Origin of the sequence: Dyella sp. 2YAF14 (genome assembly GCF_052114725.1) — a bacterium.
GTDB lineage: Bacteria > Pseudomonadota > Gammaproteobacteria > Xanthomonadales > Rhodanobacteraceae > Dyella.
Genome location: NZ_JBFRFH010000010.1, coordinates 56,927 through 114,597, shown reverse-complemented (window position 1 = coordinate 114,597; position 57,671 = coordinate 56,927). Strand labels below are relative to the sequence as shown.

The 57,671-nt window shown below is 64.7% G+C and carries 42 protein-coding genes (1 of these 42 cut by a window edge); 20 read left to right on the top strand and 22 right to left on the bottom strand.

Translation table 11 applies throughout. The features are described from left to right. Positions 1–109: 109 nt before the first annotated feature. From AB4Y82_RS14790 to AB4Y82_RS14765, 6 genes are all read left to right on the top strand, one after another. Complete coding sequence (locus AB4Y82_RS14790; protein ID WP_441611447.1) at positions 110–1,240, top strand: aldose epimerase family protein; 1,131 nt, start codon at positions 110–112, stop codon at positions 1,238–1,240. A gap of 126 nt (positions 1,241–1,366) precedes the next feature. Continuing rightward, positions 1,367–2,551, top strand: coding sequence for a 1,4-beta-xylanase (locus AB4Y82_RS14785; protein ID WP_441602823.1), 1,185 nt, complete (start codon positions 1,367–1,369; stop codon positions 2,549–2,551). A 110-nt stretch (positions 2,552–2,661) separates the two neighbouring features. Then, positions 2,662–5,439, top strand: a complete 2,778-nt coding sequence (locus AB4Y82_RS14780; protein ID WP_441611445.1) for a TonB-dependent receptor — start codon at positions 2,662–2,664, stop codon at positions 5,437–5,439. A 106-nt stretch (positions 5,440–5,545) separates the two neighbouring features. Then, entirely contained in the window at positions 5,546–7,123 is a 1,578-nt protein-coding gene (locus tag AB4Y82_RS14775; RefSeq protein ID WP_441602825.1) for an exo-alpha-sialidase, read from the top strand. After that, positions 7,120–8,094, top strand: a complete 975-nt coding sequence (locus tag AB4Y82_RS14770) for a glycoside hydrolase family 43 protein (protein ID WP_441611443.1) — start codon at positions 7,120–7,122, stop codon at positions 8,092–8,094. The genes AB4Y82_RS14775 and AB4Y82_RS14770 overlap by 4 nt, the downstream gene beginning before the upstream one ends. Positions 8,095–8,214: 120 nt before the next feature. Continuing rightward, positions 8,215–9,864 (top strand): M20/M25/M40 family metallo-hydrolase, encoded by a 1,650-nt coding sequence (locus AB4Y82_RS14765; protein WP_441602827.1) that lies wholly within the window; start codon positions 8,215–8,217, stop codon positions 9,862–9,864. Positions 9,865–9,916: 52 nt separating this feature from the next. On the opposite strand, the gene AB4Y82_RS14760 is transcribed toward AB4Y82_RS14765, so the two are convergent. Both AB4Y82_RS14760 and AB4Y82_RS14755 read right to left on the bottom strand, forming a co-directional pair. Then, entirely contained in the window at positions 9,917–10,561 is a 645-nt protein-coding gene (locus tag AB4Y82_RS14760) for a hypothetical protein (protein WP_441602828.1), read from the bottom strand. 182 nt (positions 10,562–10,743) lie between these two features. Next, the gene (locus AB4Y82_RS14755) at positions 10,744–11,865 is read right to left on the bottom strand and encodes a hypothetical protein (RefSeq protein WP_441611441.1); all 1,122 of its coding nucleotides are present in this window, start codon (positions 11,863–11,865) and stop codon (positions 10,744–10,746) included. A gap of 304 nt (positions 11,866–12,169) precedes the next feature. Here AB4Y82_RS14755 and AB4Y82_RS14750 point away from each other — a divergent pair, with 304 nt between their 5' ends. Then, positions 12,170–13,354, top strand: coding sequence for an alpha/beta fold hydrolase (locus AB4Y82_RS14750; RefSeq protein WP_441602830.1), 1,185 nt, complete (start codon positions 12,170–12,172; stop codon positions 13,352–13,354). A 66-nt stretch (positions 13,355–13,420) separates the two neighbouring features. On the opposite strand, the gene AB4Y82_RS14745 is transcribed toward AB4Y82_RS14750, so the two are convergent. Then, entirely contained in the window at positions 13,421–14,200 is a 780-nt protein-coding gene (locus AB4Y82_RS14745) for an alpha/beta hydrolase (RefSeq protein ID WP_441602831.1), read from the bottom strand. A gap of 166 nt (positions 14,201–14,366) precedes the next feature. Here AB4Y82_RS14745 and AB4Y82_RS14740 point away from each other — a divergent pair, with 166 nt between their 5' ends. Further along, a complete protein-coding gene (locus AB4Y82_RS14740; RefSeq protein ID WP_441602832.1) occupies positions 14,367–15,215 on the top strand; it encodes a LysR family transcriptional regulator in 849 nt (282 codons plus the stop codon). 22 nt (positions 15,216–15,237) lie between these two features. Here AB4Y82_RS14740 and AB4Y82_RS14735 read toward each other — a convergent pair whose 3' ends face one another. Further along, on the bottom strand, positions 15,238–15,933 hold the full coding sequence (locus AB4Y82_RS14735; RefSeq protein ID WP_441611439.1) for a dienelactone hydrolase family protein: 696 nt from the start codon (positions 15,931–15,933) through the stop codon (positions 15,238–15,240). 70 nt (positions 15,934–16,003) lie between these two features. Continuing rightward, entirely contained in the window at positions 16,004–16,492 is a 489-nt protein-coding gene (locus AB4Y82_RS14730; RefSeq protein WP_441602834.1) for a hypothetical protein, read from the bottom strand. 304 nt (positions 16,493–16,796) lie between these two features. Between AB4Y82_RS14730 and AB4Y82_RS14725 the strand changes: the two genes are divergently transcribed. From AB4Y82_RS14725 to AB4Y82_RS14710, 4 genes are all read left to right on the top strand, one after another. Continuing rightward, positions 16,797–17,810, top strand: a complete 1,014-nt coding sequence (locus AB4Y82_RS14725; RefSeq protein ID WP_441602835.1) for a LacI family DNA-binding transcriptional regulator — start codon at positions 16,797–16,799, stop codon at positions 17,808–17,810. 395 nt (positions 17,811–18,205) lie between these two features. Continuing rightward, on the top strand, positions 18,206–20,659 hold the full coding sequence (locus tag AB4Y82_RS14720) for a glycoside hydrolase family 3 protein (protein ID WP_441602836.1): 2,454 nt from the start codon (positions 18,206–18,208) through the stop codon (positions 20,657–20,659). A 368-nt stretch (positions 20,660–21,027) separates the two neighbouring features. Next, the gene (locus AB4Y82_RS14715; protein WP_441602837.1) at positions 21,028–23,469 is read left to right on the top strand and encodes a TonB-dependent receptor; all 2,442 of its coding nucleotides are present in this window, start codon (positions 21,028–21,030) and stop codon (positions 23,467–23,469) included. A 201-nt stretch (positions 23,470–23,670) separates the two neighbouring features. Then, positions 23,671–25,251 (top strand): tryptophan halogenase family protein, encoded by a 1,581-nt coding sequence (locus tag AB4Y82_RS14710; protein ID WP_441602838.1) that lies wholly within the window; start codon positions 23,671–23,673, stop codon positions 25,249–25,251. A gap of 66 nt (positions 25,252–25,317) precedes the next feature. Here the strand turns inward: AB4Y82_RS14710 and AB4Y82_RS14705 are convergent, their stop codons facing one another. The 10 genes from AB4Y82_RS14705 to bufA2 all read right to left on the bottom strand — a co-directional run bounded on the left by AB4Y82_RS14705 (position 25,318) and on the right by bufA2 (position 37,261). Further along, entirely contained in the window at positions 25,318–25,779 is a 462-nt protein-coding gene (locus tag AB4Y82_RS14705; protein ID WP_441602839.1) for a hypothetical protein, read from the bottom strand. A gap of 108 nt (positions 25,780–25,887) precedes the next feature. Next, positions 25,888–26,838 carry a hypothetical protein gene (locus tag AB4Y82_RS14700; RefSeq protein WP_441602840.1) on the bottom strand — a complete coding sequence of 317 codons (951 nt, stop codon included), beginning with the start codon at positions 26,836–26,838 and terminating at the stop codon, positions 25,888–25,890. Positions 26,839–27,093: 255 nt separating this feature from the next. After that, a complete protein-coding gene (gene pip, locus AB4Y82_RS14695) occupies positions 27,094–28,047 on the bottom strand; it encodes a prolyl aminopeptidase (RefSeq protein WP_441602841.1) in 954 nt (317 codons plus the stop codon). 224 nt (positions 28,048–28,271) lie between these two features. Continuing rightward, positions 28,272–31,202: a TonB-dependent receptor gene (locus AB4Y82_RS14690; RefSeq protein ID WP_441602842.1), complete on the bottom strand. Its 2,931-nt coding sequence runs from the start codon at positions 31,200–31,202 to the stop codon at positions 28,272–28,274. Between the two features lie 229 nt (positions 31,203–31,431). Further along, positions 31,432–31,812 (bottom strand): MliC family protein, encoded by a 381-nt coding sequence (locus AB4Y82_RS14685; RefSeq protein WP_441602843.1) that lies wholly within the window; start codon positions 31,810–31,812, stop codon positions 31,432–31,434. Positions 31,813–31,815: 3 nt separating this feature from the next. Continuing rightward, entirely contained in the window at positions 31,816–33,807 is a 1,992-nt protein-coding gene (locus tag AB4Y82_RS14680; protein ID WP_441611437.1) for a serine hydrolase domain-containing protein, read from the bottom strand. A gap of 467 nt (positions 33,808–34,274) precedes the next feature. Then, the gene (locus AB4Y82_RS14675) at positions 34,275–35,207 is read right to left on the bottom strand and encodes an AraC family transcriptional regulator (RefSeq protein WP_441611435.1); all 933 of its coding nucleotides are present in this window, start codon (positions 35,205–35,207) and stop codon (positions 34,275–34,277) included. 77 nt (positions 35,208–35,284) lie between these two features. Then, positions 35,285–36,076 carry an HvfC/BufC family peptide modification chaperone gene (locus AB4Y82_RS14670; protein ID WP_441602846.1) on the bottom strand — a complete coding sequence of 264 codons (792 nt, stop codon included), beginning with the start codon at positions 36,074–36,076 and terminating at the stop codon, positions 35,285–35,287. Continuing rightward, the gene (gene bufB / locus AB4Y82_RS14665; RefSeq protein WP_441602847.1) at positions 36,073–36,915 is read right to left on the bottom strand and encodes an MNIO family bufferin maturase; all 843 of its coding nucleotides are present in this window, start codon (positions 36,913–36,915) and stop codon (positions 36,073–36,075) included. The genes AB4Y82_RS14670 and bufB overlap by 4 nt, the downstream gene beginning before the upstream one ends. 61 nt (positions 36,916–36,976) lie before the next feature. Continuing rightward, positions 36,977–37,261, bottom strand: a complete 285-nt coding sequence (gene bufA2, locus AB4Y82_RS14660; protein ID WP_441602848.1) for a BufA2 family periplasmic bufferin-type metallophore — start codon at positions 37,259–37,261, stop codon at positions 36,977–36,979. Between the two features lie 276 nt (positions 37,262–37,537). Between bufA2 and AB4Y82_RS14655 the strand changes: the two genes are divergently transcribed. From AB4Y82_RS14655 to AB4Y82_RS14645, 3 genes are read left to right on the top strand one after another with little or no spacing between them, the layout of a single operon-like run. Next, positions 37,538–38,041 (top strand): DoxX family protein, encoded by a 504-nt coding sequence (locus AB4Y82_RS14655; protein WP_441602849.1) that lies wholly within the window; start codon positions 37,538–37,540, stop codon positions 38,039–38,041. A 27-nt stretch (positions 38,042–38,068) separates the two neighbouring features. Continuing rightward, positions 38,069–38,455 (top strand): thioredoxin family protein, encoded by a 387-nt coding sequence (locus tag AB4Y82_RS14650; protein ID WP_441602850.1) that lies wholly within the window; start codon positions 38,069–38,071, stop codon positions 38,453–38,455. Further along, complete coding sequence (locus AB4Y82_RS14645; protein WP_441602851.1) at positions 38,455–39,183, top strand: cytochrome c biogenesis CcdA family protein; 729 nt, start codon at positions 38,455–38,457, stop codon at positions 39,181–39,183. The genes AB4Y82_RS14650 and AB4Y82_RS14645 overlap by 1 nt, the downstream gene beginning before the upstream one ends. A gap of 15 nt (positions 39,184–39,198) precedes the next feature. Here AB4Y82_RS14645 and AB4Y82_RS14640 read toward each other — a convergent pair whose 3' ends face one another. From AB4Y82_RS14640 to AB4Y82_RS14625, 4 genes are all read right to left on the bottom strand, one after another. Continuing rightward, a complete protein-coding gene (locus AB4Y82_RS14640; RefSeq protein WP_441602852.1) occupies positions 39,199–39,870 on the bottom strand; it encodes a MarC family protein in 672 nt (223 codons plus the stop codon). A gap of 110 nt (positions 39,871–39,980) precedes the next feature. Next, positions 39,981–40,847, bottom strand: coding sequence for a ribonuclease H-like domain-containing protein (locus AB4Y82_RS14635; protein WP_441602853.1), 867 nt, complete (start codon positions 40,845–40,847; stop codon positions 39,981–39,983). Then, positions 40,844–43,264: a DEAD/DEAH box helicase gene (locus AB4Y82_RS14630; RefSeq protein ID WP_441602854.1), complete on the bottom strand. Its 2,421-nt coding sequence runs from the start codon at positions 43,262–43,264 to the stop codon at positions 40,844–40,846. Before AB4Y82_RS14630 ends, AB4Y82_RS14635 begins: the two co-directional genes overlap by 4 nt. A gap of 75 nt (positions 43,265–43,339) precedes the next feature. Further along, entirely contained in the window at positions 43,340–46,906 is a 3,567-nt protein-coding gene (locus tag AB4Y82_RS14625; RefSeq protein ID WP_441611433.1) for an autotransporter domain-containing protein, read from the bottom strand. A gap of 238 nt (positions 46,907–47,144) precedes the next feature. On the opposite strand from AB4Y82_RS14625, the gene AB4Y82_RS14620 reads away from it, so the two are divergent. From AB4Y82_RS14620 to AB4Y82_RS14600, 5 genes are all read left to right on the top strand, one after another. Further along, positions 47,145–47,810: a response regulator gene (locus tag AB4Y82_RS14620; protein ID WP_441611431.1), complete on the top strand. Its 666-nt coding sequence runs from the start codon at positions 47,145–47,147 to the stop codon at positions 47,808–47,810. After that, complete coding sequence (locus AB4Y82_RS14615; protein ID WP_441602857.1) at positions 47,807–49,213, top strand: ATP-binding protein; 1,407 nt, start codon at positions 47,807–47,809, stop codon at positions 49,211–49,213. Before AB4Y82_RS14620 ends, AB4Y82_RS14615 begins: the two co-directional genes overlap by 4 nt. Before the next feature lie 87 nt (positions 49,214–49,300). Continuing rightward, entirely contained in the window at positions 49,301–50,641 is a 1,341-nt protein-coding gene (locus AB4Y82_RS14610; RefSeq protein ID WP_441602858.1) for a TolC family protein, read from the top strand. After that, on the top strand, positions 50,638–51,684 hold the full coding sequence (locus tag AB4Y82_RS14605) for an efflux RND transporter periplasmic adaptor subunit (protein WP_441602859.1): 1,047 nt from the start codon (positions 50,638–50,640) through the stop codon (positions 51,682–51,684). Before AB4Y82_RS14610 ends, AB4Y82_RS14605 begins: the two co-directional genes overlap by 4 nt. Next, a complete protein-coding gene (locus AB4Y82_RS14600; protein ID WP_441602860.1) occupies positions 51,681–54,716 on the top strand; it encodes an efflux RND transporter permease subunit in 3,036 nt (1,011 codons plus the stop codon). The genes AB4Y82_RS14605 and AB4Y82_RS14600 overlap by 4 nt, the downstream gene beginning before the upstream one ends. Positions 54,717–54,740: 24 nt before the next feature. On the opposite strand, the gene AB4Y82_RS14595 is transcribed toward AB4Y82_RS14600, so the two are convergent. The 3 genes from AB4Y82_RS14595 to AB4Y82_RS14585 all read right to left on the bottom strand — a co-directional run. Continuing rightward, positions 54,741–56,588, bottom strand: a complete 1,848-nt coding sequence (locus AB4Y82_RS14595) for a tetratricopeptide repeat-containing diguanylate cyclase (protein WP_441602861.1) — start codon at positions 56,586–56,588, stop codon at positions 54,741–54,743. Next, on the bottom strand, positions 56,585–56,881 hold the full coding sequence (locus tag AB4Y82_RS14590) for a hypothetical protein (RefSeq protein ID WP_441602862.1): 297 nt from the start codon (positions 56,879–56,881) through the stop codon (positions 56,585–56,587). Before AB4Y82_RS14590 ends, AB4Y82_RS14595 begins: the two co-directional genes overlap by 4 nt. 489 nt (positions 56,882–57,370) lie before the next feature. Next, positions 57,371–57,671 carry the end of an alpha/beta fold hydrolase gene (locus AB4Y82_RS14585; RefSeq protein ID WP_441602863.1) on the bottom strand. Its footprint extends 479 nt past the window's final position, so only the last 301 of its 780 coding nucleotides appear in the window; its start codon lies off the right edge, out of view — the gene reads right to left on this strand; its stop codon occupies positions 57,371–57,373.

Genomic DNA, 57,671 nt, shown 5'->3' with positions numbered 1-57,671 from the left:
AAAAATTCGGTGCCGATGAACACTTGCACGATAATCATACAATGTGATTGCATGCGCTCCATCGTGATACGGCGAAGGGGACACCAGGGACATGCAGCGCGCAGGTTTGATGGCTTCGATTCTTGGCCTGGCGACTTTGTCGATGGCCGCGCATGCGGCTGACGCCAGGCGCGAGACCTTCGGCAGCATGCCCGATGGCAGCAAGGTGGATGCGGTGGTGCTGAGCAACGGCCATGGCATGCAGGCGCGCATCATCGCGCTGGGTGCGAGCATCCAGTCGCTGGCCACGCCCGATCGCAACGGCAAGAGCGCGAACATCGCGCTGGGTTATTCGTCGCTCGCTGATTACCTGAGCAATCCCCAATATTTCGGCGCCACCGTCGGCCGCTACGCCAATCGCATCGCCAAGGGCAAGTTCACCCTCGACGGCCACGCCTATAGCGTGCCGGTGAACAACGGCGTCAATTCCCTGCACGGTGGCAGCAAGGGTTTCGACAAGGTGCTGTGGACCGTGGGCGAGGTGAAGCACGATGCCGGCAAGGCCAGTGTGACGCTGAGCTATGAGAGTCCCGATGGCGACATGGGATATCCCGGCAAGCTCACCGCCATGGTGACTTACACGCTCGACGAGCAGAACCGTCTCTCCATCGATTACCGCGCCAGCACCGACAAGACGACCATCGTCAATCTGAGCAACCACGCCTATTGGAATCTTTCCGGCGAAGGCTCGGGCAGCGTGATGGACCATCGCCTCACCATCGCCGGCGACGCTTACCTGCCGGTCGATGCTGGTTCCATTCCGACCGGCGAGATCCGCAACGTCGCCGGCACGCCGTTCGATTTCCGCCAGGCCAAGCCCATTGGCCGCGACATCCGTACCAACGACACGCAGTTGCTCAATGGTCATGGCTATGACCACAACTGGGTGATCAGCAAGGACGAAGCACCTGCGTTGCGCATGGTTGCGCGCGTGGAAGATCCGGCATTCGGTCGCGTGCTGACGTTGAAGTCGAGCAAGCCAGGCCTGCAGTTCTACTCGGGCAATTTCCTGGATGGCACCACCGTGGGCACGGGTGGTCATGTGTATCGCCAGGGCGACGCGTTTGTATTGGAACCGCAGCTTTATCCGGATACGCCCAATCAGGCGTCGTTCGGATCGGCACGGCTGGAGCCGGGCCATGAGTACCGCAACCTGATCGTGTACGAGTTCACCACCGAGTCGGCGCGCGGAGCGCACTGACCTATCGAACATTCGAAACAAGGGCGCCCGCGAGGGCGCTCGTAGGGTCGCTTTGTCTTCGAACAAGGCGTCCATGCGCAACTACTACGTCGCTGCATGAAGCGCGACGGCATCGAGGGAGAGCTGATGAAGTACGCATTTTTGGCAGTGGCCTTGGGTCTGGCGGCAACGATCGCCGCGCCGTCCCATGCGCGCGACGCGTCGCAACGCTGGACGCCTGCCGAGGCCAAGACCTGGTACGCCAGGCAGCAGTGGCCGCTGGGCAGCAACTATCTGCCGTCCGACGCCATCAATCAGCTGGAGATGTGGCAGGCCGACACGTTTGATCCCGCGCGTATCGACCAGGAGTTCGGCTGGGCGCAGCAGGCCGGCATGACCACCATGCGCGTGTTCCTGCACGACCTGCTGTGGCAGCAGGATGCGGCGGGCTTCAAGAAGCGCATCGATACCTTCCTCACCATCGCCGACAAGCACGGCATCAAGCCGATCTTCGTGCTGTTCGATTCCTGCTGGGATCCGGAGCCCAAGCTCGGCCCGCAGCACCCGCCGATCCCCGGCGTGCACAACTCCGGCTGGGTGCAGAGCCCGGGCGTGGCGATGACTGATCCCAGCCAGGTCCCGCGCCTGGAGCAGTACGTGAAGGACATCGTGGGCAGCTTCGCCAAAGACAAGCGCATCCTGGCGTGGGACGTGTGGAACGAACCGGACAATCCGGGTGGCGGCAACTACGACGCCAAGGAGCCGGCCGACAAGATCAACCACGTAGCCGCGCTGTTGCCGCAGGTATTCGCCTGGGCGCGCAGCACCGCGCCAGTGCAGCCGCTCACCAGTGGTCTTTGGCACGACGACGACTGGACCGATCCGGCCAAGCTCAATGCGGTGGAGCGCACCCAGCTCGAGCAGTCCGACGTGATCAGCTTCCACGACTACAGCTGGCCGGAAACCTTTGCGGGTCGCGTGAAGCAGTTGCAGACGTATGGACGTCCGTTGATCTGTACCGAATACATGGCGCGCGGCAACGGATCCACCATCGACGGCGTGTTGCCCATCGCCAAGAAGGCCGACGTGGGCATGGTCAACTGGGGCTTCGTGCTCGGCAAGTCGCAGACCAATATGCCGTGGGATTCGTGGCAGCGCCCGTACACGATGGCGCCGCCCACCTTGTGGTTCCACGACCTGTTCTATGCCGATGGCAAGCCTTATCGCCAGCGCGAGATCGACATCCTTCGTTCGCTGTCGCACGCGCCGCGCGGCACGGTGCCGGCGGATGCAGTGACGTTTCCGATGCAAGCGGCGGGTGCCGTCCGCTGAGGCGGCGCCGTCTTTTCAACTTCTAGCGCCGTCGCGGAGAACGACGGCGTCCTGAATAACGATGCCGCCGGCTGAGCTGGCGGGCCATGACCTCTGAGGGGAGGCTTTCCATGATACGCACACATATCCAGAGAACCTTGTTGGCAGCCGCCATCGCCGCATCGTTCAGCGTCGCGCACGCTGCCGATGCACCGGCCGCGCCGGCCGATCCGCAACAGTCGACGGACACCACCAATCCACCGGCGAATGCACCGAAGAAGCCCGCCACCGCCTCCGACGCACAGCAGAAAGACGCGGTGAATCTGTCGGGCGTGGTGGTGACGCCCTTGCGCGAGAGCCTGCAGAGCGCACAGACGCTCAAGCAGGATTCGCGCATGATCACCGACTCGATCGTGGCCGAAGACATCGGCAAGCTGCCGGACAACAGCGTCGCCGACGCACTGCAGCGCATCACCGGCGTGCAGGTGGCGCAGGGCTTCCAGGGCGAGACCAGCTCGGTGGTGATCCGTGGCCTGCCCAACGTGATCACGACGCTCAATGGCCGCGAAATCTTCAGCGGTGTCGGTCGCGCATTCGCGTTCCAGAACCTGCCGGCGACGGCGGTGAAGACCGTGCAGGTGTACAAGACCAGCGAGGCCAGCCTGCCCGACGGCGGCATCGCCGGCATGGTCGACATGCAGCTGTTCCGCCCGTTCGATTTCGACGGCAGCAAGGTGGCCGCGACGGTCAACGAGACGCACAGCAAGTACGGCGACCACACCGATCCCTCGGGCAGCGTGTTGCTCAGCGATCGCTGGAAGACCGACCTGGGCGAGTTCGGCGCGCTGATGAATGTGGGCTACGACCGCCAGCATTACGCCTATAACGCCGTATGGGACGACTTCCCGAAGGTGCTCACCGATGGTTCCGGCGCACCCGTGCGCACGTCCAGCGGCAATCTCATTTCCGCCCCGAACGGCTTCGGCGCCGACTACAACATCGGCGACCGCACGCGTCAGGAATTCAACTACGCGCTGCAGTGGAAGCCCAACGACAGCACCGAGATCTATGTCGAAGGCCTGTATGACTGGGATTCGGATAACTACAACCAGCCGTTCTTCTTCAGCTTCCCGGTGGGCTCGGTCGATCCGCAGAACATCAAGGTCACCAATAACTGCTACGCCAATCAGCTGACCGGTTCCACCTATTACGGCCAGACCATCTGCGACGCGGCCAGCGGCAGCTGGACCGGCAACACCTATGCGGCCACCAGTACGCAGGCGCACCAGGAGTGGGGCCACGACATCCAGAACTCGATCGGCGCGAAGTGGCATGGCGATCGCCTGAACCTGTCGACCGACCTGTCGTTCAACTCGTCCTCGTTCCATGAGCAGACCTTTATTGTCGACACCTTCCTGAAGGCGCCGATCACAACGGTCTGGAACGGCGCGCAGAACTGGCAGCTTGCGGGCAACCCGGCCAACGATCCGTCGAACTACTACCTCAACGGCTTGTTCCAGACCTGGAACAACCAGCGCGGCAAGCAGACGGCGTGGCGTGGTGACGGCAACTACGACATCAACGGCAGCTTCTTCCAGTACGTGGATTTCGGCCTGCGTTATTCTGATCACAAGGCGCAGTACAACGGCAGCATTGAAGTATCCACGCCGCCGCCGGGTGGCACGGGAGATATCTCGCTCAATCCCAATCCGGCCAACCAGGTGATTGCGCGCTTCCCCAGCGGCTACTTCTGCAGCCAGCCGACCACCAATGCGATCCCGCAGCCGTGGCTCAGTGGCTGCTTCAATTACCTGACCAACAATGCCGATGCGATTCGCACGCTGTACGGCGTGCCGACCGGTCTGGCGGCGGAGAATCCGGGCCGCTTCTATCACATCGACGAGAAGTCCTATGCGGGCTACTTCCAGTTTGGTTACGGCAACGAGCTGTGGGGCATGCCGTTCGATGGCCTGATGGGCATGCGCATCGAACGCGTGAAGCGCAACCTCGATGCGTTCTCGTATGACGCTTCCACCAACGTGTACTCGCCGCTGTCCGATTCGACCGACTCGCCGGTGTACTTGCCGAACCTCAGCTTCAACCTGCACATCAAGGACAACCTGCAGTTGCGCCTGGTGGCGGCGAAGACGCTGACGTATCCCGATTTCGGCCAGCTCAACCCGTCGCTGTCGCTCAACCCGGGCACGATCAATCGCGCCGGAGTGGCGAGCAGCGGCAATCCGGACCTGAAGCCGATTCGCTCCAACAACTACGACGCGGCGCTGGAGTATTACTTTGGTCCGGCCAGCTACGTGAGCGGCAGCGTGTTCTATCGCGATATCAACGGCTACATCCAGAACTACGTGACGGATGTGACCATCGGTGGCCAGCCGTTCCAGCTCAATTCGCCGCAGAGTGCGGGTTCGGGTCACCTCGATGGCGCGGAAGTGGCGTACCAGCAGTTCTTCGATTTCCTGCCTGAACCGTTCAACGGCCTGGGCATGCAGCTCAACTACACCTATATCGAAGGTTCCACGCGTTCGCCGCAGTTCATCGGCGGGCCGGTGGTCACCTCGCCGCTGCAGAACGTGTCCAAGAACAACGGCAATGCCGTGCTGATGTATGAAAAGTTCGGCTGGTCCGCACGACTGGCCTACAACTACCGCAGCCGCTTCATCGATGGCTTCAACCAGCCCACCGTGGCCGGCGTGAACGACGAGATCAAGCCGGCCAACCAGGTCGACTTCTCGCTCGGTTACGACATCAACAAGTACTTCACCGTAGTGTTCAACGCGACCAATATCCTTGGCGCGAACCTGCATCAGTATTGGGGCGATGGCGACACCCGCCCGCGTGACATCCGTTACCAGGACCGCACCTACGGCCTGGGCGTGCGCTTCAAGATGTAATCCTCTCCCACTTGGCGGGAACGGTAGTGACATGCCGTTTCCCGCCTCCTTTTTTGGGAGGCTCACTCATCGTGCGCCGTTGCAGGCGTGAACCGGGATTCCGTGCATGACTCGCTTGACGTTAGGTTTGTCCACGCTGGCCGTTTGCATCGCCACGTTGCTGTCCACCCGTGCGACCGCTCAGGATGCTCCTGAACCCGCCGTGGGCACGCATCTGGCGGACGCTTCGGGCTATGTGTCGATCACGCGCATCGAGCACGGTTCGCCGGAAGACAAGGGACGCCTGCTGATGGCGTTCGAACAGGACGGTATGAACGGCATTCCGCTGTGGGAAAGCCGCGACGGTGGCGATCATTGGCGCTTCCTCATGAATGTCGCCGATCAGACGCACAGCAAGGACAAGAACTGGCAGCTGCGCTGGCAACCGCATATCACTGAACTGCAGCGCGCGAGCGGCGATCTGCCGGCAGGCACGCTGGTGCTCTCGGCCAACGCCACCGGCAACGATGCGCAGGGCAGGGTGAACGAAGAAGACCTGCAAATGTATACCTCCACCGATGCCGGCAAGACCTGGCATTACCGCAGCTCCATCATCAAGGGCGGCGGGCGGCCGGAGGACAAGGACAACAAGGGCGTGTGGGAATCCAATATCCACGTGCTCGACGACGGCCGCATGGTGGCCTATTACTCCACCGAGCAGCACAAGGCCGAGGGTTATAACCAGGCGCTGGGACACAAGGTCTCCGACGACGGCGGCAAGCATTGGGGCAAGGAAGTGCTGGATGTGGCGATACCCGGTGGCGTGGAGCGCCCCGGCATGGCCATCGTCACGCGCCTGGGCGACCATCGCTATGCCATGACGTACGAGAACATCGATGGGCCCAGGAATGGCCAGGTGTTCATCAAGTTCAGTCGCGACGGACTGGACTGGGGCGATCCGCAACGCCACGGCGAACCGGTGATGACGCTCTCGGGCTTCTGGCCCGCCGCGTGTCCCGTGGTTCAGTGGTTCCCGCTGGGCGGTCCCGAAGGCGTCATTGTGGTGTCCGCGGAACGCGGCGGCGGCGGTGCGGATGAAGGCGGCCGCTCGCTGTACTGGAACAACGCTTCCGGTCGCGGCCCATGGTGGGAAGTACGTGCACCGGTACAAAAGCGCACCGGCAATATCCATGCGGGTTGGACGCAGGCACTGCTGCTGCGTGATGACGGCCGCATGCTGCATGTCACCACCTCGTCGTCGCCCGAGGCGCCGACCAGTGTCAAGCACAACGAAATCCTGTTCAACACGGCGAAGTTGAACTTCAATCGCTACGAAGCCGAAGACGCGCAGTTCACCGGCGCGGTCTCCGTGCCGGATCGAAAGGCGTCCAGTTTCCGCAAGGCGCGCCTGAGTGCGGGTCCCGAAGGTCGCCTGCGCTTCGTGGTCAACAGTACGGGCGGCGAACACGCGCTGCGTGTGCGCTACGCCGATCTCGGACTGGCGGCGCAGCCTGCGATCGTCGTCAATGGTGCGCGTCTTGCCAATGCCAACCTCACCAAGACGGATGACGGCTGGCTGCTCGAGAACATCTCGGCGTCCTTGTTGCCCGGGTTCAACACCATCGACGTGGACGGCGGCGCCCACGTGGTCGACGTCGACTATCTGCAGATCGACGGCGATGCCGCCACGGCGGGTCAGCCGTGAAGCGCACGTTCGCCGCCATCGCTGGCATGTTGCTGATCGCGGCCTCGCATGCGCAGCCGCCGGCCACCATGCATGCGCTGCTGCCGTCCGGGCCCGACCCGTGGGTAGCGCAGCGCGACGGCGTCTATTACTACACGAGCACCGAAGGCAACCGCATCTCGCTGCGCAAGACCACCGACATGGCGCATCTGGCCGATGCCAAGCCGGTGGTGGTGTGGCGTCCGCCGGCCGAAGGTCCCAACTCCCATTCGATCTGGGCGCCCGAGCTGCATTACCTGGACGGCAAGTGGTACCTGTATTACTCAGCGTCCGACAAGGCGCATGACGACGACGCGCATCGCCACGTGTGGGTGCTGGAGAATGCGTCGAGCGATCCCACCCAGGGCGAGTGGATCGACAAAGGCATGCTCAAGACGCATCTCACCGGCATCGACGGCACCGTGTTCGATCATGCCGGCAAGCGCTACTTTGTCTATTCCGCCTATGTCGACGATCACAGCGACCTGATCATCGCGCCAATGAGCAATCCGTGGACGCTGGGCGAGCCGCAAGTGGATATCGCCCATCCCACTTATGCATGGGAGATGCAGGGCGGCCGCAAGATCCTGGAGGCGCCGGAGTTCATCGAAGGTCCGCGCGGGCAGGTGTTCCTCACCTATTCCGCCAGCGCGTGCTGGTCGGACGGCTATTCGCTGGGCCTGCTGAGCGCCGCCGCAGACGCCAACCTGCTCGACCCTGCGTCATGGCGCAAATCGCCCACGCAGGCGCTCGCCAGTTCGCCGGCGCGAGGCTTCTATGCGCCGGGGCACAATGGCTTCTTCAAATCGCAGGACGGCAAGCAGGACTGGATCATCTTCCACGCCAATGGCGGCGCGGACTGGAAGTGCACTGCACGCCGCGCGCCTTACATCATGCCGTTCCACTGGAAGGCCAATGGCGAGCCGGACTTCATGGGCGGTCGCGAAAACTGAGTTGGACCGTGCGGGGCAGGGCGCGATCCGACGTTGGTCTGGTTTGATCGATCCCGGCGGGCGTGGCACCCTCCCAGTCCACACCCCCCGGACGATGCCGTCCGCGCCACTGGAGCGTCCATGTCCCGCACGTTTCTCGCTTTCGCGCTAGCCGCGAGTCTGACCACCACCGCGCTGGCCGCGGTTCCCGCACCGGAGCAGCCTGGCCTTGCACAGATCCGCCCGGGCGACTTGCGTGCGGATATCAGCTTCCTGGCGTCGGATGCCCTGCAAGGGCGTCTCTCGCTGCAGCCGGGTGACGATGCGTCGGTGCAGTGGATCGCCTCGGAATTTGCCAAGGCCGGCTTGAAGCCTGCGGCGACCGATGCGCAAGGCCAGCCGAGTTTTCTGCAGGCCGTGCCGTTGATCGAGTATCGCCCTGATGGCAAGGCCACGCGCCTGACGCTCAAGCGTGCCGGCAAGGAGACCGAATGGAAGGATCCGGAAGTCTCCGGCGCCTTTCCCACCGATCAGGACGTCTCCGCGCCCGTGGTGTTTGCCGGCTACGGCATCACCGCGCCGGAGCTGGGTTATGACGACTACGCCGGCCTCGACGTGAAGGGCAAGGTCGTCGTGGTGTTCGATCACGAGCCGCAGGAGACCGATCCGAAGTCGATCTTCAATGGCACCGGCAATACGCGCTACGCGACCGGCTACGTGAAGGTGTTGAATGCGCAGGAGCACGGCGCGGTGGCGGTGCTGCTGGCGCCGGAGCCCTCGCATAACCATCCCTCGCAGCTGGAGGTGCGCAAGCGCATCGGCCACCAGGCTGAGCACGCGGCGAACCCGATTCCCGCCCAGGCGCTGGCGGACAGCCCGGTCCATATCCCTAGCATGGTGATCTCCGCCGAGGTCGAGGACGCGCTGCTGAGCACCAGTGGCAACACAGCCAAGGCACTGCAGTCCGGCATTGATGGCGACCTCAAGCCGCGCTCGCAAGCCCTGCCCGATACCACCATCAGCCTGCACCTGAAGAACAGCTCGCGCCGTGAAGCGACTACCTGGAATGCGGTGGGATTGATCGAAGGCAGCGATCCGAAGCTGGCGCCCGAGACCATCATCATCAGCGCCCACCACGATCACGACGGCCAGGCCGGCGACAAGATCTGGCACGGCGCCGACGACAACGCGTCGGGGACAGTCGGTGTGGTGACGCTCGCCCGTGCCTTCGCCGCCAACCCGACCAAGCCCAGGCGTTCGATCCTGTTCGCGGTGTTTGCCGCTGAAGAACGTGGCCTGCTCGGCGCGTACTATCTCGCCGCGCACCCGCTGCGTCCTCTCGACACCACGCGCGCGATGATCAACTTCGACATGATCGGCCGCGACGAGAAGCCCAGCCCGCAGACCGACGGCCTGATCGAGATTCCCGCCGATACCAGCAATCGCCTCAACCTGATCGGTGCCGCGTACAGCCCGGACTACCAGCGTACGGTGGCCAAGGCCAATGGGGACGTGGGCCTGGTGCTGGACGATCGCTTCGATCACGAATACGCCTTGAACGTGTTCTTCCGCTCCGACCAGTTCCCCTTCGTGCTGCACAATGTGCCCGCGTTCTGGTGGTTCACCGGCTTCCATCCGGACTATCACCACCCCAGCGATACGGCCGAGAAGATCGACTATCCGAAGATGGCCAAGATCCTCAAACTGGCTTACCTGAGCACCTGGCAGTTCGCCAACGAGGCCACGCCGCCGCGCTTTGTGTCGCATCCGGGCAGCGACAAGTCGCCCTGAGCTATCGCCATACCCGCGATGAAAACACCCCGGCGCGCCGGGGTGTTTTCGTTTACGGGCTGAACGACACGCGTTGTTGCGCGCGAGCGATCAAGGCCTTTTCGATCGCCGGCCAACGATCGTGCGCCGTACCGTGCTCACCCAGTTGCGCTGCGGTGAAACCGGTAGGGGCGAGATCCTCGCCATAGATCACCATCAGCTCCTTGCGCTTCTGGTCATCGGGAAGATGCACGAGGCGCACATACATGGCATTGGCTGGCCGCTGATAGCCCTTGGCGGCGAGCAGGCGACGCTGATGGTCGCCATCGGAGTCCTTCTCGGCCGGCTGTTCGGCGCTTTGCACCCAAGTGTCGAGATAGAAGTCCAGGCCGTTGATGGTGATATGGCGCGAGCCGGAGTAGTCGTGGTGCAGTTCAGGGCGTTCGGGTATGTAAGCCTCAAATTGCACCCAGTACAGGCGCTGGATGCGCTTGTCGGGTCCGGCGTCCACGAAGACGTGCATCTCGCAATCGTCGAAGCCCAGCAGCATCCAGCGATCCGAACCCACGTAGGTCGCGGTGGCTGGCAGATCGACGCGTATCTTCGGATCGTGCGTCGAGGTGACGGTGCTGCCGCTCACCGTACGCTGCGGTTCCGCTGCGAGCGCCGGCAGCGCGCAGGCCAGCGCGAGCGACAGCGTTGCCATCGTTTTCCACATGACTCACCTCTTCGTTCCGTGTCGGGATCAGGGCAGGACATCGTCCCGCTGCAGGTGGTGTGGCAACAAGCGTGCCACGGTTCATGCGGCTCGCACATCGCCTGGCACGGCCATCGCCACGAATGGATCGATGCGGGAGCACTGTCCGCGGACGCGGTGCGGACGTCCGCCGATGCGAGCGCTCAGCTTTTCTTCGCGCCAGCCTGTTTGGCCAGATACTCGCAATTGTTGCCGTAGGTACGCAGATCGTTGCGCACCGGATCGAGCGCCATCCAGAAACCGTAGCGCACCGCGCCGCCACGATCGGCCAGCCATGCGGCCATCAGATGCGCGGACAGCAACTGGTTGAGTTGCGCGAGCGCCAAGGGCTGGCTGACCACCACCGATTGCTCGACGGCCGATGCGCTGACGCGGTCGCTGCTGTTGATGGGCTGATCGTTGATCTCGAAGTACGAACGGCTGGCGCGCGCGACCATCTGCCGGGCGCGGTCGGCGCCGATGGCGTAATACGCGGTGATGGTGAGGCCATCGGGGCGGCACTGCAGAGTGATGCGATGCTCGCCTTCACGCGTCACCTGCGTGAGCGAGATCGAGGCGACACTGCTGACCGGGCTGTTGACCGCCGTGGGCAACAAGCGCCCATTGTTGGATAGACCGTTGGCCAGCATTTGATCGGCATTGAGCCACGTCACTTCGCCGCCGGGCGAGGTGCCGAACACCTGCGGATTCACGCCCATGTCCTTCAGGTACGCCGCAGCATCGCTACCGGGCGTAACCGTGCCTGGCAGCGGCTGCGCGCCAAAGCGATCGCTGCCCGTCGGCGCCCAGCGAAAGAGTCCGCCCGCATAGGCATAGACACAGGCGTTCACGCATTGCGAGGATTTCGGCACGATGGGCTGGCGCGCGGTCTTGCGCGGCGAACCCAGGTGGGTGGTCATGTTGCCGGCGCGAAACAGACGACCCAGCGCCATGCCCGCAGCCACGTCGCCGCCGGGTGAGTTGAGATAGATGTCGCTGTTGGGCGGGATCCTGCGCGACTGGATCATGGCCTGCACGCGCTGCGCGGCGCCGGCATCGATGGGTCCATACAGATAGACCTGTGGCACCTTCGCCACCGAGATGGTCATGCGATCGTCGTTGACCTGCACGGCAAGCTGTTCGCTGGCCGAACTCTGCGATCCATTGCGCGACGGAGATTCACCATGCGCCTGCACCGCGAAGAGGCTCGTCAGCAGCGTGCTGGCCAAATAGAGCGAACGGCGGCATCGAGCGCCGGCATGGCGTTGAACTTGAACGGCTGGCACGCGGCTGATCCTGCGACAGAGGTCGGCAAGTGTGCTTCAAGGCGGATGTCTCGCGAGTGAAGAGGAGGTAAGGCGGTACTGCCACGTGCCGGGATGGGGCGGACACGGCCGGACGTCCGCGTGTTTGTCCGCGGACGCGGCCGCGGGCGCGCGTAGCGTGCGCAAGTCACTGATCTGTGATGCTTCGTGGTTTGGCACGCCGTTTGCTGATGTCCCCATGACGGCATGCCCCAGGCAGTCAGACCGTACCCGTTCGGGCGAGGGGCCCGGCGGAAAGCCAATCACACCAGCCAGGAGAGCTGACTTGAATATCTTGCGTGCATCCCTGTTCGCCACGTTGTTGCTCGCGATCGGCGCGCCCGTCGATCGCGTCCGCGCCGACGATGCACCGGCCAAGCCGGCGGCATCCGCGACCAAGGCGGACCCATCGATGATTTCGCGCGACGAAGTGCGCCGCATCCTCGACAGCAATCGCATGATCTTGACGCCGCAAGGCATCGACGAAAAGATCAAGCTGCACATCAACGGCATCGACCAGTGGATCTCGGTGCGCGGCAAGGATCGCCGCAACCCCATCCTGTTGTTCCTGCACGGTGGCCCGGCCTCGCCGGCGATGCCCGAGGGCTACACCTTCCAGACGCCGTGGGAGGATTACTTCACCGTCGTGCAATGGGATCAACGCGGCTCCGGCAAGACGTATCGCGCGAACACCGAAGCGGCGATGGCACCGGGCATGACGGTGGACGGCATGACCGACGACGCCGCGCAGGTGGCCCAATACCTGCGCGAGCACTACAACAAGAAGAAGATCTTCCTGCTCGGCCACTCCTGGGGCACCGTGCTCGGCGTGCATCTCGCGCAGCTGCATCCGGATTGGTTCTACGCGTATATCTCGGTGGGACAGGTGGTGAACGGCCGTCGCAATGAAGCGATTGGCTACAACTACGCGCTGGGCCGGGCCAAGGCCGAGAACAACACCAAGGCCATCGCGGAACTGGCATCGATCGGACCGTATCCGGGCGATACCAAGCTCACCATCGACCGCATCGGTGTGCGCGGCAAATGGGAGATGTACTACGGCGGCCTGGCCTGGGGCCGCAAGGATTTCCAGTTCGACGTGGACGCGGAAGAGCTCTCACCCGATTACAACCGCCAAGACCTCGATGCGATCGACAAGGGCAGCCTGTTCTCGCTCAACCACCTGCTCGATCCGCTGCTGGACGTGAACTTCGATCAGGTCACGGACTTCAAATTGCCGGTGATCGTGTATGCGGGCGCGCACGACTACACCACGCCGCACGAAACCGCCGAAAAATGGTTTGGCGATCTCAAGGCGCCGTCCAAGCACCTGGTGATCTTTGCCGACTCGGCGCACATGATGATGCAGGAGCAGCCCGGCCGCTTCCTCATGCACCTGGTGAGCGATGCGCTGCCGCTGGCGCAGAAGGTGGGTGATGCGGCGCCGGCGGAAGTGACCCGCGACCGCTGAGCACGAAAACGACCGAGGCGTCGTGCATGGTCTGCACGACGCCTCGGTCACTCTGCATAGATCGAATCAGGTACCGGCGTGCTTGGCCGCATCCTCGATCAACGCCGCCACTTCCTTCGGGTGCGACTCGTAGACCGAGTGGCTGGCGCCTTGCACTTCGATGGTATGGCTGCCGGCGCGCTTGGCGTACATGCGCTCCAGGTCCGGATTGATGATGCGATCGGCTGTGGCCACGGCGTACCAGCTGGGCTTGTCCTTCCATGCAGGATGGCCAGCAGGCGCTGCAAACACGGAAGCCGCGGTCAGTTCCTGCGAGTTCGCTTCGAACTGCGCCTGCTGCAGCGGCAGATCGGCAGCGAAGTCGGCGGGGTAATGGGCCGGGTCGAGATAGAGGAAGCCGTCGGCGGTCTTCTTGATGTCGGTCGTTTGACTGGTAGCGCTGGGGAACTTCTTGCCATTGGCTACTTCGGTTTCGCCCTGGTCGAGCGCATGGGCGGCGATATAGACCAGGCCAACCACGTTCGCGTCGTTGCCCACGTCGGTGACCAGCGCGCCGCCATAACTGTGACCCACGAGAATGGTGGGGCCATCCTGCATGTCCACGATGCGTTTCACGGCTGTCACATCGTCGTTGAATGATGTGAGCGGATGTTCGGCGACGGAGACGTGGTAGCCATCTTTCACGAGGATGTCATAGACGGGTTTCCAGCCACTGCCGTTGACCCATGCGCCATGCACGAGGACGATGTTGTGCACGGGTTCGGCGGCCAGTGCGGGGCCGGCGGCAAGGGTGCCAAACAGCAAGGCTGCGGCCAGGATGTTGGGGTGGAAGAAGCGCTTGTTCACGGGGATAACCTCTCGACAGGGAAGTGGGGTGATGGCGTCGGTATGCCATCGAAAACGTTGCGGTCATGGCCGGGTGCGAGCGGCATGTTTCCCGGATGGACACAGCCTAGCCCAGGCGAAGGCGTTGATTTATGAAGAATCCAGCGACGATTGAGAGGTTTTTGCGATGAGACCGTTACCCACCGAACTCCTTCGCAGCTTTGTCGTCGTAGCGCAGACCGCCAGCTTCACCGCGGCGTCCGAGCAGCTGTGCCTGTCACAATCCACGGTCAGCCAACATATTCGGCGCCTGGAGGACCTGGTCGGCGTACCCTTGTTCGAACGCGATACGCGCAATGTGCGGGTGTCGCGCCACGGCGAGTCGCTGCATCGCTACGCCGTGCGGATTCTCGATCTGATGGACGAGGCGATGACCACGGTGTGCGGCCCGCCGTTGAACGGCACGGTGCGCCTGGGTCTTCCGGAAGACTTCGCATCGTCGCGGCTGACCGGCGCGCTGGGCAGCTTCGTGAGGCGCAATCCGGAAGTGGAACTGGTGATACGCACGGGCCTTAGCGGCGATCTGTTCCGCGAGCTCGACGAGAACAAGCACGACCTGGTGTTTGCCAAGCGCCTCAGCGGCAGCCAGCGTGGTTACGTGGTGAAGAGCGAGCCCTTGCACTGGTGCACCGGTGCGTCATCGCCGGTGCGTGGCGATGAGGCCGTCTTGCCTTTGGCCGTCCATCCCGAACCCAGCATTTCGCGGACGCGCATGTTCGAGGCCTTGAAGTCGGCAGATCGTTCGTACCGCATCGCCGTGGTGAGCAGCAGCATCATGGTGATCCAGGCCGCGGTGATGGCCGGCCTGGGCGTGTCGGCATTCACCGGCTATGCCATGCCCGAGGGCATCGTGCCGCTGGCCGAGGATCTTCCATCGCTTGGCGTGCTCGAATACGTGATCGACCGGCAGTCATCGATCTCGCAGGCCGCGCAGGCGTTGGAACACGTGCTCGCGGACGCGGCGAAGGAGCTTTGAGCGCTCCTTCGCGCGCCTGGCTTCAGGCGAGATACTGGTGGAAGAATTCGTAGGTGCGTCCGTTCGCCAGCCTGGCGGCGTCAGCGTCGTAGTGCGTTCCGGTATGCCGCGCAAACGCGTGGCTGCAACCGGGATAGCTGTAGATCGTCACGTTGCTCTTGTTCGAAAACGCCGCCTTGATCTTGGCCTGCGCGTCCTTGGATATGAATTCGTCTTCCTCGCCCAGGTGCATCATCAGCGGTGCCTTGATCGCCGGCGCCTCGGCCAGGTATTTCTCAGTGCCGCCGCCGTAGTACTCCACGCCCGCGTCGATGCTTGATCGCGCGGCGGTGAGGTAAGTCATCAGGCCACCGAGGCAGTAGCCCATCACGCCGACTTTGCCGTTGGCGCCCTCCAGCTTGCGTGCGGCGGCGACCACCGCCTCGACATCGCGCTCACCGGCGTCGAAGTCATACGCTTCATACAGCGCGAAGCCTTTTTTCCAGTCCTGTTCGGACCATTCGTTCAAGTCGAGCCCCGGCTCCTGGCGCCAGAACAGGTCCGGGCAGATGGCGATGAAACCCTGTTCCGCCAGTTCGCGGCAGGACTGGCGCAGGTCGTTGTTGATGCCGAAGATTTCCTGCAGCACCACCACCGCTGGTGCGGGTGTCTGATCGGGATAGTCGATGTAGAGCCGAAAGCTGCCGTCGGCCGTCGAAAGAGTGTGGTACTCGCCCATGACGTACTCCGGGGATGTGTCGCCCCTGTGCCAGCGGGCGACGTGGCAGACCCTGCAGGATGGAGCGGCCTCAGGCCACCGCGCGCACCCTGAAGGATTTGGTGGCGCGCACGGCGACCACGATGAAGACAATCAACACCACCAGTTCGGTGGCGCCAAACAGCTTCTGCTTTAGGTCCGGCGCCAGCGCGTTCAACACTGGCCACTTCGCGAAAATCTGCGCGACCAGTACAAACATCAGGAAGTACTCGCTGATCACGATGCCGATGGGAAATTGCGCCGTCCAGAAGCCGGAGCGGCCAATCGAGCGTCGCGCCATGACCGTCCAGGCCAGCACGATCAGGGCAATCACCCCCACCACGATGGCCGGCGTGACGCCATGAAAGGGAAAGAAGAACCCGGTGACGCTGGTAATGACTGCCGTCCAGAGGAAGCTCGTGATGGCGCCTGAGCGATAGCGGCCGACCATCAGGTCGCGAATGGCCCAGAGGCCGACGATGGTTGCGACGAGACTGATCAGCGTGTGGAAAGCGGTAAGCCAACCCAGTGGTGTATTCATCAAGGCGCTCCGTGGTGGTGTCGCGGAAACTAACGTGGGCACGGCTCGCGCAGGGGCGATGCATCGCGATGCCGCCATCGGCTGTTGTGTTGCGCTTGGTTACTCGGGCGGTCCCCTGGCCACCCGCTGCCCACTATGCGCCTGTGGCCGGCCTGGCCTCAATCCTTCTGTGGGTGGGCGCGCTGCATCGAGGCGTGTTGTGAAACGCAGGTGACAGCGCCCGCGTGGCACGCCAGTTCTTGTAAACCGCCGGGCGCAGGGGGCATATTGGTCGGGCAGCAGCAGTTCGCCGTTGGGAGAAGTCATGCGGGTCCGCCTCGAAGATGTAGCACGCGCCACAGGTGTCTCGCCAAAAACGGTTTCCCGCGTTCTCAACGAAGAATCTTCGGTGAAGGAATCCACCCGCCAGAAGGTGCTGGCGGCGATGGAGTCCATGAACTACCGACCCAGCCCGGCGGCACGTGGCCTGGCCGGCAGCCGCTCGTTCCTGGTGGCGATGCTTTATGACAACAACGACAACCCGGCCTCGACCTATCTGGCCGAGGTGCAGGACGGCGTGCTCGACGCCTGCGATGCCCACCGCTACAGCATGATGGCCTGCCCCCTGCGCATGCGCGGGCAGGATTTCATCCGCCGCGTCGATGCGCTGGTGTTCGATCACCACATCGAAGGCGTGATCATGACGCCGCCGCTCACCGACTACGCACCGCTGCTGCAGCGCCTGAAGGAGCACGGCGTGCCGCATTCGAGCATCTCGCCGGTGCATCGCGAAGCGTCCATCGGCGTGTGCATGGACGAGCAGCAGGCGGCCAAAGCCCTGGTGATGCACCTGGTGGAACTGGGTCACCGGCGCATTGCGCACATCGTGGGCATCGCCAATCACGGCGCCAGCCGCTGGCGCATGGCCGGCTACAAGGAAGCGCTCGCCACCGCGGGCTTGCCGTTCGATCCGCAATACGTGGTGCAGGGCGAGTTTTCATTCGGCTCGGGCGTGCTGGCTGCGCGCGAGTTGTTTGCGTTGCCCGAGCAGCCCACGGCGATTTTTGCCGCGAACGACGATATGGCCGCCGGCGTGATGTGGGCGGCCAACGAGCGTGGACTGAAAGTGCCGCGCGATCTCTCCGTCTGCGGCTTCGACGACACGCCGCTGGCCACCCAGTTGTGGCCGCCGCTGACCACCGTGCGCCAGCCCAGCCGCGACATGGGCAAGCTGGCCGCGCTGCAGTTGATGGAAGTGCTGCGTGGTCGGGGGGATGGGCTGCTGGTGCAGGTGCCGTATGCGCTCCAGCTGCGCGAATCCACGTCGAAGGCGCCTTAAGGACTTCGGACTCGCTTACCGCCGCTCCGGCCTTGGTCCGAGGCGGCCTGAGTCGCGCACAGGGTGCGCTCCCACAGAGGAACAGGCCGGCACACTTGTGGGAGCGCACCCTGTGCGCGACGGGCCTCCCTCAACGGGTCCTTTTGCGCGGCAAGCGCCCCATCTTCCCATAACACCCTGCTTTAAAAGAGAAAAGGCAGCCATGAGGCATCCTCGCGGCCCTCGCCCCAGCTTGCTGCATCGCAAATTGACAGCGCTGTCATTTCTGTCAGTCTCCGGACCGACTGGTTCCGAGGGGGAGCCATCCCCCCTGTCTGCTGGAGAGAGCCGTGCGGGCTTCCGTTCGTCGTTTGCCTTGTGTTCCGACCGTTCTTGCCGTGGCCCTGGCCTGCGCCATGGGTGTCGCATCCGCCGACGACGCGTCCACCGTGCACCCCGACAGCTGGCCGCGTGCCAGCTGGCCCTTGCCCAAGGATGCGGCGCTCGAACAGCGCGTTGCCGCCCTGCTGGCGAAGATGACGGTGGAGGAAAAAGTCGGCCAGCTGGTCCAGGCCGACATCCTCAGCGTGACGCCGGACGATGTGCGCAAGTACCACCTTGGCGCGATCCTCGCCGGCGGCAATTCCAAGCCCAACGCGCAGCTCACCGCCACGGTCGCGCAATGGCAGGCCTTGTCGGACGAGTTCTATCGCGCGTCGATGCAGCCCAGCGGCAGCGCGCATGCGCCGATCCCGCTGCTGTTTGGCATCGACGCCGTGCACGGCCACAACAACGTCGTGGGCGCGACGCTGTTCCCGCAAAACTCCGCGCTGGGCAACGCGCACGATCCGGAACTGATCCGTCAGATCGGCGAGGCCACCGCGGCTGAAGTGCGCGCCACCGGTATCAACTGGAGTTTCGCGCCGACCCTTGCCGTACCGCAGGATGTGCGCTGGGGCCGCGCCTACGAAGGCTATTCGCAGGATCCCAAGCTGGTCGCGCAGTACGCCACGGCGATGGTGGAAGGCCTGCAGGGCAAGGTCGGCACGCCGCAGTTTCTCGACGGCTCGCATGTGCTTGCCTCGGCCAAGCATTTCGTCGGCGACGGCGGCACCAGGAACGGCAAGGACCAGGGCGACGCGCAAATCAGCGAGGCGACGCTGCGTGATCTCCACGCTGCTGGCTATCCGCCCGCCATCGATGCCGGCGTGCAGACGGTGATGGCTTCGTTCTCCAGCTGGAACGGCAGCAAGATGTCCGGCAACAAGGCGCTGATCACCGACGTGCTCAAGCAGCGCATGGATTTCCAGGGCCTGGTGGTGGGCGACTGGAATTCGCACGGCCAGGTGCCCGGTTGCGCGAACGACGATTGTCCGGCTTCGTTCAACGCCGGCCTGGACATGCTGATGGCACCCGACAGCTGGCGCGGCCTGGTCGAGCACACGCTGGCCGAGGTGAAGTCCGGCGTGATCCCGCAGGCGCGACTGGACGATGCGGTGGCGCGGATCCTGCGCGTGAAGTTCCGCGCCGGCCTGTTCGATGCGGGTGCGCCGTCGACGCAGCCGGTCGCGCAGAAGGCCGCAGAAATCGTGGGCAGTCCCGCCCATCGCGCCATCGCGCGCCGCGCGGTGCGCGAGTCGCTGGTGCTGCTGAAGAACAACGGCGGCGTGCTGCCGCTCGATCCGCGCAAGCACATCCTCATCGCTGGTGATGGCGCGGACAACATTTCGCGCCAGAGCGGCGGCTGGACGCTCAACTGGCAGGGCACGGGGCTGAAGAATGAAAACTTCCCCGGTGCGCAGTCGATCGGCGCCGGTTTCGCGGAGCAGGTGAAGGCCGCGGGCGGCTCGGTCGAAATCGAAACGGACGGCCATTTCAAAGCCAGGCCGGATGTGGCTGTGGTGGTGTTCGGCGAGGACCCTTATGCCGAATTCCAGGGTGACATCCCCAACCTGATGTTCCATCCCGGCGATGATCACGAGCTTGAATTGATCCGCCAGCTGCGCGCGCAACACATCCCGGTGGTGGCGGTATTCCTCACTGGCCGTCCGCTATGGGTGAATCGCGAGATCAATGCGGCCGACGCCTTTGTCGCGGCGTGGCTGCCGGGCAGCGAAGGCGGCGGCATCGCCGATGTGCTGCTGCGCAAGCGCGACGGCGGAATCGCCAACGACTTCCACGGCAAGCTGGCCTATGCGTGGCCGGGCACGGCCATGGTGGGGCAGGGCAAGCCGCAGTTCGCGTTGGGTTACGGGCTCACCTATGCCGATCGCGCGGCGGTGCCCAGGCTCTCCGAAGTGTCGGGCATCAGCGGCGAGCAGATTCCGATCGGCAATTATCTCGATCGCGGCAAGGCCGTGCACGGCTATCGCTTCACCCTGGTGGACGGCCAAGGCGCATCGATGACTGGCGATGTGTCGCCGGCAACGACGCCGGACGGCGCGCTGCATATGGCCGCACTCGATTACAAGGCGCAGGAGGATGCGCGCCTCTTCAGCTGGAACAGCGACAACGCCCAGCTGGCGATCCACGCGCGCACGCCGCTCGATCTCGATCGCGAAACCAATGGCGACGTGCTGCTGGTGACGACGCTGCGTGTCGATGCGATGCCGGCGCAAAACGCATGGGTCGGCATGGGCTGCGGTGCGCATTGCGAAGGCCACGTGCCGTTGGCCAAGACACTGGCGACATTGCCGCCGGGCCAGTGGACGCGCGTCGGCGTGCCGTTGAAGTGTTTCCGGGCCGCTGGCGCCGACATGCATCACATCGATCAGCCGTTTGCGTGGGGCGCCGGCAAGGGCACCAGGCTGGCGATTTCACGCGTGGCCCTCGGCACGGACGTCGATCAGGTGGTCGATTGCGTCAAGTAAGGGAAGCGAGGCGAACGGCGGGCCCGCAGAGGTTTGCGAGGTCAGCCCAGGCCGCCTCAAGAAGGGTTTGAAGGAAGGGATGTGTCAGCGATAACGCGCCACGGATGGCTGAATGACGATTTGCTCTTGCATCAAAACCGGCATCAAGGCGGTTCGCTTGAAAGGCGAAAACGAGCTACAGCAAGGGTTCCGGGGGAATCTTTAACTTGCTGCCGCGCGTCAAGCTTCTGCCGGGGAACCGGTCTATGATCCGCATGACAGCGCTGTCATCAATCTAAATGACAGCGCTGTCATCGGGGATGACATCAAACCAGTCGCCGTCGAGGGCGGTGACGAACAACAATCCGAATGAATTGAGGGGAAGCCAAATGAAGTTGCGCTATTCGGCGTTGTACATCGCCATGTCCCTGGTACTCGCGCCTGGCGCAGTGCTGGCGGCGGATCAGGATGCAGCGCCGCAGAGCGCGTCTTCGCAAAACGCCACGCCGCCGGGCGAGCGCAAGGTGAAGCAGCTCGATGCGATTTCGGTGAGCGCGACCAAGAGCGAGACGCTGCTGCAGAAAACGCCCGTCGCAGTCAGCGCCATCACGCCCGACACGCTCGACAAAGAGCGCGTCATGACCGTGCAGGATCTCACCAAGCTGGTGCCGGGCCTGCAGGGCACCAGCCAGGGCGACCACGGCGTGGTCACGCTGACCTTGCGCGGTATCGGCAACGACAGCGCGAAAACCGAATACGCCGATCCTGAAGTCGCCACCTTCGTCGACGGCGTGTACGCGCCGCGTGCGGAAGCTGCCTCCGGCCTGCTGCTGGACATGGATGGCGTGGAAGTGCTGCGCGGTCCGCAGGGCACGCTGTGGGGTCGCAACTCCACCGCCGGCGCCATCAGCTTCCAGACGGCCAAACCCGATATCGCTGCGGGCTTCTACGGCAATGCGCAGGTGGAAGCGGGCAACTTCAACGAGTTGGGCGCGCGCGGCGCATTCAATCTGCCGATCAGCAGTACCTTCGCCATGCGCGTAGCGGTGGTGCACGAGCAGCACGACGGTTACGTCGACTACCAGAATCCGTCCACCGAGCTGCCCAGCGTGGCGCAGCAGCAGCAGGCGTATCTGGCCTCGCCCGCATCGGGCGGCACGCTGGCCAACTTCAAGCCGATCGACCCCAGCCAGTACGTGCAGGGCGGCAAGAAGTACAACTCGCAGGATCAGTCCGCCGCGCGCGTGAGTGCCTTGTGGCAGCCCAGCGATACGTTCAAGTGGAACCTCTCCTACGAGTACTTCCTCGATCGCGGCACGCCGGATCTGAGCCTGATGCAGACGCCGCGCCAGGGCCAGGAGTTCTGGTCCGCGCTGATCGACACGGCGCCGTACCTGGACCGCACGTCCAAGACGGTGCGCAGCCGCATGGACTGGAACATCAACGATGGCATGGAGCTGAGCTACATCGCCGGCTACAACCGCTACTCGGGCAAGAGCGACTTCGACCAGGACGTCGGTGTCAGCGTGCCCACCAGCTTCACCACCAACGGCGTGTACCAGGACGACCGCACCAACTACTCCAACTACGAAAGCTGGAGCCAGGAAGTGGACCTGAAGTCGACCGGCCCGCAGACCGTGGACTGGATCGTGGGCGCGTACTACGGCTACGAAGACAACAACATCCGCTTCGACATCCCCATCATGAACGGCACCAAGTACGGTTCCGTGAACTGGCAGGGCTCCTTCATCCAGCCGAAGGAAACGGTGGAGTCGTACGCCTTGTTCGGCCAGGCCACCTGGCACATGACCGATCACTGGCGCCTCACCGGTGGTGCGCGCTGGTCGCATGACGACAAGGAAAACAAGGGCGGCATCAACTGGGGCTGGAACTACGATCCCAATGTGCCGCAGCTGCCGATCTCCCCGGGCGTGTATCCGGATCCGTCCAACGGCTTCAGCATTTCGCAGCGGAACACGGCCAAGTACAGCAAGAGCAAGCCGACCTGGCTGGTGCGCGTGGATACCGATGTCGGCGCCAACGGCCTGCTGTACGCCAGCGTGTCCACCGGCTACAAGTCCGGCGGCACGCAGGACGCGGGCACGCTGTACAAGCCCGAGACGCTGACCAACTATGAGATCGGCAGCAAGTTCAGCTTCCTCGATGGCCGCATGACCTGGAACTCGGCCGTCTATTACGAAGACTTCAAGAACTTCCAGCTGTCCGCGCCCATTGTCTATCCCGACGGCAACCATGGCCTGGGCTTCTCCAACGTGGGCGGCAGCACCAAGGTGTTCGGCATCGAATCGGAGCTGGCGTACCAGACCAAGGACGATCGCGCCAACCTGATCTTCTCGGCCATTCCGAAGAAGGAGCTCGGCACGCTGGTCTACGCAGGCAGCAACGATTACCAGGGCCTGCCCGCCTGTCCGCCGGCGTCCAACCTGGCCAACTGCGCAAACGTCACCGGCAACGATCTGCCGCACGCGCCCAATGTCTCGCTCACCGCGATCTACGAGCATGACTTCCATCTGGGCAACGGCGGTCGACTCACGCCGCGCGTCAGCGCGCAGTACCAGAGCTCGCAGTGGCTGAGTTACTTCAACCTCGGCTCCGGCGACCAGCAGAAGGCGTATACGCGCGGCGACCTCTCGCTGCGCTACACCGAGCCGGGCGACAAGTGGTGGGTCAACGCGTACGTGCAGAACATCTCCGACGGAAAGGTCCGCACCAGTGCCGGTCGCTTCCTGATGTCTGATGGTTCGCTGCAGTACGTATCGCAGTACCTGGCGCCGCGCACCTACGGTGTGCAGCTGGGCGTGTGGTTCTGATGAAGTTCGGGGCGGCCCCATGACATACGCGCCGCCGATGGTTTGCCGTTCTATAGGCGATGCTCCGGGGAGCATCGCCGCCTCTCCCCTTGAATGGCTTTTTTGCCGGGCCCGCGTGGGGCGGCCCGGCAGTTCTTTCTTACTATCGTCTGCGGATGCATTGCCGCAGCGCGCTGGCCTGCCCGCCAGCCGGGAGATCCCATGGCTCGTCTGAAGAAAGTGCTGATCGTCGGCGGTGGCACCGCCGGCTGGCTGGCCGCGTGCTATCTCGCCAAGGCGGTGAATGCAGTCGATCCCCATGGCGTGCAGGTGCATCTGGTGGAATCGCCGGATATCGGTCTGCTCGGCGTGGGCGAGGCGACGTTTCCCTCCATTCGCGGCACGCTTGCCGCCATCGGCCTGGACGAGCGTCGCTTCCTGGTCGGCGCGACGGCGACGTACAAGCAAGGCATTCACTACCGCCATTGGGTGCGCCCGCCGGGCACGCCCGGTGCGGATCATTTCTTCCATCCTTTCAATGCACCGAGCCAGCGTCCCGGTGGTCCGGAGCTGCTGCCGTATTGGCTGCTCGGCGTGGCGCCGGAAGGCGTGCCGTTCGCCGATGCGGTATCGATGCAGAGCGCCCTGGTCGATCACGGCAAGGGCCCCAAGCGCCTCAAGGACCCCGATTACCAGGGTCCGTTGAACCACGCGTTCCATTTCGATGCGGCCTGCTTCGCGCGCGTGCTGGCCGAGCATGGCCAGGAAGCGTTGGGCGTGCAGCGCCATGTGGCCACGGTAGAGCGCGCGGAGCTCGACGAGCACGGCGCCATTGCGCGCGTGGTGACCAAGGAACTGGGCGAACTCACCGCCGACCTCTACGTGGATTGCACCGGCCTCAAGGGCATGTTGATCGGCAACGTCATGCAGTCGCCGTTCCGCAGCCGCGCCGACGTGCTGTTCGCCGATCGCGCGGTGGCCATCCAGGTGCCTTATGCGCAGCCGGATTCGCCGATTCCGTCGTATACGATTTCCACCGCGCAAGAAGCGGGCTGGATCTGGGATATCGGCCTGCAGAAGCGGCGCGGCGCAGGTTATGTGTATTCCTCGCGGCACACCGACGTGGAGCGAGCGGAGGCGGTGTTCCGGAACTATCTTGGTCCGGTCGCAGAGGGCCTGAAGGCCTTCCATATCAAATTTGAAACCGGCTATCGGCCGGAGCACTGGCGCAAGAACTGCGTGGCGGTGGGACTTGCCGGCGGCTTTGTGGAGCCGCTGGAATCCACCGGCATTGCGCTGATCGAGTTGGCGACCTATCTGCTCACGCATTTGCTGCCGAGCGATACCGACACGATGGAGCAGGCCGCGCGCCACTTCAACGAGATGATGATCGCGCGCTACGACCGCATCATCGATTTCATCAAGATGCACTATTGCCTAAGCCAGCGTCGCGACTCGAAGTTCTGGATCGACAACGCCGATCCGGTGAGCATTCCCGACACGCTGCAGGACAAGCTGGCGCAGTGGAAGCATCGGCCGCCGCATCGGCTGGACTTTGTCAGCGACCTGGAGATGTTCCTGGTCTCCAGCTGGCAGTACGTGCTCTATGGCATGGAATTCAAGACGGACCTGTTGCCCATGCGCAACCTGTATCCGCGCGTCGACGAGGCGCGGCAGGAATTTCGCAATATCCAGGTGGCCGCATCACAGGCCTTGCACGATCTGCCCGATCATCGCGCCCTGGTGGAGCAGATGTGCAAGGAGTTTCGCGAACGGGCGGGTGTCGAGAACGCAGTGGCGTAGCGCCGCTGACCTCCGCGCTCAATGCAAGCACGCCAGCGCCTCGATGAAGCGCTGGCATGCGGCGGCTCAACGCCCGTAGTGAATATCGCCGATCGCGTGGTCCACGGCCGCCTGGGCCTGGTCCACGTGCATCAGGGCGCGATGCTTGAGTTCGCGCGACTGCGGATCGTCTTCTTCGCGATCGATATCGTTGTGCACCTTGGCCAGCAGCTGTGCAGCCTGATGCAGGCGGCCCGGCTGGTCCGTGCCCATGTCGACCGACGGGTGATCGTCCAGGTTCTTGCCGTCGTCATAGGCGGCGTGCTTGATCTCGCCCATCGCGCGGTCGATCTCCGAGATGGCGATATCTTCCTGGCTGCTCACCGCAGCATCGCCCGGACGATGCGAGAGCATCCAGCGTGCCGCACGCAGATCGGACAGCGCGTGCAGGTAGGCAGGGTGGCGACCCGGCATATCGGCGTGGGCAGCCAACGGCAACAACACGGCCAGGCTGGTCGTCAACATCATGCGCTTGCAAAGCAACTTCATGCGGCCCCCTCGGGTAGGAAAGTGGCCGCATTATTCAGCGCCCCCGCTTGCGCAGGCCTTGCCGGAAGAACCTGCGTTTAGCCGGCGGTTGGCGATGCGCAAGCGTGCTCAGGGCAGTGTGGCGACGCCTGTCGCACCGAACGTGCGGATGGTTTCGTCGATGGCGAAGTCCGTCGCATTCATCGACGGGTCGGCGCGATAGCGGTCCCAGTCCCGCTCCATCGCGCGCAACAGCACGCGACGTGGTGTATCGCCGATATCGGCGGGTGATTGCCCGGCGCCTGTCCCATAGGTCGCCGGAAGCTTGGCCTGCATGAGCAGGCATAGTGCTTCCTCGATGTCGTAAGCCGTGCCGCCGTGCGCATAGATCAGGTTGATGGCTTGCGATGCCTTGTGGCGCTTCTTCCAGTCGTCAGCGTGGCCGCTGAGCATCATGTGGGTGCCGTCGTAGCCCACCACCGCAGGCAGGCTCGCATCTTTCATGGTGGCAAACATGATCGGGGGATTCTGCATGTTTCCACCGAGCGGGCCGAGCGCGATCACCGCGACCTTCACCGTGGAATAGGGAAAGCGCAAGCGCGTGAGTCCTTCCAGCCGCTCGACGTTGCGGGCCTTCGCCTCTTCGGCCTTCCATGCAGCGATGGTCTCCTGCTCCCTGGGTTCCACGTTTCGCCGCCAGTAGGCCATGAACGCGGGGAAGTGCGACTCACCCTGCTTCAACGCTGCGACCAGTGCAGCGCTGTTGTCATAGGTGTAGGCGAGCCGATACAGGTCGGCGTAGCTGCGGATATCCGACACCATCGCGTACGCGGGGAGAAAGGCACCGGTATTGAGCTCTTTGACGTCATCGAGCGGCACGGACGCTCGCAGGTCGGGGAAGTTCGCGTTGTCCCGATGCAGCAGATAGAACAGGAAGTCGGCAAAAGGCGAGGCGACAAATTCCAGCGAGGGAGCAGCCTGGCTTGCATCAGTCGATGGCGCAGCATGGACAGCGCCTCCCAGCAACATCAGAACGGCGACGAGAAAACCCAGCGTGTTTCCAGCTTTGCGTGCGCGCATGTCAGTCCCTCATTGGCGTGGCAGTTCGACAACCCCTGAAGCCAGGCACATCCATCCGGCCGGAGTCGTTGGGTCCGGTCAGACACGCGAATGCCGCAGCATCGCGTCTATCTTTCTGAGTTCAGGCGACGCAACAAAGGGGGACGTCGTCGCCAGATGACTGCATCAAACCCCAGTCACCCGTCGGTGACAAGGGGGAGATATCGGCCACGCGGCACACGTTGTGCGCACGCGTGGCGATCTGCTGCTCCGGCATCACACGTAGCGATCGGCCAAGGCATCCGTCGCGCTGACCAGGACATCCACGATGGCGGGATCGGCCGCGCTATGACCGGCCAGCACGATATGGAATGCCGCCTCTGGCCATGCATTGGCGAGGTCGCAGGCGCTCTTCACCGGACAGATGATGTCGTAGCGGCCATGCACGATGGTGGCGGGGATGTGCCGCACACGGTCCACGTCACGCAGCAGCTGATCCGGCTCGAGGAAGACGCGGTGGCGGAAGTAGTGTGCTTCCGCGCGTGCCACGCTCACGGCGGCATGCGGGTCCTCGAAACTGCCGGGCTCGTCGGGATCGTGGACCAGCGTCGTGCTGCCGCCCTCCCAATTGCCCCACGCGATCGCCGCGGCGATGCGGACGGCCTCGTCGTCGCTGTCCAGGCGTCGCCAGTACGCCTCCACCATGTCATGGCGTTCCTCCTCGGGGATATGCGCGAGATAGCGTTCCCATCGCTCGGGAAAGATCCAGCGCGCACCGCCATCGAGTTCGTTGAACCAGCGCAGCTCGCCGGGCCGGCCGAGGAAGATGCCGCGCAGCACCAGCCCGAGCACACGTTCGGGATGCTTCTGCGCATAAGCGAGCGCCAGCGTGGAACCCCACGAGCCACCGAACACGACCCAGCGTTCGATGCCGAAGAATTCGCGGATGGCTTCGATATCGCTGACCAGATGCACGGTCGTGTTGTCGCGCAATTCCGCATGCGGCGTCGACTTGCCGGCGCCGCGCTGGTCAAACAGCACGATGCGGTAGCGCGCCGGGTCAAAGAAGCGGCGGTGATACGGCGACACACCAGCCCCCGGGCCGCCGTGCAGGAACACCACCGGCAGGCCATCGGGATTGCCGCATTCCTCGACGTGCAATTCGTGGATGTCATCCACGCGCAGGCGATGGGTGCGGTAGGGCTCGATCTCGGGGTATAGCTCGCGCACGGGTGTTCTCCGTTGAAGTGCTCGTCCCAGCATAGCCATCCCTGGTCTCGTGGGGCAGTCGCGCACAGGGTGCGCTCCCACAGTGTGAAGGCTACGGAGCCATGGTGGGCGAACAATGGGCGCTGGCCATCGTGCTAACGATGGCCAGCGCCCACCCGATCCATCCGCCAATTTCCTTCATGCCGCTTCCCTGGGGCGTTAAGGCGAGGCGGGTCGTAACCCGATCAGAGCTTGTAGTTGATGCCGAACATCACCGTGCGGCCCCAGGTGTTGTAGTCGAGCGGACGTCCGATCGACACGCCATTGGGCAGCGCGGAAATCTGCGCGGTCTTGTACGCCGAGTTGGTGAGGTTGTAGACCTGCAGCAGCACCGACAGGCCGTTCCATGAGCCATCGGTGAAGTTGTAGCCGGCCTGGAAATCGGTCTGCTTGTCGGCGAGCACTTGCTGATAGCCCAGCTGGTCGAACAGGGCGATCGCTTCGCCGGTGAAGGAGGAGCGATAGCGTTCGGAGATGCGCACCGACCAGCCGTATTTCTCGTAGTAGAACGCCAGGTTCGCCACCTTGCGCGAGAGGCCGGGCAGGGTGGACGGCGCGCCCGGAATCGAGGACACCGAACTCACCGGCACGGTGCTGTTGGTCAGCGAGAAATTGGCCTGCATGCCGAAGCCGTCGAGCGGACGGGCGATCAGCGCGCCTTCGAGCGCACCGGACAGTTCCAGGCCTTCCATGCGGCCGCCCGTGCCGTTTTCCGGCGTGGTGAACGAGCCGATGTTGCTGGTCGGCACCAGGGTCGGATCGTTGTTGACGTACTTGGAGAAGTCGTAGTTGAGCACCGTCTGGTTGTAGATGTAGTTCAACAGATTCTTGTTGAACACCGCGACGGCGACGTAGCTGGACTTGCCGAAATACTTCTCCCACGACAAGTCCGTGCCCACCGCGACATAAGGCTTGAGCTCCGGATTGCCGCCGCTGCCCGTCCACAGCACCTGGCCGGCCGCGGGGCCATCGGTGACCTGATACACGCCGGCCGAGGTGGCGACCTTCTCATCATCGATGCGTCCGCGCGTCATGGTCTTGGCGAAACCGAAACGCAGGTATTGCTGGTCGGCGATCTCAGCCGCCAGGTTCAGGCTGGGCAACACGTTGTTGTACGTGGTGCCGCCGCTGATATTGCCCACCAGGGTGTTGCCGTTGGTCTGCAGCGCTGTCGACGACTGGTCGGTGTGTACAAACTGGACGCCCATATTGCCGCGCAGCGGCACGTTGCCCAGCATCGTGTCGATATTGAACTTCACGTAGGCGACCGGCACTTTCTCCTCGACGCTGTAGTTGCGCGCCCAGTCGCCCTGGCCGTTGCCGTCGGTGAGATAGAACTGGCTGTTCAGCGCCGCCAGCACGTTGTAGTTGAGGATCGGCCCGATGCCGCCGTAATTGATCGAGGTGGGTCCGTACAGGAAGGCCGGATTGACCGGTACCGAGTAGCCCGGCTGGTAGGTGCTGCCGGTCGAACCGTTGCCGTTGAGCCACGCGAATTGCACGTCCGCCGACTTGGTCTTCTTGCGGTCGGAGTAGTTCACGCCCACATCCACGGTGCTGAAGATCCAGCCCACCGGATGGGAGACCTGCAGGCGGATCGCCTTGATCACATCGTTCTGGTGGTCGAACTCCTGGCGGCCGTTGTAGCCGTAGCCATCGGGGTCGGTGAACTGGATGCCCGATGGATCGGCCAGGTTCACGCCCGCGTTGAAGTTCGGAAAGCCGTAGTTGAGCGGCGTGGCGAACTGCACGCTGGTGGTGCCCTGGCCAGGAATGCCGGTGAACAGGTAGGCGTCGTGCAGGTCTTTCTTCGCGCTGGAATAGGACAGATCCGCCACGCCCTGCCAACCGCCGCCGAATTCGAACTGGTTGTTCCAGCCCACCGAGAACAGCTTGTCGTGTTCCTTGGTGTACTCGTTCTGCAGGATCGGCCGGATGCCATCCATCGTGCCAGTCGTGACGACCGGATAGGGTTGCGACGGCACCACGCCCACATTGCTGTACACGGCGGGGCCGGCGTTGTCATAGGGGCCGCTCGCCCACTGCACGCCGTTGGTGGTCTTCTTTTCGTTGAAGGTGGAGTAGTAGGTGTCCAGCGTCGAGTGGTACCAGTCGTTCGGCGCCCACTCGAGCACGGCCATCAGGCCGTTGCGCAACTGGTTCTCCGACTGCGCGCGCAGCTGCATGCCTTCCTGCGAGAGCACGCCGTCGGGCAGGCCCGGCGAATGTGGTCCGCCCCAGGCGCCTTCGATGCTGCCCGGGCCGTTGTTGAGGCTCCACCACCACGCCTGGTACTGCTTTTCCTGGATCGGCGAATCGAGTTGGGCGAAGCCGATGGCCAGGCCCAGCGTGTGATCCAGAAACTGGTCGACGTAGGAGAAGCTGGCGCGATGGCCAAGATCGCCCACATCCGAGCCCGGGTTGTTCTTGCCGTTGGTGGTGTACTCGCCGCGCAGGTTGGCCACGATGGTACGGGTGGACAAGTCCAGCGGCTTGAGCGTGTGCAGGTCCACCGTGCCGGACAGGCCCTGGCCGATCAGGCTCGCATCAGGCGTCTTGTACACCGCCGCGCCGCTGATGAGTTCCGCAGGGTATTGATCGTATTCGACGCCGCGGTTTTCGCCGATGGTGGCCTGCTCGCGGCCGTTCAAGGTGGTGCCGGCAAAGTCGGGCGCCAGGCCGCGGATGGAAATCTGGTTGGCACGACCATCCACGCGTTGCGTAGCGAGGCCGGGCAGGCGCGCCAGGCTTTCGGCGATGCTCGCATCGGGCAGCTTGCCGATGTCTTCGGCGGAGATGGCCTCGATGATGTTGTCCGAGTTCATCTTGGCCTTGATTGAATTCTCGATGCTGCCCGCGATGCCGGTGACGGTGATCGCATCGAGCGTGGCGGCTCGGTCTTCCGATTTGGGCAGCGCGTTCTGGTCGGTCTTTGCAGGCTTCGTAGCCGGCGTCGGCTGGGTGCTCTGCGGCGTGCTGGATGGATCCTGTGCCTGTTGCGCAAACACCGGTTGCGCAGCCGCCAAGGCGATCAGGGCAGCGGCACATGCAACGGTGAGTGGGCGCTTGGCCCCGATGAAACTTGCGACGAAAACCTGCGAGCGGCGACCGTTCATTCCCTTCCCCATGACGTGATTCGATGACTGCACCCCCCGGTGCAGCACGCTGAAACGCACTTGGACATGACCGGCAATTTCTTGCGGTCAGACTTTGGGCGGTAGGTTTCTGCGTGGAGGGGGAGCATGAGCGAGAGAATTTGCCGCTGTCATCATGCGACGCAGCAAGTTCGTTCATGGTGCTGAAGGAGACGCGCTCCCCGGTTCAGCGAGGTGAGGAGACTGTCGTCTATTTGCTGGACGACGACGTGCAGCCGGCAACGATGGGCGCTGCGTTCGGGCCGGCGGTCATGTCGTACAGGTCGCCGTTGTTGCCCTTGGTCCACCACGTATACGGACCGGCCACGTATTTCACGCCGGAGCCGGCCATGGTGTCGACAAACAACATGGGCTTGTCCTTCACCAACAGCAGCGCAAAGCTCTGGCCGCCATGGCTGTTGTAGTACGTCACCTTGAGCGACTTGCCAGCCTGGCATTGGTAGTTGCGCTGCAATGTCCCGTCCACCGGGATCTCCGGCACGTTCAGCGTATCGGCCAGCGCCGTGGCGCCAGCCACGGAGACTGCCGCGCCCAATACCAGGCGCAGCCCGTTGCGATGCAAAGCGTTCATGGCTTACTTCACCTCGTCGTAGACGTATTCATGCTGGTCGTCGCGCAGGACCAGCTTGCGATTGTCCGCCGTGCCGGAGACGACGAATTCGAAACCATCGGATCCCGGCGAAATGGTCACGAACGACAGCGAGCCGTCGTCGTTCTTGCGTGACGCCACATCGCTATGCCACGCGCCGAAGTTGAAGACCAGGTTCTTGCCGCTGCGATCCACCTGGATGCTGCCCACGGCCGGGTTGCGATAACGGTCCGCCAGCTTGGCTGCCTGGGCGGGATCGGCGGGCACGGTCAGGCGCTTGCGCTGGGCGGCGATCTCCGCCTTCAGCCGCTTCACGCCGGCATCGATGTCACCCTGCGCCAGCGGCTTGCCGTCAAACAGCACTTCGAGCAGCCGGCGCTGGAACGGTCCGCGTATGAACACGCCGGCGTCGGCATTGGTGAGGATCACCGCACCCACGCCCTGCTCGGGCAACCACAGCATGTCCGAATGAAAACCGGCCAGGTCGCCACCGTGATGCACCACCGGGACGCCCCAGGTGTGATCCACCATCAGGCCCATGCCATAGGTGGCCGTGGTGCCGAGCGCCACGTTCGGCTTGCGGCGTTCCAGCAAGGCTTCTTTTGATACGTAGCGTTTGCCGTCCGGCAGTATGCCGTTGGCCAGCTCCATCTGCACATAGCGCAGCATGTCGCTCACCGCGCTCCACGCCGCACCGGCGGGACGCGCCGCGCGGATGGAATCATTGATGCCCATGCCGGCCACCGCCGTATGGCCGTCCACATCCATGCCGTGTGGCGTGGCGTGGTCGCCGAGCAGGGCGCGGTCGTAGTCGAAGGTGGTGATCTTCATGCCGAGCGGATCGAACACCTGCTTCTGCATCGCCAGGTCGTAGGCCGCGCCCAGCTCCATATCCGGATACAGCACATGGCCGCCGATATAACCGGCCGCTGCCGCCATCAGGTTGGAGTACTGGAACAGCTCGCCGAACTTGCTGGTGGGCTGCATGCCCGACAATGCCCGCAAGACTGTCTCCGGCGTGGCGTCGCGACTGTTGAGCAGCCATTCCATGTCCTGCCGCGGCATGCCGGTGCAGGCGCAGATCAGGTGCTTGATCAGCACTTGCCTGGTGGTTGCCGCGTCGCCCAGCCTGAAGCTGGGCATCACTTGCACCACGGGCGTGTTCCAGGTGAATTTCTTTTGATCGACCTCGCGCGCCAGCATCAGCGTGGTCAGCGCCTTGGTATTGGAGGCGATCATGAACAGCGTGTCGGCGTCGATCGGCTCGGGCTTGTTGATCTCGCGCACGCCCAGGCCGCCGGCGAACACCACCTTGCCGTGATCGATCAGGCCGATGGCGACGCCCGGCACGTCGTACGCCTTGCGTGCATCGTCCACGAAACTCTTGAGCGTTTCGATGCGCGCCGCATCGAGCGGATGCGCCTGCCTGCCGGCGAAACTCTCGCGCTGGTAGCCCTTGGGCAACAGGCGGTCGGAGATCGCGCGCAGTTGCGAGGCGCGCTTTTCGCCCACCGCATTGGCCACGTCGTAGATCAGCACGGTGTACTGGTCGCCATGACGGTAGGCGATGGCGGTGACGCCGCGCTTGTCGTTGGCGGAGGTCTCGTAGTTGTAGATGCGGATCTGGTCCCAGTTGTCGCGCGGGGATACATCGGTCGCCACCTGCAGCGGCCAGGTCTTGGCGGGGGCATAGGCCTTCCACGCTTGCGCCACGGCGTCATCGGGAGTGCCGGCCTTCACGTCCACCAGCACGGCCTGCGAACCGGCCTCGGGCGGATTGAGCGTCAGCTTGTTGCCGCTGGCGTGCAGCGTCCAGTCGGAGGGCAGCATGAATTGCGTGCCGGACGATGTGCTCTTGGGAGCATCGGCCTTCACCGCCGCGCCCGCGGCCGGTGCAGCAGGTGAGGTCGCGGTGCCGGCCAGCGAAGAAGCGGCCAGTGCAAACAGCCCGACAAACACAACGCAACGCATCAACATGGAGGTACCTCGCAGCGAGGGAAACGCTCTGTTGTCACGCGCCGGAACGGCGACCCGGCGCGACATGGTCGGAGACACGGGTGGTCCGGGGGAGTCTACACAGGTTGCGATGGCGTGCCAGTGCGCGTGGCCTCCACAGCGCACGCGCTACGCCGTGCCATACAGACGCCGCGATGCGGTCCGGTCCGGACGGCGCGGCCTTGCCACCGAGCGTACGGCTAAGCGCGACCTGACCGTTCCATCGATAGGGGAACTGCGATGAAGCGTTGGCTGTCCTTGCTGCTGTGCCTGCTGGTCGTCCGCCCGCTGTCCGCGGCGGATGCCGGCAAAGACCCCAAGACCGTGCTGCTGGCGTTCTACAGACTCGCCATGCAGGACTTCAAGCCGGCCGAGGCATGCGAGAAACCAGTGAACCCCCATTCGATGTTCTGGGCGCAAGTGCATGCCGCCCTCGCGCTGAGTCGCACTCAATTCAACGCAGCAGCGTGCACGCCTTCGCCGCGCACACGGCCGGGACATCGGCCGCTCACACGCTTGAACAGGCGGCGAAAGGCCGCTTCGCTGCTATAGCCCAATTGCTGGGCGATGCCCGCCACCGATTGCTGGCGGTCGCGCAACAACTGCTCGGCCACGCTGACGCGCCACTGCGTGACATATTGGATCGGCGGCTGCCGCATCAGCTGGGTGAAGCGCTCGGCAAACGCGGAACGGGACATGCAGGCCAGGGCGGCCATCGATTGCATGGTCCAGGCCTTGCCGGGATGGTCGTGTACGGCCTGCAGCACGCGGGAAATACGCGGATCGGCCAGTGAGGCAAACAGGCCCTGGCGTTCTTCCGTGGTGCGGGAGTAATCGCAGATCGCCAGCGTGAACAACGCATCGGCCAGCTTGTTGAGCAGCACAAGGCGGCCGGCGCAGTCGGCGTGCACCACCTGCGCCATGGTCGAAGCCAGCTGTCGGAACGGAGCGCTGGCGTCGGCGGCATGGATGACCATGCAGGCGGGCAAGGCCAGATTGAGCGGATGCTGGGAACTGCCGGTGAAGCGGAACTCGCCGCAGATCAGGCTGGTCTGCAGCATGTCGTCCCCGTCCCCGTCCCCGTCACCGCCGATGCCGCTGAGCCGATGCGGCGCACCGTGCGGAAAGATCACCAGGTCGCCGGTTTCAAGCGTCACCGCGCCGCCGAGTTCCTCGCTTTCCACCTGGCAGCGGCCGGTGCCCACCAGATGGAACAAGCCGCACTCATAGCGCGGTGCATCCGCAAACCACGAACCGCAACGATGCAGCTCGGCGACCACCTGCACCTGCAGCATCGACCGGTTGAGCAGGGACTCCAACGCCGGTTCCACCAGTCGCGGGCGCGGGCCGGCGGGTAGCGACGGATTCGGTTCGATGGACATGGGGTTCCTTCCGGCGGGTCTCATCAAGGACTTCGCCGCCGGTAGGCTGCCGGTTACATCGCCGATTGGATGACCGCTTAGAGGGCTGATCCTCCTGGCAGGGCCAGCTGTCCGATCAGCCCATCGCCCAGCCACTGCGCCAGCAGGGCGGCCATGCGGGGCAGGTCTGAATCGCCATGACGCTGGGCGAGGCGTTCGCACAGTTGCGCAAAGGTGTCGCCATGGAGGGCGCCGAGCAGTGCAGGCAATTCGCGCGTTTCAACCTGCCGGTAGCGCACGTCCAGCGCCGGCCGCCATACCAGCAGATGACGTGGCCGGCGCCAACGCCGCAACGCCGGACGAGGCTCGCCCCGGTCGGCCGCACGCCGGAACGCATCGATATTGCAGGTACTGCGCAGCAGATGCGCGTGCGGCAGAGGATGCAGCCGCAATGCCGCCCATCCCTCGGGCGCGATGCCCGCCAGTTCGGCGGCGCTGACCGTGCCATGGTCGGCTGCGTCGAACGCGGTGGAAATGCCCCAGTCCAGTCGCGCCATCTCGGCCAGTTCGGGCCGGTCACGCCATGGCGCCGTGCGGGTGAGAAACCCGGCGAGGCCTGCGCCATGCCAGCGAATATTGAAGTGCGTGGAGGGATGCGCGGCCACGTAGTCGTCCAGCAGCCCGGCGAAGCGTCGCCCGGACAGCAGGGCCAGACCGGGAAACTCCGTTGCCAGCGCCTCGCGCAGACGCATGCGATAGCCATGCTGGTAGATGGCGAGCCGGCTCGACTCGTCGGCCCTGTCGTCACCGCGCAACGAGCCGGGCAAGGGCGTGCCGCCCGCCAGCATCGCATCGGCCAGTTGCAGCTGCAGGGCGCGCAGATCGCTCACGCGGCTTCCTGCATCAGCGCGTCGGCCAGCGACCTGGCATGGTCGAGTTCCACCAGCAGCTCGGCGAGCGGAGGAATGTGGTCGTCGCGCTCGATCATGGTCGACACGCGACCGAAGCGCCGCACGGCCTCCACGTAGAGATCCCACACGGCATCGACCACGGGTGCATCATGCGTGTCGATCAACAACTCGCCGCCGTGCTCGTGGCCGGCCAGATGGAATTGCTGCACGCGTGCAGGCGGCAGGCCGTCGAGATAGTCCAGCGCGGCAAACCCATGGTTGTGCGCGCTCACGTGCACATTGTTGATGTCGAGCAGGATGAGGCAATCGGCACGCTCGGCGACGGCGGCGAGAAACTCCCACTCGGTCAACTGCGACTGCGCAAAGCTGATGTAGCTCGACACGTTCTCCAGCAGGATGCGCCGCCCCAGCTTGTCCTGCACGCGGCGCACGCGGTCCACCACATGCACCAGCGCTTCCTCGGTGTATGGCAGCGGCATCAGGTCGTGCAGGTTGACCCCGTGCACGCCGGTCCAGCACAGATGATCGGAGATCCAGGCAGGTTCGACGTGTCGCGCCAAGGCCGCAAGCTGGTCGAGATAAGCCATGTCGAGTGGATCGGTGCCGCCGATGGACATCGACACGCCGTGCATCACCAGCGGGAAACGCTCGCAAAAACGCTCCAGCCAGCGCAGCGGCCGGCCTCCGGGAACCAGATAGTTTTCCGAAACGATCTCCAGCCACTGGACGTTGGACGGTTCGTCGATCAGCGTTTCGTAGTGATCGACGCGCAGGCCGAGACCGAAGCCCAGATAAGGCAGCTGGCGGGAAGTGGGCATGGCGTTTCTCGCGATAAAAAGCGCGGGGCTTTCGAGCGGGCCGAAAGCCCCGCGATCAAGCTCAGGAGGCCTTGGCGGCTGCCTGGGCGGCGTCACATTCCTGCTGGCTCTTCTGCATGGTGAAGCCCTGGCCCTTGCAGGCGTTCTGGCCCTTGCAGGCATTGCTGGCCTGCTTGCAGGCGCCATGGCCCTTGCAGGACGACGAGTTCATGCACTTCACGCTGGCGGTATCGGCCGACTTGCTGCCGTCGGTCTTCTCGGCCGCCGAAGCGGACATCGTGGTGACGGCGAACAGGCCGGCAACCATCATCGCCATGGCGGCGCCGTTGAGCTTGTTGGTCTTCATGGAAACACTCCTGACAGGTGGACGGCCGCTTGCTGGCGGCTTGGATGGACAACGTCGGGCCCGGACACCATGGCCAAGCACTGCCGACTTCAGCATTCTCGACAGACGGCCAGCCGCGCGCTGTCCCCACGCGTCTCCCTTTTGTGCCCGATCGTCCGGCGATGGAGGTGTCGCGCAGGACCGGACGGCGGGCAAGAAAGCATGGACGACCAGCCATGGCGGCGATCGCCAGCGCTTCGCATGATGCCCGCACCTCAATCCCCGGAAGCTGACGTCATGCGCCCCTACCTCGCCGACAAGGCAACGCAACTGCTCGCATGGCTACAGCGCATCGAATGGCTCGGGCCCTTGGTGGTGCGCGTGGTATTCGGTTACTTCTGGCTGGAAACCGGCATCGCCAAGGTGCACAACCTCGATGGCTTCACCCAGCGCTTCGTCGGCTGGGGCATTCCCTTCCCGGCGTTCAGCGCGGTACTGTCCGCGTGGACGGAATTGCTCGGCGGCCTGCTGATCATGCTCGGCCTGTTCACCCGCCTGGTGTGCATCCCCATGCTCATCAACATGGCGGTGGCCGTGGTGCTGGTCGTATCGGCCAACCTCACGGGCCTGGATGACTTCGTGGAAGCCGACGAGATCGTCTACAGCCTGATCTTCTTCTGGCTGCTGATCAGCGGCCCGGGCAAGGCCAGCCTCGACACGCTGCTGGCGCGGGCGCTGGGAATTCGCACCGCATCCGAGGCGACACCGTCAGCGCGCATGGCCATCCCTGTCATCGACTGACGGTGGGGCACAGGAGTCTTCGTGATCATGAAAACCAAGTTTCACCGATGGATGTTCGGCACGCTGTTGCTGGCGCTGGCCGGCACCACAGCCGCCGCCGAAGTGCCTTTCGACCAGGCGTCCTATGTGCGGACGCTGGCCGCGGGCAAGCCCGTCGTGGTGTACCTGCACGCCGACTGGTGTCCGACCTGTCGCGCGCAGCAACCCATCGTGGATCGCCTGTCAAAGGAACCACGGCTAAAGGATGTGACCATCTACGTAGCGGACTTTGACAAGGAAACGGCGCTGGAGAAATCGCTCAAAGTCACGCAGCAATCGACGTTCGTGGTTTTCAAGCAGGGCCACGAGGTAACGCGCTCCACTGGCCAGACGACAGAGCCTGCCATTCGCGCGGTGCTTGAGCAGGCGCTCTGATGGATTTTGGTCTGGGCACTTATGTGCTGGGTTTCCTGGCCGGCATGGCGACGCTGTTGTCGCCGTGTGTGCTCCCCATCCTGCCGATCCTGATCGCATCGGCGCTGTCCCGGCATCGGTGGGGCGTCGCGGCGCTGGCATTGGGCTTGAGTCTTTCGTTCGCGTTGACCGGAACCCTGCTCGCCACGCTCGGTGCTTCGATCGGCCTGGAGGCTGGCACCTTGCGCGTTGCGGCCGCGGTGCTGATGGTGGTGTTCGGCCTGGTGATGCTGTTGCCGCCGCTGCAGCGTACGTTTGCGCGTATCACCGCGCAGCTGGGCAACCGAAGTCAGCAGGCGCTGGGTTCGGTGCGTGGCGAAGGCGGCTTCAGCCAGTTCCTGATCGGCTTGCTGCTGGGACTGGTGTGGAGTCCTTGCGTGGGGCCGACCCTGGGTGCGGCGACCACGCTGGCGGCACAGGGCACGCATCTGGTGCAGATCGCGCTGTTGATGCTGGTGTTTGGCCTCGGCGCCGGACTGCCACTGCTGGCGCTGAGCACGGTGTCAGGCGCCGCCATGACACGCATGCGCGGCTCACTGATGTCGGCGGGCAGCGTGGCCAAATCGCTGCTGGGTGCCTGCTTCGTGGTGATCGGCGTGCTGGTGATCAGCGGCCTGGACCGCCGCTTCGAAGCACTGGTGCTTTCGGTCAGCCCGGATTGGCTGACTCGCCTGACCACGTCGCTATAAGGTGCTTGCGCAACGCTAGCGCCACTTCACCGATGCCAGCAGGTCCGACAACCCCACCCACAACAGCTGCATGCCGATGCAGAAGGTGACCAGCGCAAACAGGCGCATCACGATCTTGGTGCCGCCGGAGCCCAGCCATCGCTCCAGCGTGTCGGCGAAGCGCATGCAGATGTAGATGCTGGCGCATAAGACCACCAGCGCAGCGGCGACGCCGAGGAAGTGGACGGCCGACAAGCCATCCTTCGGCGAGCTGGTACCAAGCGCGATGGCCACCGAGATGGAGCCCGGACCCACCATCAAGGGCAGGGTCAGCGGGTAGAAGGTCTTGGCGGCCAGCGATCCGCTGCGCGAGCCGGGGTTCACTTCCTGCGCCTTCTCGTTGGCGGCATCGTCATCGTCGGGCTTTTGCAGCAGGTTCCAGCCCGCCACCGCGATGATCATGCCGCCCGCCACGCGCAGCACCGGAATGGAAATGCCGAAGAAGGTGAGCACGTAGGCGCCCATCAGCAGCGACACCAGCAGGATGGCGAAGCTGTTGGTGGTGACGCGCCAGGCCAGTTCGGTGCGTTCGGCAGCCGTAGTGTTGGGCACCATGCTCAACACGATGAAGGCCGAGCCGATCGGGTTGATGATCGGGAACAGGCCCGTGATGAGCAGCAGGGCGGTCTGGGTGAAATCTCTCAGCATGCTCGCAGCTCCCCGGGGCAGGCTTGCGGTGGGATCACGATGTGTGGCGCACCGGGCCCGCTGGCAGCCCGCGGGGAAAACCTAGCATGTCGATCCGCCGACCGCGCCCCTCATGCCTGCGTGTTTGCCTCGTCGGGTGTCGCGAAGCGGTGAAGGATGCCGCCCAGGCTGCGCAGATCCTGGCTGTTGTGCCGCGCCACGCGATGCAGCGCCTGCGCCGAACCGCCGCGCAAATAGCCCAGCCACGCGGCCGGCGCTTCGGAGCCGGGCAGGTCGTCCTCGCGCACGACCTGCAGCAGTTGTCGCTCGGCGGTGGCCAGGCGGCAGTTCTCCCAGGCACCGCGCCAGCGGCGCCGCACGGGGTGGAGCAGGTCGATATGCGCCAATCCTTCGAGCGGACACGCACGGTGGTGCAGGCGAAAGCGCGTCTTGAGCAAGGGCGAGTCGTACGACTTGCCGTTGTAGCTCACCAGCACCGCATCCGGACGCAGCCACGACGCGAAGCAATCGAGCATGGCCGCTTCGCCGGCCAGCGTGGTGATCAGCAGCTGGCGTTCGCGAAAGCGGCCTTCATGCCAGTCGCCCACGCCGATCATGAAGGCGCGTGTGCCGGTGCCGCCGGCCAGTCCAGTGGTTTCCGTGTCGAACAGCACCAGTCGTTCCGCGGCGATCTCTTCGTCGACGCGCGCAAACGCGGCATGGAAGGCAGGCGGTTCGGGCGGCCACGCGCTGCTCGTTTCGCACAGCTGCAGGCCGGGTGCGATGGTCTGCCCGGGTAGCGACGAGGGTTCGATGCTTGCCTTGCGTCGTGGCGTGGCGGCCGCGCCTTGCGTGCGCTGGCGGATGCCGAGCAGCTGCGCGATGTTGTCCGGCAACGCGGGACGCGGCTTCGCCGGCACAGCCACGGCGGCGGGTGCGGGCGGCACCACGCCGGCCTGGCGACGCAGGCCGCGCAATTTATCGGCCAGCGCGCTCATAGGGCGACGATCAGGTCGAGCACACGCGTAGCGAGCGATTTCAGCGAACGCTCGTTCTGTTCGTCCGCGGCCAGCACCGGGCCAACGCAGGCAGGACAGCCGCCGCGGCAATCGCAACGACGCACCAGTTCGCGCGCGAGGCGCACCAGATCTTCGCGTCGCTCATACAACGGTGCGCTGAGTCCCACGCCACCAGGAAAGGCGTCGTAGAGATACAGCGTGGGCACGAAGGGGCCGCTCATCGATGGCTCGCCCTCGCCGAAGCCCGAGCGAAGCTGCGCGCGACCGTTGGCGTCCGGCGTGGCGAACCACGCACCGTCGCCGCTACCCACGGCCTTCTGCAGGTCGCGCGCTTCGGCCGTCACCGCCACCGTCGCCACGATATGCAAGGCATGCGCCGCCGCTAGGAAACCGTCGAGCGCCTCCTGGCGATGATCGAACGCCTGTTCCAGCGCGCGTTGCGGCAACTGCCACCACACGGCGGTGGTATGCAGTTCAAGGTCGGGCAGGTTCACCGGGCCGTAGCCGATATTTTCGTGGGTGTAATAGCGGATCTTCTTGTAGCCCGCCACGCGGCGCGCTACATGCACTTCGCCGTGATGCGCACTGCCATTGCCGGCCGGCGAGCCATCGAATGCCTCCAGCACTTTGAGCTTGGTGTAGTCGATGGCGTCGGTGTAGTAGTCCACGTTGGTACGCGTGACGAAGGCCTTGCGGCCGTTCCAGTCCAGCCGCTCCACCTGGTAGGGCACCGACTGGATCATATGGATGGCGCCCTCGTACAAGGTGAGCGAGGCCGCGCTGAAGTCCACCTCCGCCACGATGGTCTGGCGACCATCGGTACGATCCACCACCACGAAGTTGCCGTCGGCCACCGAACGCAAGGACACCGCGTTGGCGGGGTAACTATCGGCGATCCATTCGAAGCGCTCGCCTTCCTGATGCAGCACGCCTTCTTCGGCAAGCACCTGCAGCCATGGCGTGGCGTCCTGCGGGCCGAACAGCTCGCCGTCGCGGAAGGGCAGCTCGAAGGCGGCGCAGCGGATGTGATCGAGCAGGATCAGCGGCTGGTCGGCGGCGATGCGCGCATGTTCCGGCGTGGCGTCCTGGAAGAATTCCGGATGACGCACCAGATACTGGTCAAGCGGATCGCTGCTGGCGACAAGCACACCGAGCGAGGCCTGCTGGCGTCGACCCGCGCGACCGAAACGCTGCCAGGTGGCGGCGACGCTGCCGGGATAGCCGTTGAGCACCACCACGTCGAGCGCACCGATATCCACGCCCAGTTCCAGCGCTGAGGTGCTGACGATGCCATCCACCTGTCCCGCCCGCATCTCACGCTCCGCCGCGCGACGTTCGGTGGGCAGATAGCCGCCGCGATAAGCGCGAATGCGCGGCGCCTTGCGCGGATCGCTGTCGAACACGTCCTTCAAATACTTGGTGAGCACTTCCACCATCAGCCGCGACTGCGCGAACACCAGCGTCTTCAGTCCCGCCCGGATCGCTGTGCGCGCAATGCGGTTGGATTGCGAGCGCGCCGAGGCACGCAGGCCCAGATCCGCATTGACCACCGGCGGGTTCCACAGCAGCACATGTTTCTCGCCCACCGGAGCACCGCTTTCGGTAATCGCGGTGACTGGTTGTTCGATCAGCGCGCTCGCATGCTCCGCTGGATTGCCGATGGTCGCCGAGCACAGGATGAACTGCGGCGTCACCCCGTAGAAAGCACACACGCGCTGCAGGCGGCGCAGCACGTTGGCCACGTGCGAGCCGAATACGCCGCGATAGGTATGCACCTCATCGATCACGATGTAGCGCAGGTTCTCGAAGAACTGCGCCCACTTGGTGTGATGCGGCAGGATCGCCTGATGCAGCATGTCCGGATTGCTCACCACGATGTCGCCATGCAGGCGGATCGCCTGGCGCGCATCGCCCGGCGTGTCGCCGTCGAAGGTGAAGGCTTTGACGCCGAGGTCGCCGGCCTGGTTGAGTTCCAGCAGCTCCGCCACCTGATCCTGCGCCAGGGCCTTGGTGGGAAACAGGAACAACGCCTTGGCGCGCTGGCGGATCGCTGCGCTGATCACCGGCAAGGTGTAGCACAGCGATTTGCCCGAGGCGGTGGGCGTGGCAATCACTACATGCTCGCCCGCAGCGGTGGCATTCCATGCCTGGGCTTGATGCGCATAGAGCTGATGGATACCGCGTGCTCGCAGCGCCTGGGCAAGTGCTGGCGGCATGTCGCCGGGTAGCGGAGCGAATTGACCCTCCCGTCCCGGGAGGACGAACGAGCCGGTGATGCGGTCGCCGTAACGTTTGGCAAGCCGCCGGGCGAGCTGGTCGCCGCCGGAAACGGGTGCAGCCAGCGCACCGTCGCCGCGCACCGCGCGTTGGGCCATGGGGTTAGGCAAGGCGTTCATCGGTGCGCTCCATCGGGGGATGGCATTGCACCCGCAGGCCGTCTCAATCCCTGAGACGGCCCGGTGCGGCGTGGCTTAGAACATCCAGGTCAGGCTCATGCGGGCCGCCTGGTCGTTCGCCCGGCTGGCGAACTGGCCGTTGTAGCTGGCATCCACCGTGACGTTACGCGACAAGGCGAAGCTCAGCCCGCCGGTGAAGGCTGCCGCATTGCGAGCCACCGGCACGCCATCGACGGTGTAGGCCAGGTTGCCGTTGGCAAAGCGCAACGCGCTGCTGGTGGCAGTGTCACCCCAGGCGTGCTGCCAACCCAGGCTGAAGTGCGCACGCAGGCCGCCGCTGGCATCCAGCGCAAACGCGCTGCGCAGGCCGAGCGTGGCATAGGTGGACGAATCGGTCTGCGCATTCGCGTCCAGCGCCGCGGCGCCATCGCCTTCGCTGGCGGCATCCGTGTGCAGACGCACATAGGCCACATTGAGGAAGGGCGAGAACGTCGCGGCCGGCGTGCCGAACGCGTAGCTCGCGTCGATATAGGCCTGCCCGGTGTTGCCGTCGTACTCGCTGTTGTAGCGTTCGTTGAAGGTGTCGAAGGCCACCGAGCGATGGCTGTCCACCGTCTGCCAGCTATACGCCACCGCGCCCTGCAACTGGAAGGCGTCGGCATGCAAACCGCCGTATACACCCAGGTGCGTGCCGGTGGTGTGCGACGACGAACCCAAGGCATCGACATTCGCGCTGTTCTGGCCAAAACCCGCCACCGCACCGATGCGTGCCTGCGAACCCAGCAACATGTCCGCACCGACCAGCAGGCCGCTGCCGTTCGCTTGCAGGCGCGAGGCATTGCCGTCGCCATCGTGATTGCCCCAATGGCCCCAACCGGCGGTCCAGGCGGATACGCCGTTGTCGTTGGTGGCACTGGTTCCGGTGGCGCTGTTGTTGAGGCCAAGCAGGTGATCGTTGATCGCGTCGCGCACGTAGCGGCTATCGTCCATCAATGCGGTGCGTGTGCTGGCGTAGATCTCGCCGGAGAGCTGGTCATACGCATGGCGCGCCGTTGCTGCGTCAGCCATCACCACGGCGTTGTACAGGGCGCTATTCCAGCCCAGCGCTTCGACCGCCGTGGCCGTGGCGCGTTCGTTCGGCGTCTGTGCGACACCGGCGAAGCTTACGTCGTTGCGCTCCAGCGACAGCGTCACGCTGTTGGCGCCATAGGCCAGCGTGGGCGTGAGGAAGGCGAGATTGCTGCTGGCCGAAGCAAACTGCCCAGTGATGCCCTGCGTGGCGGTGAGGATGGTGTAGTCGGTGCGCGAAGCCCAGTTGCCCGTCGTACCCAGCACCACCGTGCTGCCGGCGATGCTGGCCTTGCCGTTGACGGTGAGCAGGTCGGCCTGGCCGGTGGGCGCCGCATCGATCACCAGCGCGCCGTTGGCAGCCTGCGTGTAATTGCCGTTGATGGTGAGGGTGCCGATCGAGCCACCCGGCTGCAGCATGCCGTTGTTGGTGACATTGCCCACGATGGTGCCGTGACCGCGCAGGGTACCGCCCGCGGCCACCTGCACATTGCCGCCCAGCGTCGCAGACGCATTGCTCGCATCGCCAACTTCCAGCGTGCCGGCCTGCACCGTGGTGGTGCCGGCAAAACTGTTCTTGCCGTCGAGCACCAGCATGCCGCTGCCGCTCTTGGTGAACGAGCCCGTGCCGCTCAGCACGCCGTTGTAGATGCCGTCGCTGGCCTGGTCGAACACCAGCGCCGCGTTGTTGGTGATATTGCCCTGCAGGCTGGCGGTACTGCCCAGCAGCGTGCCGCCACTGATGGTGGTGCCGCCGCTGTAGCTGTTCGCGCCGGTGAGGGTGAGCGTGCCGCTGCCGGTCTTGTTAATGCCGAAGCTGCCACCAATGACGCCCGACTGCGTGGCCGCATCGCTTCCATCCACATCGAGCGTCGTTGCACCTTGCAGGCTGATCGCATTGGCGAGGTTGATGCCGTTGCGATAGACCAGCGTCGGCGCCGCGGCCACCAGCGTGCCGGTGCCGATCGCGCTGCTGTTGCCCAGCACCAGGGTGCCGCCGCTGACCGTGGTGTTGCCGCTGTACGTACTGGCGCCGTTGAGCGTGGTGGTGCCGGCGCCGATCATCACGCTGGCAAAGTTCGCGATGGAACCGGCATAGCTGAAGCTGTTGCCGGCGCCGGGCGCAATGGTCAGCGTGCTGCTGCCGGTGCCGCCATTGATATTGCCGTTGATCACTGCCGAGCCGCCCAGGATCTGCAGGCTGCTGTTGCCGCTGCCCAGATCCACCGCCAGGTTGCTGCTGTCGGCCGTGATGGTGCCGTAGTTGATCACGGTGGCGTTGTTGCCGCCGGTGTAAACCGCCGCTGCCGTGCCGCCGCCTTCCAGCGTGCCGCCGGCAAGGTTGGTGATGGTGACGGTGAAGGCGTTGGCAGCGCCGGTCACGGCGATGGCGGAGTCGCTCTGGCCGCGGATCAGTCCGCTATTGGTGACGCTGGTATTCCCATAGATGCCCTGGGTGGGAATCGACGCGTCGGTGGTCGGGTCCTTGTCCAGGCCGGCCAGGGTGATGCCGCGGCCCGTGCCGGTGTTGACGGTGCCGTCGCCATTGGTCGCCGAGTTGTCGCCTTCGATGGTGCCGGAGTTGACGATGGTGCCGCCGCCCACGGTCACGCCTTCGCTGGTGTCGTTGTACGCATGCAGCGACTTGATCGTGCCGGTGTTGGTGATGTTGACCAGGCCATCCACGTCGACACCGTCGCCGTCGCCATTCACGCCGTTGCCGGTGATCGTGCCGTGGTTGACCACGGTCACCACTTCGTTGGCGTTGAAGCCGTCGATATTGATGCCCGAGCCGTTGTCGCCCTGGATGGTGCCGCCGAGGTTGTTGGTCACCGACAAGGTGTACGCGCCGCTGGTGGTCACATCCGTGTTGCCGCCGGTAATGCCGTGGCGCGCGCCTTCGATGGTGCCGGTGCCGGCCACGCTGGCCGAACCGGTGGTGGCATTGACGATGGTGATGCCGCTATTGCTCTGCGCATCGATGCCATCGCTGCCGTCGGTGCTGCCCGCTGCGTTGGTCGATTTGATCAGGCCGTCGTTGTAGACAAAGCCGTTGACGCCGGGACGCACGGCGTCCGCTTCGTACGCGTCGATTTCACCGCTGGCGTAGTTGTACAGCTTATTGCTACCGGTGGTGATCGCATTGAAGTCGATCGCCTGGGCGCCACCGAGTGACGCATTGGACGAAACCAACTTGCCGTAGTTGTAGAACACGACGCTGCTGCTCGCCTTGTTCATCTGGATGACGTCGTTGTCCGCCGTCTGCATCAACGCGCCCACACCGTTGGTGACGGTGAGCGTGAGGTTGCCGGTGTTGTCGCGGATGGCGCGGCCGGTGGTCGTATCGATCAGGCTGCCGTTGTTGGTGATCGTGCTGCTGCCGGTCACGGTGACGGCGACCGCCGTGCTGCCGCCGATCGACAGCGTGCCGGTGGCGTCGATGGTGCCCGTCTGGCCCGCGGCGAGGGTCTGTGCGGTGTTGGAGGTTTGTCCGGCGGTGATCTCGAACGTGGCGGCGTGGGCGGTATCGACCAGCGCGAGCAGGATTCCGGCGACGAGCAGCTTCTTCTTCATGGGGCCCCCTGTGGCGTAAGCCCGCAAGTGTTGCGATGGCATTGCGTAAGACCCATGACAGCTTGGCTACGCCGTCCGGCCCTTTCCTTAGCGTTGTCTTAGAGAGCCTTCGCGGCCAGCCGCAGGCGTCTGACCTGGCAGAGAAAAAATCAGGCGGGACAGTCGCTTAAGTGTTTCCTAAGGCGCATGACCGATAATCCCGGCGTACATCGCCAGCAGGGCGAAGGAGCGTCAGGTCGTGCACATTCTTCTGGTCGAGGACGACGCGCAGCTGGGAGCGGCGATCCAGCGCGCCCTGGAACGGCTGAGCTATACGGTGTCGTGGCTGCGCGACGGCCGTTCGGCGCTCAACGCCATGCGCGATCGCACCGCCGACCTGGTCTTGCTTGATCTGGGCCTGCCCGGTCGCGACGGTATCGAAGTGCTGGTGGAGGCGCGCCGCGCCCATGTGGATACGCCCGTCCTGGTGATGACGGCGCGCGACGGGCTCACCGCGCGCGTCGATGGTCTGGATGCCGGCGCCGACGACTACCTCACCAAACCCTTCCATGTGGAAGAACTGGCTGCACGCATCCGCTCGCTCACCCGCCGCATGCGCGGCCTGTCGGTGAACCGTATCGAAGTGGGTGCGCTGAGCCTGGACGTGGGCACTTCAGAGGTGACCTTTCGCGGCGAGGCGGTCGACCTCACCCGCCGCGAATTCGCGCTGCTGCAGGCGCTGATGGAAGGCGCCGGCCGCCTGGTGCGGCGCGAGAGCCTGGAGAATTCCCTGTACGGACTGGATCACGTGGTGGGCAACAACGCACTCGAAGTACTGGTGCATTCGCTGCGCCGCAAGCTGAGCTTCGAGACGGTGCGCAACGTGCGTGGTTTCGGTTACATGATTCCGCAGGATCCCAAGTGAGCCGCGGCAGTTTGCGCGGACGTCTGCTCTGGTTGGTCCTCGGCGTTCTCGCGGTGGTGCTGGTGCCCTTGGCGATCTACAGCCTGCGTCGCACCACCAATGAAGTGAACGAGCTTTCCGATGGGCGCCTGGCGCAATCGGCGCGCACGCTGCAGACCTTGATCAGCGAGATCGGGCTGCCTGCCCTGCAACGCCGCAACGCCGAAGCAGGCGTGGTGGTGCCGATCACGGCGCGCTCCACCCAGGAGCTGGTGCTGCATGGCCACACCTATGAGTCCGAAGTCGGCTTCCAGGTGTTTGACCGCGACCATCGCCCGCTCCTGGTGACCGGCAATCTCACTGCCTTGCCGCCGCCCGACACCGCCAAGCCCGGTTTCAGGAATCTGCGCTACGGCAATTATCGATGGCGCCTGTTCACCCTGCCGCCGACCGCCGATGGCGTGGTCGTGCGTGCGGCCGAGCGCTATGACAGCCGTGCCGACATCCGCACTGCGCTGTGGATCGAGCATGGCCTGCCGCCGCTGATCGCGCTCCCCGTGCTGGCCTTGCTGGTGGGCTGGGCCGTGCGGCGCGGGTTGCGTCCGCTGGATGCGCTCGCGGAAAAACTGGCCGCGCGCAAACCGGGCAGTCGCGACACGCTCGACGTCGCCGACGCGCCGCGCGAACTTGAGCCGGTGCTCGCTGCACTCAACAGCCAGTTCACCCAGCTCGAGGAGGCGCTGGAGCGCGAGCGCCGCTTCAGTGCCGACGTGGCGCACGAACTGCGCACGCCGCTGGCCTCCACCATGATCAACCTGGAGAACGCCGAGGCCAGCCGCGATACGCGCGAAGCCGACGTGGCCCTGGCCGGCGCGCGCGAAAGTCTCGCTGCGCTGGCGCGCCGGGTGGAACAGCTGCTGTCGCTGGCGCGCCTGGAGGCGAGCTCGCGCGCCGAGCAGAACAGCGATATCGACCTGCTGGCGGTCGCGCGCAATGTCATCGAGGAACTCTCATCGCTGATCGGCGACTCCGATGTGGAACTGGACGTGGCCCTGGCCGATGGCACGCTGATCGTGCACGGCCACGAAGTGGCGCTGGCCGCGCTGCTGCGCAATTTGCTGGAAAACGCGCTGCGCCATGTGCCGCTGGGCGGCCAGGTGCGGCTCAGCATCCAGCGCGAGCAGGACCAGGCCGTGATCGACGTGATCGACAATGGCGAGGGTATTCCCCCGGAACGCCGCGCGGCCGTTTTCACCCGCTTTCACCGCGAGGCCGGCAGTCAGGGCGAGGGCTACGGGCTGGGACTTTCCATCGTGCAGCGGGCGGCGCAATTGCACGATGCGTCGATCCAGCTGCTCGATTCGCCCTATGGCCGCGGCCTGCGCGTCTGCGTCCGCCTGCCGCTGGGCGACTGCCGCGCCTGAGTCCGCGAGATCCTGGCGGCGCTTACAAAGTGAACGCTAAGCCAGTTTCGCTAGGGTATGGACTCCCTACTCATGCCTGGATTGTTGGTGTCTTCTCTGTCTGCCAAGCATCGCAGCTTCGCGGCCATCGCCTTGGCCATGTGCCTGGCGGGCTGCGCCACCAGCCAGCCCAAGCCGCTGCCGGAACAGGCCGCTTCCGCGTCATCGCTGTCGCAGCTGCAAGGTTATGACGCCGCCGCGCTGCCGCTGGACATGGCCGCGGTCGAGCGCCTGGTGCTGCTCAATAATCCCGACCTCAAGACCCAGCGCGCCCGGCACCAGGCGGCGCAGGCGCAGCGGCTGCAGGATGGCGTGCTGCCCAATCCCACCGTCGGCGGCAGCATCGGCTATCTGCTGTCGGGTCCGGGTGACGCGACGGCCTGGACGGCCTCGATCAGCCAGGACATCGCCTCGCTGATCACCCTGCGTCCCCGCCGCGAGGCGGCGAAAGCCAGCGCCGATGAAGTCGACGCCGGCCTGCTGTGGGAGCAATGGCAGACCGTGGGCAAGGCGCGCCTGCTGGTGATCGATCTGGTCGAAGGCCAGCGGCAGATCGCGCTGCAGACGCAGGCACTGCAGGCCCAGGCGGAGCGCGAATCGCGTATCGCCAAAGCCGTCCGCGATGGCAACCTCGAGCGCGTGGCGGTGGCTTCCGATCTCGCCGCTGCCGCCGAGGCACGCAGCGCACTGAGCGACATGCAGCGCCGCCAGCTCGACCAGCAACAGCAGCTCCATGCGCTATTGGGTCTGCAGCCGGGCGTCGTGCTGCCGCTGGCGACAAACTTGCCATCCGCCCAGGTGGACCCCGCGGCGATCCGCACGCAGTTCGACAGCGTGAGTCGTCGCCGGCCGGACCTCGTTGCTCTGCAGCTGGGCTATCAGGCCCAGGAAGCGAACTTGCGCGCCGCCGTGCTGGCGCAGTTTCCGCCGCTGGCGATCGGCTACGACGCCTCGCAGGACAATAGCCGGGTGCGCAATGGCGGCCCCGCGGTGAACTTCACGCTGCCGATCTTCGATCACAACCAGCACAACGTGGCGATGGCCCGCGCCACCCGCGACCAGCTGCACCAGGAATACACCACGCGCCTGGCGACTTCGCACGACGACGTCGAAGCGCTGCTGGCGCAATACGCACAGCTCGATGCGCAGCATCAGGCGCTTACTCCCGCTACCGACGACGCCGTGCACGCTGCCTCTGAGGCCGGCCAGGCGGCGCAAGCCGGCTTGATCGACCTGCGCAACGTCACCGATCTGCGCGTGGCCGCCCTCAACCGGCAATTGGCGCAACTGGCGACCGAGCAGGCCATGCTCGAACAGCAGGCTGCACTGGAATTGCTGGTCGGTCGCGGCATGCCGACTTCTCTCGAACAGGATGTGATGGCCCCATGAGTTACCGACAGCCATGGATCGCTGCGGCGCTGGCCGCGTTTGTTTTGGCCGCCTGCTCCAGCAGCGAAGCACCGGACGAAACGGCCGTGAGCGCCGCGGTCACCACCGTGCCGCTGAAGCAGGGCAGCGTGGCCGATACCGTGACCGCCTACGGCAGCGCCGGTCCGGCCGCCGATGCCGCGCAAGTGATCAGCGTGCAGGCCGCGGGTCGCGTGACGCGCTGGAACGTCACGGCGGGTGAGTCGGTGAAGCGTGGACAGTCCCTGCTTGCCTTCGCACTGGCGCCCTCGTCGGTGGCGGCCTATCAACAGGCGCTGACGGCGCAGAAGTTGGCCCAGGCGCAGCGTGCCCATACCGCGCAGCTGCTGTCGCAGCAACTCGCCACCCGCGATCAGCTCGAGCAGGCCGAAAAGGCCTTGCAGGATGCGCAGTCCAATCTCGATGCACTGGTGCAGCAACAAGGCCGCAGCGCCACCATGGATGTCACCGCGCCGTTCGATGGCACGGTGGTGACGGTCGACGCACCGCAGGGCGACAACCTGCAGGCGGGTGCCGCCTTGCTCACGCTGCAGCGTGGTGACGGCATGGTCGTCACGGTCGGCGTCGAGCGCGATGCGATGACGCGCGTGCAGGTCGGCGCGAAGGCGGATCTTGCGCCCATCGATGGCGGTGCCGCCATGCACGGCACGGTGCGCCGCGTGGCCCATGCGTTGGATGCGCACACGCATCAACTCAATGTGGAGATCGTGCCCGATGGCGCACTGGTCAGCGGTGAGGGCTTCCGCGCCGACATCATCGTGGGTCAACGGCAAGGCTGGCTGTTGCCGCGTGATGCGGTGCTGGGCGACGACGCGGATCGCCATGTCTTCCAGGTGGCGAACCACAAGGCGGTGAGCGTGCCGGTCAAGGTGCTGGGCGAGACGGACAGCATCACCGTCGCCAGCGGCGCACTCGACGCCAAGCTGCCGCTGGTTACTGAAGGCGCGACGCAGCTGGACGACGGCATGGCCGTGCGCCTGCCGACGGAACAGGCCAAGCCATGAGCTTGCCGACACTCTTGGCGCGGCACGCGCGTGCCATCGTCATCGTGGCTTTCGCACTCGCGCTGGCGGGTCTGGCCAGTTCGCTCACGCTGCCGGTGGGGCTGTTCCCGCAAGTGTCGTTTCCGCGCGTGGTGATCGATCTCGACGCCGGCGACCGGCCGGCGGACCAGACCGCGCTGCTGCTGACGCGGCCGGTGGAAGAGGCGATCCGCACGGTGCCGGGTGTGGCCGGTCTTCGATCGGAAACCACGCGCGGTTCGGCACAGATCTCGGTCGACTTCGGCTGGGGACGCGACATGATCGCCTCCACTCTGCAGGTGGATTCGGCCATTGCACGCGTGCTGCCGAGTTTGCCCGCGGGCGCCAGCTACAACGTGCGCCGCATGGATCCCACGGTGTTTCCCATCATCTCCTATGCGCTGCAGTCGGACAGCATGTCGCCGGTTGCGCTGCGTGATCTCGCGCAATACCAGATCGTGCCGTTGCTGGCGTCGGTCGAGGGTCTCGCGCGCGTCGACGTGCAAGGCGGCGAAACCGCCGAAGTGCAGGTGGAGGCCGACCCGCGCAAGCTCGCGCAATACGGTCTGAGCCTGGACGACCTGGCCACCGCCGTGAGCGGCGCCAACCAGCTGGAGGCCGTCGGTCGGCTGCAGGATCGCAATCAGCTTTATCTCGTCGTCGCCGATCACTCGCTGCAACACATCGAAGCGATCCGCAAGATCATCGTGAAAAACGATGCGCACGGCTGGGTGCGATTGTCGGATGTCGCCACGGTGCGCGATGGCTACGTGCCGCAATGGATCAAGGTGAGCGAGGACGGCAAGCCTGCCGTGCTGTTCAACGTGTTCGAGCAGCCGGACGGCAATGCGGTGCAGATCGCCAGCGAAGTACGCGCGCGGCTGGCCTCGTATCGACTGCCCAAGGGCGTGACGCTCAAGCCGTGGTACGACCAGAGCGAGCTGGTGGTGGAGTCCGCCCATAGCGTGCGCGATGCGGTGTTGATCGGCCTGCTGCTCGCCGCGGTGGTGCTCTTGGTATTCCTGCGCAATCTGCGGGTGACCCTGATCGCGATGCTGGTGGTGCCGGTGACGCTGGCCGTCACGGTGTTGCTGCTGCAAGTGTTCGGCATGAGCTTCAACATCATGACGCTCGGCGGCATCGCGGCTGCCGTCGGCCTGGTGATCGACGATGTGATTGTGATGGTGGAACACGTCGCGCGACGAGCGGGCACGCTGGATGGCGGTGGCGAAGCCGTCGTTTTGCCAGCGGCGCGAGAGTTCCTCGCACCACTGACTGGATCAAGCCTCGCCACGCTGATCGTGTTCGTACCGCTGGGTCTGCTCAGCGGCGTCACCGGCGCCTTCTCCAAGGCGCTCTCGATTACCATGGCCAGTGCGCTGGCCGTCTCGTGGCTGGTGACCGCGTTCGTGGTGCCGCCGCTGTTGCGGCGCTGGATCGACTTTCGACACTGGCATGATCCGGGGCTCGATCACGAAAGCTGGCTGTCGCGTTCGCATGCGCGCCTGTACGACGCGTTCGCGCGCCGCCCGGCGTGGCTGCTTGCGTTCGTCGTGCCGCTGCTGGTGATCGGCGGCGTGGCTTACACGCACGTGACCACGGGTTTCATGCCTTCGGTGGACGAAAGCGGCTTCGTGATGGATTACTACACCAAGCCCGGCACCTCCTTGCCCGAAACGGCGCGGCAGGTCGCGCAGATCGAAGCCATCCTGCATGCGATGCCCGAAGTGGACACGTTCTCCCGCCGTCTCGGCACCGGGCTGGGCGGCGATCTGGGGCAGTCGTATCACGGCGACTTTTTCGTGCGGCTGAAACCCGATCACGCGCGTGCCACCGAGGACGTGATGAGCGACGTGCGCGAACACGTGGAGCACGAGGTGCCCGGTGTGGAGGTGGAGCTCGCACAGCTGATGGAAGATCTCATCGGCGATCTCACCGCCGTGCCGCAGCCGATCGAGATCAAGCTGTATTCGGCCGATCCGGACACGCTGGTGCCGCAGGCGCGACGCGTGGCCAAGGCGCTGGCCGATATCCCCGGCGTGGTGGAGATCAAGGATGGCCTGCAACTGGCCGGCGATGCCTTGAACGTGCGGATCGATCCCGACCGCGCCACGCTCGAGGGCATGACGGTGGCGGCGGTGACGCAGGCGATCAACAACGCGCTGACCGGCGTGGTGGCCACGCAGTTGCCGCAGGCCACCAAGAGCGTGGGCGTGCGCATCCGCATGCCGGACTCGATGCAGTGGCGGCTGCCGCAGCTGCTCGCCTTGCCGGTACGCGCACCCGACGGACATGTCTTTCCATTGAGCCGCGTCGCCAGTATCGCGACTGAAAACGGGCAACCGCAGATTTCCCGCGAAAACCTGCAGCAGATGACGGCGGTGACGGCGCGCATCGACGGCCGCGGCATGGGCGCTGCCGTGGCCGACGTCAAGAAACTGCTCGCGCAGCCGGGCATGCTCGATGCCGATACGCGCTACGAACTGGGCGGCCTCTACCAGCAGCAACAGATCGCCTTCCTCGGCCTGGGCAAGGTGTTTCTGATGGCGCTGGTGGCGGAATTCGTGCTGCTGCTGTTTCTCTACGGCCGTGCCGGGCTGGCCCTGGTGGTGATGGGTTGCTCGTTGTTCTCGGCCACGGCGGTGTTCATCGCGCTATGGCTGTGCGGCGTGGACCTCAACATCACCGCGATGATGGGCATGACGATGATCATCGGCATGGGCACGGAGATGGCGATCTTCTACGTGTCCGAGTACGTCACGCTGTCGCGCGAGCTGCCGCCGCTGCAGGCTTTGCGCCTGGCCAGCCGCGATCGCCTGCGACCGATCACCATGACCACGCTCGCCGCGATTCTCACGCTGTTGCCGCTCGCGCTGGCCTGGGGGCAGGGTGCTGGCATCCAGCAACCGCTCGCCATCGCGATCATTGCGGGGCTCGCCTTGCAATATCCGTTGGTGCTGCTGGTGATGCCGACCCTGATCGGCGTGGTGGCAGGACATGCACGAAGGCGATGAGCGGCCACCAGCGCCGGCTGGTGCCTAGCTCGGAAGACCGGCGATGCCTTCGATCGGATGATCGTGGGGCGGCTCCGCCGCCGGCACGGTCGTGGGCACGATGCCCTCGGCATGCTCGCCGTAGATGACGCGGTTGCGGCCTTCGCGCTTGGCCTGGTACAGCGCGTTGTCGGCATCGATCATCAGCTGGCGCAATTCGTAGCCGCTGCGATCGGTAGACGCCACGCCAAAACTCGAGGTGATCACCACGTTGCGGGTCTCGCCCCACAGCGGGGTGGCGGCAATCGCCTGGCGGATGCGCTCGGCGCGTTCGCGCGCCTGCGACGCGCTGCAGTCAGGCAGGTACAACGCAAACTCTTCGCCGCCGAGGCGCCCGAAGATGTCGCGGCGATGCAGATGGTGCTGGCAGGCAGCGACGGCGCGCTTGAGCACCAGGTCGCCGATGACGTGGCCGTGCGTATCGTTCACTTCCTTGAAGTGATCCAGGTCCAGCAGGATCAGACACGAGGTGCGGGTGGCCTTGGCCGCCGCGCGCAACGCCAGTTCGGTCTCGTCGATGAAGTGCTGGCGGCTGTGGATGCCGGTGAGGCTGTCGCGTGTCGCCAGACGCTTGAAGCGCATCTGCGAGCGCTTGATGCGCAGCAGCCATAGCGCGATCGAGGCCACCACGGTGAGCAGCAGGGCGATATACAGCCGGCTGGTCTCCATGTCCTTGTGGTCGAGCTTGCGCTGCAGTTGCAGGATCTCGTTCTGCTTGTTGAGCGAATCGACCTGCACCTTGTTGGCCAGCAATTGCTGCCTGACCGTCTGATAGGCGATGGCGCGGGCGCTCACGTCGGTGAGATAGCCCTTGTCCGCATCCATGTACAACTTGTGGAGGTCGAGCGCGGCACGCGTGTTGCCTTCGCGTTCCTCGACCTGGTACAGCACCTGGTAGGCCGGCCCCAGTGAATCGGAGTATTTGTCCTTGATGGCTTCGGCAACGGCTTCGCCCGCGTATTTGCGCGCCGCCGTGGCGTCGCCCAGCTGCCAGTAAGCCTGCGCCAGCGTCACGTTGACCGCGTTCATCAGCACGCGATAGTGGTACGAGACGAATTCGTCGTAATGCGCCTGCAGCAGGGCGATGGCGTCCTTGGGGCGCCCCTGGTCGATCGCGTACTTGGCCTGGTCGTTGCGCAGCGAGTTGGCATACAAGGCCTGGTTGGCCTTGATGCACGTATCGATGCCGCGATCGTATTCGGGATCGGTGCCGCGCACCTTGCCTGCGCGGAACAGCACGCGCAGCTTGAACGCCATGCCCTGGCACGCGCGGTCGCGCAATTGGGGGTCATCCAGGATGCGCTGCGCGTAGCTGGACGCCAGGTCGAACTGCCCCGCCGCGGCAAGGAACTGCGCGCCTTCACCGAGTGCCTGGTAGCGGGCCTCCGGATCTTTCGCCGCCGGCATCAGATCCATCAGTACGCTCAGTTGGGTGAACGCTTCCTCGTAGTGCCGACTGAAGCCGAGGATGTTCACCAGCGTGGCCAGCGCGCGAACCTGCAGCGTGGTCTCGCCCGAGTGCGTGACGATGTCGTGCAGCGCCGGCCCGGCGACGTCGTAGCGACCTTCGAACGCCAGTTGCCAGGCATCGAGATAGCGCAAATGCCATTGCTGGTCGGAGGAAAGCTCGCTCGCGCGCTGGTCCAGTTCACCGAGCAGGCGCAGGAACTGGGCGTGGTCGGCGGTTTTGATCTTGTCGGCCTGCGCCAGCATCTGCACCGGATCTTGCGCAGGCGCAGCTGCGGCCGCGACGGCCGCACCTGCGTGCCAACCTGACAGCAGCACTGCCAGGATGATCGCCCGCCCGAAGTGGCCGGCGCGGAACATCGTCATGCTTTCTTGCTGGGCTTGGACGGGGGTGCGTCGCTCTCGCTCTCTTCGCCTTCCTCGCCTTCCTGCTCTTCTTCCTCTTCCTCGTCGGGGCGACGCGGCACGGTCTGGAAGCAGCACAGCGGTACGACCTTCAGCAGCGCATGAAGCTCTTCCACGTTGCGAGCCAGGATGGCTTCACCGGCGGTAGCCTCGATCTTTGCATCGGCCAGCGCCAGTGCGATTTCGTCCTTGGCGCCCTGAAATAAACGCGCGTCGCTGCCAAGCCTTTCCAGAAACTCGATCACGTTGGACATGCGGTTTTCCCCCCTAGCGGTTGATACGACGGCCACAACTTCCTTGCGCCTTGCGCGTGAACGGCGACGCTGCGCTTTTCCCAGGCGGAAGGAGCGGCAACGAGGTCTCGCTTGTTTTCCCCGATATCCCCACGCGACTGGCCGATTCGACTTTGCCCCTGGCTCGGCGCGATTTGTGATGATAGCGCTGTTTTTTGCTGGAAATGTGCAAGGTGAAGACGACGCCGGACCTGCGCCGGCTCGGCGTCGAGACAGACCGGGCCGCCGCGGATCGCATGTCGACTTAGATGCGGTGCGCGCCGGCGATGGCAGCGGTATCCGCCAGCGTGAGATCGGCCATGGACTTGGATCGATTCGATAGCATGCTTCGTTGGGCTTGGACATTCGGGCAGCAGTCGCTGCCCACGCAAACGAAGCTGGCGGCCTGAAGGCGAGCTTGGGCGACGTGCTCCAGCACCGAGGTGACCGGCAGGTTAGCGTCCGATTGTGTCATTGCGCGTACGAAGAGGTCCCCACGAAGGACATCACTTCGGCCAGGAAGGCGTCCGTATGTTCGCCATGCAGGCGATGCCCACTGCCGAACTGGCGGGTGACGGCGTGCGGAATCTGTGCGGCCAGCAGGGGCAGTCGCGCGCTGACCAGGCCGTCGTCATGGCTGGCCAGCAACAGGCACGGGGCGCGCACGCCGCCCAGGCGTGCCCACCATGCCGGCATCGGCGTGCGCAGTTCCGGCAGCACGGTACGGGCGGAGCGCACGTCGAATTGACGCAACAGCATCAGGCGCAGCAGT

Excerpts from the sequence above, each read along its gene's own strand:
- AB4Y82_RS14790 (WP_441611447.1), top strand. The coding sequence starts at position 110 with ATGGCTTCGATTCTTGGCCTGGCGACTTTGTCGATGGCCGCGCATGCG.
- AB4Y82_RS14785 (WP_441602823.1), top strand. The coding sequence starts at position 1,367 with ATGAAGTACGCATTTTTGGCAGTGGCCTTGGGTCTGGCGGCAACGATC.
- AB4Y82_RS14780 (WP_441611445.1), top strand. The coding sequence starts at position 2,662 with ATGATACGCACACATATCCAGAGAACCTTGTTGGCAGCCGCCATCGCC.
- AB4Y82_RS14775 (WP_441602825.1), top strand. The coding sequence starts at position 5,546 with ATGACTCGCTTGACGTTAGGTTTGTCCACGCTGGCCGTTTGCATCGCC.
- AB4Y82_RS14765 (WP_441602827.1), top strand. The coding sequence starts at position 8,215 with ATGTCCCGCACGTTTCTCGCTTTCGCGCTAGCCGCGAGTCTGACCACC.
- AB4Y82_RS14760 (WP_441602828.1), bottom strand. The coding sequence starts at position 10,561 with ATGTGGAAAACGATGGCAACGCTGTCGCTCGCGCTGGCCTGCGCGCTG.
- AB4Y82_RS14740 (WP_441602832.1), top strand. The coding sequence starts at position 14,367 with ATGAGACCGTTACCCACCGAACTCCTTCGCAGCTTTGTCGTCGTAGCG.
- AB4Y82_RS14735 (WP_441611439.1), bottom strand. The coding sequence starts at position 15,933 with ATGGGCGAGTACCACACTCTTTCGACGGCCGACGGCAGCTTTCGGCTC.
- AB4Y82_RS14730 (WP_441602834.1), bottom strand. The coding sequence starts at position 16,492 with ATGAATACACCACTGGGTTGGCTTACCGCTTTCCACACGCTGATCAGT.
- AB4Y82_RS14725 (WP_441602835.1), top strand. The coding sequence starts at position 16,797 with ATGCGGGTCCGCCTCGAAGATGTAGCACGCGCCACAGGTGTCTCGCCA.
- AB4Y82_RS14720 (WP_441602836.1), top strand. The coding sequence starts at position 18,206 with ATGGGTGTCGCATCCGCCGACGACGCGTCCACCGTGCACCCCGACAGC.
- AB4Y82_RS14715 (WP_441602837.1), top strand. The coding sequence starts at position 21,028 with ATGAAGTTGCGCTATTCGGCGTTGTACATCGCCATGTCCCTGGTACTC.
- AB4Y82_RS14710 (WP_441602838.1), top strand. The coding sequence starts at position 23,671 with ATGGCTCGTCTGAAGAAAGTGCTGATCGTCGGCGGTGGCACCGCCGGC.
- AB4Y82_RS14705 (WP_441602839.1), bottom strand. The coding sequence starts at position 25,779 with ATGAAGTTGCTTTGCAAGCGCATGATGTTGACGACCAGCCTGGCCGTG.
- AB4Y82_RS14700 (WP_441602840.1), bottom strand. The coding sequence starts at position 26,838 with ATGCGCGCACGCAAAGCTGGAAACACGCTGGGTTTTCTCGTCGCCGTT.
- AB4Y82_RS14690 (WP_441602842.1), bottom strand. The coding sequence starts at position 31,202 with ATGAACGGTCGCCGCTCGCAGGTTTTCGTCGCAAGTTTCATCGGGGCC.
- AB4Y82_RS14685 (WP_441602843.1), bottom strand. The coding sequence starts at position 31,812 with ATGAACGCTTTGCATCGCAACGGGCTGCGCCTGGTATTGGGCGCGGCA.
- AB4Y82_RS14680 (WP_441611437.1), bottom strand. The coding sequence starts at position 33,807 with ATGTTGATGCGTTGCGTTGTGTTTGTCGGGCTGTTTGCACTGGCCGCT.
- AB4Y82_RS14675 (WP_441611435.1), bottom strand. The coding sequence starts at position 35,207 with ATGTCCATCGAACCGAATCCGTCGCTACCCGCCGGCCCGCGCCCGCGA.
- bufB (WP_441602847.1), bottom strand. The coding sequence starts at position 36,915 with ATGCCCACTTCCCGCCAGCTGCCTTATCTGGGCTTCGGTCTCGGCCTG.
- bufA2 (WP_441602848.1), bottom strand. The coding sequence starts at position 37,261 with ATGAAGACCAACAAGCTCAACGGCGCCGCCATGGCGATGATGGTTGCC.
- AB4Y82_RS14655 (WP_441602849.1), top strand. The coding sequence starts at position 37,538 with ATGCGCCCCTACCTCGCCGACAAGGCAACGCAACTGCTCGCATGGCTA.
- AB4Y82_RS14650 (WP_441602850.1), top strand. The coding sequence starts at position 38,069 with ATGAAAACCAAGTTTCACCGATGGATGTTCGGCACGCTGTTGCTGGCG.
- AB4Y82_RS14645 (WP_441602851.1), top strand. The coding sequence starts at position 38,455 with ATGGATTTTGGTCTGGGCACTTATGTGCTGGGTTTCCTGGCCGGCATG.
- AB4Y82_RS14640 (WP_441602852.1), bottom strand. The coding sequence starts at position 39,870 with ATGCTGAGAGATTTCACCCAGACCGCCCTGCTGCTCATCACGGGCCTG.
- AB4Y82_RS14635 (WP_441602853.1), bottom strand. The coding sequence starts at position 40,847 with ATGAGCGCGCTGGCCGATAAATTGCGCGGCCTGCGTCGCCAGGCCGGC.
- AB4Y82_RS14630 (WP_441602854.1), bottom strand. The coding sequence starts at position 43,264 with ATGAACGCCTTGCCTAACCCCATGGCCCAACGCGCGGTGCGCGGCGAC.
- AB4Y82_RS14625 (WP_441611433.1), bottom strand. The coding sequence starts at position 46,906 with ATGAAGAAGAAGCTGCTCGTCGCCGGAATCCTGCTCGCGCTGGTCGAT.
- AB4Y82_RS14605 (WP_441602859.1), top strand. The coding sequence starts at position 50,638 with ATGAGTTACCGACAGCCATGGATCGCTGCGGCGCTGGCCGCGTTTGTT.
- AB4Y82_RS14600 (WP_441602860.1), top strand. The coding sequence starts at position 51,681 with ATGAGCTTGCCGACACTCTTGGCGCGGCACGCGCGTGCCATCGTCATC.
- AB4Y82_RS14595 (WP_441602861.1), bottom strand. The coding sequence starts at position 56,588 with ATGACGATGTTCCGCGCCGGCCACTTCGGGCGGGCGATCATCCTGGCA.
- AB4Y82_RS14590 (WP_441602862.1), bottom strand. The coding sequence starts at position 56,881 with ATGTCCAACGTGATCGAGTTTCTGGAAAGGCTTGGCAGCGACGCGCGT.